The following is a 54,971-nucleotide window of genomic DNA, read 5'->3' as shown; positions in this document are numbered from 1 at the left end:
CGCCAGAGCCGCGGCGGTCGGCTCGTTGATGATCCGCAGGACCTCCAGCCCCGCGATGCGCCCCGCGTCCTTGGTCGCCTGGCGCTGGGCGTCGTTGAAGTACGCCGGCACCGTGATGACCGCCTCGGTCACCTTCTCGCCGAGATACTTCGCCGCGTCGGCGACGAGCTTCCTCAGCACGAGAGCCGAGACCTCCTCCGGCGCGTACTGCTTGTCGCCGACCTGGAAGCGTACGGCTCCGTCGGGCCCCTCCACCACGTCGAAGGAGACCGCGTGGAGCTCGCTCTCGACCTCGTCGTAGCGGCGGCCGATGAAGCGCTTGGCGGAGTAGATCGTTCCTTTCGGGTTGAGGATGGCCTGCCGGCGGGCCAGCAGGCCCACCAGCCGCTCGCCCTGGTCGGTGAACGCGACCACCGACGGCGTCGTCCGGAAGCCCTCCGCGTTGGGAATCACCGTGGGGTGACCGTCCTCCGTGGCGGCGATCACCGAGTTGGTCGTACCGAGATCGATGCCGACTGCTTTCGCCATGGCGAGCTCCCCCTAGCCGGTTGTTTTTCCGATCTGGCCGAGTAGTGTCTGGGCCTTGGGCACGTTCTCGGAATCGACGAGGACCTCGTACTTGTCGGCGACCAGGCCGCTCTCCGAGACGAAGTCCCGCCGTCCGCCGTGCACCGAGTGCGCGATCAGGCCGTAGATCGCTCCGGCGATCGCTCCCCAGATCAGCCCCCACAGCACGACGGCGAGCGTCATTCTGGGGGAGAAGATCCCCAGGAACAGGCCGATGAGCACGCCGAACCAGGCGCCGGACGCGGCGCCCAACCCGACCGCGCGCAGGTAGGTCATGCGCGAGACCACTTGCTCCACCGAGCGCAGCCCCACGCCTACGATCAGCGTTCCCTGTACGGGGAATCCATGGTCGGACAGGAAGTCGACGGCCTTCTCGGCCTCTTGATATGTCGGGTAACTGGCGACCGGCACCCGGTTCGCCGTGATGGGACCATGTGGTGCTAGGGACACGGCTCCTCCTTGTTTCAGGCGCGATACCTCTGCGTACGCTTCCGAGGCTTCTCCGGGTTTCCGTGCGCCACATCCCCCAGGCGTGTAGTCATCAGGCTTCTGCCGTACCGGACGGGTGGGGGTCGGTTTTCCCCTGTGTCACCACCAGGCGGACGAGCTCGATGCGGGAGTTGATCTGCAGCTTGCGGTAGACGTGCCGCAGGTGGAAGGCCACCGTGTGCACGCTGATGAAGGTCTGCTCGGCGATCTGCCGGTTCGTCCATCCGTCGGTGACGAGCAGCGAGATGTTGCGCTCGGTCTCGGTGAGGCTCTCCCAGCCGGTGACCGGCCGTTGGGCGTAGCTCCAGTGGCGGTGGCGTACGCCCATGCCGCGCAGCCTCCGGCGGACGCGTGCCGAGTCCCTGGCGGATCCGATGTCCTGGTAGATCGCGAGCGCGCGATCCAGGTGGCCGGCCGCGTCGTCGTGCCGCCCGGCCGCGACGAGCAGCACGCCGAGGTCCTCCGCGGCGGAGGCCCGAGCCCATAGGTCGTCCGTCTGCTCGGCGGCCCGGGCGAGGGCCTCGCAGTCATCGTCGAGCAGGCCCCGGGCGTGCGCGGCCGAGGTGACCAGCACGGCGAACTCCGGGTTGGCCCGGCTGAGCGCCTCCGCGGTGGCCACGACGACCTCGGCCGCCGGGCGGTCGTCCGTGGCGAGGGCGATGCGGACCATCCACGCGCCCGCCGAAGGCTCCATGGTGAGCATCGAGCGCTGCCGCCCGAGTGGGCCGGGAAGCCCCGCGAGCAGCGTCATCGCGCTCAGCGGGCCGTCTCGCACCTCCGCGACCTGGGCGGTCAGCAGGGCGTGCCGCGTCTGCCCGTCGAGCGGGCCACCGGCCCCCTCCATGACGTACCGGGTCGCCGCGCGCAGGTCGCCGCGCCGCAGCGCGACGGTGGCGAGGACGGCGTTGGCCCCCATGACCGACAGCGGCGTGCCCAAGGCGGTGGCCAGGTCAAGGGCCCGCTCCGCCTCGGTGACTGCGCTGTCGAACCGGCCCGCGGCGAGCTCGGCTCGGGCCTCCAGCGCCGAGACGTCCGCGAGCCAGGCCAGATGGCCGTGGGCGGACATGTCCGTACGAGCCTCCCGGAGGATCGCCAGCGCCTCGTCGAGGCGGTGAATGTCCATGAGCATCGCGGCGGAGACGAGCAGCGAGTCGTAGCGGTGCACTCCTGACTCGTCCGTGCCGGCCAGCCGCCGGGCGTCCTCGGCGAACGCCAGCGCGGCGGAGAGTCGCCCCTCCTCCCACTCGGTCACCGCCAGCGCGACCAGGGCCGCGACCGTGGCCCCCGGACCGTGCCGAGCGGCCCCTTCGATGATCTCGTGCGCGTACGCCCGCACCGACCTGCCGGAATCCGGCCGGTGTGCCAGGGCGTACAGCCGGACCAGGATCGCCCGATCGCGTACCTGGCCGGGCAGGTCCGGCACGGCCAGCACCGTCTCGGCCTCCTGCAATGCCTCCTCGATCTTGCCGGTCAGATACAGGATGTCCGAGAGGACGCCCCGCAGTTCCACTACGCCGTCCACCGAACCGCTGTCGGCGAGGCCCTCCCTGACCAGTTGCTCGGCCTCCTGCAGCCGGCCCTCGGCGATCGCCGTGTCCAGGAAGGCCACGACGTGGCCGAGGCTGGAGCCGGCCGGTGGCCGGCTCGCCGGTCGGGCACGTGTGCGGACGCCGTGCTGGTCCAGCAGCGCGTGCCGGAGCGGCTGCGGGACCCGCGTGGCGACCACGAGCCTGACCAGCTCGTGGCGGAAGGTGAGACCGTGCGCGTCGGCGGTCAGGATGCCCGCCGCCATGGACTCCTCGATCAGGGGAAGCAGCGCGGCCGGTGTGGTGCCCAGCAGGGACGCGGCCTGTTCCGGCGAGAACGACCGGCCGAGCACGGCGACGGTCTCCACCAGGTTCCTGGCACCGGTGCTGAGGGTGTCGATCCAGCGGCGCACGACCATCCGCAGCCGGAGGGGAACATGCGCGTACGGCAGGCCGGCGCCGTCGATCACGGCGCCCAGCAGCCCTTCGTCCCGGAGTCCGGCGAGGAGTTCGTTGATCAGCAGCGGATTGCCGCCGGCGGCGCCCACCACCCAGGCCAGCGTCGCCGGGTCGGGCGGCACCCCGAGCGCCTCCGTCATCAGCCCGGCGGCCGCCTCCGGGGAGAGCGGCTCGAGTTCGACCCTGGCGGCCCCTTCCCGCTCCAGGAGGTCGAACAGGAAAGCGGCCCGGCCGTGCTCCAGGACGGTCGAGCGGCTCAGCAGCCAGCCGATGGGCCGGGGCGCGAGTACGTGGTGGAGGGCGCGCAGCACCATGAGCGTCATCGGGTCGGCCCCATGCAGATCGTCGAGCACGGCCAGCATCGGTTGGGCGGCCCGTTCCTCGAAGCCCGCCCTCAGCCGTTCGAGGGTCCGCGTGCGGGAGGCGCCCGCATCATCGCCGGCGGCCGGCTCGAAGCGCAGATCGAGAGCCTGGAACAGCATGCCGCACGGGATCAGCTCGCCCATGTCCTCCGGGCCGCCGCGGACCACGGTGATGTGGCGCTCGCGCGCGGCGGCGGCGGCTTCGGCGAGCAGTCGCGTCCGGCCGGCTCCTGGCTCGCCGTCCACCAGCAGGGTCCCGCCGGCGCCTCCTTCGACCGTGCGCAGCAGGCTGTCGACATCGTGCCATTCCCGTTCCCGCTCCCACATCTCGTATCCCCCAAATGCATCGTTTTCCGGACAGAGGCCCATGAAGCCCATTCCAGGGGAGATCTTTCGGACGCGGCACGGATCCTCCGTGTGGTGGATCAATCAGGCAGGCAGCCTTCCACTCCACCGTCCGCCCCTCTGTTGAAAGCCGACAGCCGCTGCGCCGGGGTTCCGTGGTCGCTCTCCTTCGTCCACGGCGTTTTGTCGCCCAGCCGGTCGAAGGCGGCCACCAGTTCGTCGACGTCACCTTCTTCGAACTCCAGGGCCCCGTTCTCGGCGGCGCCGAACAGCGCCGCACCCGCCAGGCAGTCCGCCTGCAGTTCCCGGCCGCGCCACACGAGCGAGGGATCGAGCCGCGCCTGGATGGCGTGCCCCCACTCGTGCGCGATGACCAGATACACCCACGCGTCGCCAGAGCGGTAGCCGCTCTTCAGGAGATCGATGTCCCAGGTGATGTAGTCCCGGGGCCGGCAATAGAACGCGTTGTTGTACGAGACGCGTTTGTGCCGCCTCGCCGGGGCTACCGGTCGCCACGACGACGACAGTGGAAAGGGCGGCGAGGAGCAGGGAGGTTGATAAACGTCGCATGGGGGGCTTCTCCGCGCACGTCGGCATCACCGCCCTGCTGTCCGGGCTGGTCGTCAGCCCACCGGTGGCGGCGCAGGCTCCGAGCACGTACGCCAACCCGGTGTCAGCGGACACTTCTGCGGCAACTGGACAAGGGCTCCGGCGCTGACCAGTATGGGAGCCGGATCCGGCGATCGGGTTCACGCATGCCAGGGAGCAGCGCAAGCGGGCCCCTCTTGAGCGCCTTGGGGTTGGCGAGTGGACGAGCTGTTCGGACGGGACGAGGAATGCGATCGGCTGACGGCAGCCCTCGACGCCGCCCGGCGGGGGATGAGCGCGGTCGTCGTGCTGCGGGGCGGGCCCGGTACCGGTAAAAGCACACTGCTCGACCACCTTCAGTCCATGGCCGGCGGCGATTTCGAGATCATGCGCTTCGACGCCGTGGAATCCGAGGCCGAGCTCGGCTTCGCCGCACTGCACCGGCTGGTCAGGCCGCATCTGGCCCAGCTGCCCCAACTGCCCGAGCCGCAGCGCGACGCGCTCCGCCAGGTCTTCGGGCTTCAGGAACGGCTGAGCCCGCCCGACCGCTTCCTCGTCGCACTCGCCTCGCTCGGGCTGCTGGCCGTGCGCGCCGACGACAGGCCTTTGCTGTGCCTCGTGGACGATGCCCAGTGGCTCGACGAGGAGTCCGCCGCTGTGCTCGCCTTCGTGGCCCGCCGGCTGTATGCCGACTCGGTCGCGATGGTGTTCGCCGTACGCGGCCAGGTCGACCGCGTCGACCACCTGGCGGGGCTGCCCGAGCTGACCGTCACCAGCCTCCGCACGGATGCGGCCGGCCGGCTGCTGGAATCGGTGGTCCCCGGAGTCCTCGATCCCGACGTCCGCGGCCGGATCGTCGCCTCAACGGGAGGCAACCCCCTCGCCCTGATCGAGGCGGCCAGGGAGCTCAGTAGCGATCAGCTCAGCGGTGGGGCGCCACTGCCGGAGCCCATCCCCCTCGGACGGGCGCTGGAACAGACCTACCTGCGCGAAGCGTTGGCGCTGCCCCCGCAGACACGGACTCTGCTGCTGACCTCCGCGGCCGACCCCACGAGAGATCCGAACGTGCTGTGGCGGGCCGGTCCGGAACTGGGCTTCGACGCGACCGCCGCGGCGGCCGCCGAGGCGCGGGACCTCCTGTCGATCCGGGAGACGGTCAAGTTCCGCCATCCGCTGATCCGTTCGGCCATCTACTACGGCGCCCCGCTGGCGCAGCGTGCGAGAGTCCACGCCGCGCTGGCCATCGTCGCGGGCGAGCTCGGCGAGATCGACCTGCGTGCCTGGCACCTGGCGGCAGCTGCGACCGACCCGGACAACGTCGTGGCCGACGAACTCGAACGCGCCGCGGAGCGCACCCGCGACCGAGGTGACTGGACCGGCACGTCGACGCTTCTGGCGCGAGCGGCGTCTTTGACGTCCGGCCTGCCCACCCGGGCCCGTCGGCTCCTGGGCGCGGCGCAGGCCAGTGCCGTGGCGGGCTCACCAGGGAGGGCGCAGGCACTGCTCGACGAGGCGGCCGCCTACCGTGAGGATCGGCGCTACAACGGCCTGGTACAACGCGTGCAGGCGCGGATCCACCGGCTGACGGGCGCCCCGGCGGCAGCGGCCTACGCCTTGCTGACGGCTGCCCGGGAACTGGGCCCCGACGACATCCGTCTTGCTCGCGACCTCCTCGTGGAGGCGCTCGTCCAGGCGCAGATCAGCGGCTCGCTCGCGCCGCAGGGAGCCTCGCGCCTCAACGTGGCCGAGACGGTTCGCACCCTGCCGCTGCCCGCCGGGATGCCGGCCACGACGGGCGACGTGGTGCTCGAAGCCGACACGGCGCTGCATGTCGAAGGGCTGGAGAGCGCCGGCCCGATGCTGCAACGGGCCGTCGAGGCGGTACAGCATGAGCGGGCGACGGCTCCCGAACTGTTCCAGTGGCTGGCCGCGGCCTGCTCGCACGCGACCATGCTCGGCGACGACATCGCCCTGCACAAGCTGGCCTGGCGGCTGGAAGCGGAAGCCCGGCGCCAGGGCGCCGTCATCCCGATGGCCTTGGCGCTCAGCCACACGGCCCTGTCCGAGCTGATCGCCGGACGCCTCGCGGAGTCAGAGCGCCTGTTCGACCAGCGCGCCGCGCTGGAGGAGGCCCGGGGCTCGGAGCTGTACATCGGGGCCCTGCTCGTCGCCGCTTGGCGCGGCCGGTTCGAGGAGGCCCGCGCGCTGACGGAAGCCGTCCAGGAGCACGCCACCCGCACCGGTCAGGGATATCAGCTTGTCTTCTGTGACTACGCGCGCAGCGTGGTCGAGTTGAGCCAGGGCCGGTATCACGAGGCATACCGCTGTCTGGAGGGCCAGATCGGGGACACCTGCCAGGTACAGTTCGCCCTCGTCGACATGGTTGAGGCAGCGACCCGCTGCGGCAAGCACGACGAGGCGAGGCATCTGCTGGAACGCCTGTCCCGCCTGGCCGATACGACACCTGTCCCGGGCCTGCTCGGAGACCTTGCCCGCGCTCAGGCGCTGACCACCACGGATCCCTCGGCGGCCGAAGCGCTCTACCTGCGGGCCATCAAGCATCACGAGGACGCCCGGGGGCCGTCGCGCAGGGCGCGGAGCCATCAGCTCTACGGGGAATGGCTGCGCCGGGAGCGCAGAACCAAGGAGGCCCGTTACGAACTGAGGATCGCCTACGAACTCCTCGACACCATGGGCGCTCAGGGCTACGCCGCCAGAACAGCGCAGGAGCTTTCGGCAGCCGGTGATCCGGTCCAGCCCGGCACAAGAGCGCGGAACGGCGGCAGCGACCTGACTGCCCAGGAGGCCCGTGTTGCCCGCCTGGCAGCCGGCGGAGCCACGAACGCGGAGATCGCGGCCCAGCTCTACCTCAGCGTGCACACCGTGGACTACCACCTGCGGAAGGTGTTCCGGAAGCTCGATGTCCACTCCCGGCGTGAGTTGTCGGACCAGCGAAATCGCATCACCACGGCCTAGTGATGTGCCGCTTTTCCTGATGTACGGGTCGGCGTGGTTCCGCCCGGGCCATCAGGCTGCTTGGTGCTGGAAGGTGCGGCGATACGCCGTGGGCGTGATTCCGACGGTGTCGGGGAAGCGGGCGCGCATGTTGGTGCTGCTGCCGAGACCGCACCGGACGGCGGCTGGGTCCACGTTGTGGACGACCCGTTCTTCAGCTGACCGCCCTGACTAGTCGATGAAAACGCTCCATGCGACGGCGTTGAGGTTGTCAGCGAGGAAGATGTCGTGCCCTCCGAGGCGCTTGTCCCACGACGCCGGCATCAGCTCTGTGGCGCGAGCGACCACCGCGTCCATCCAGACCTTGAGCCGCGCCTGCCTGTTGTCGTCCGGCACGCCGGCAGCGGCCTCCCCCAGGTCCACCGTGCGCAGCGCCTCGGCCGCGGCGGCTCGCAGGTCGCGGATGTACTCGCGATTCGTCTGCACATCTTCGGGGGTGCCGAAGAGGGACATGTGGCCGGACACAACAGTCTCGAAGTCGTAGTCCAGCATTTGGTCCATGGCGTCGAAGTACGCGGGCACGTGGGCGGAGAAGAGAAGGCGGAAGAACGGCGCGTTCTTGACCGTGAAGCTGTCGATGGCCGTCAGGATCTTCTGTTCCGGGAGGTGGATGAACAGATTGCCCGCCTGGTGCCAGTCTCCTGTGTATTCGAGGATGATCCGCTCTCCATCGACATTCAGCTCGCTTTTCTTCCCCTTGAAGGTTTCGTTGGGCAGGGGCCGCCTGTCGTCCTTTGCCTCCTTGATGAACTGGGCGGTGAGTTCGTGGGAAACGATTTTCAGGCCGTCCCGTGCCAGAAAGTGAGCCGAGCCTATGTGGTCGGCGTGCGCGTGACTGTAGATGAGGTGGGTGATGGGCTTCGGGGTGACCTCCTCGATGCCCACCAGCAGCTTTTCGCCCAGGTCCAGAGGGGCGTCCACGACGACAACGCCCTTCTTGGTCACCAGGAACATGGTGTTGTCCAACCCGCTGGTGACGCCATAGGCACCACCGCCCAGCTCAGTGACAAGATAACCGGACTCCGGGATTTCCGGTCCTCGAGCGAAGTCGGGTACAGGCGCGAATTCAGTCATTGGTCAGCTCCTTTGCGAACCCGGCCCGCGGACGGGCAGACTGCGCGGAAATGACGGCTACTTGCCGAGGCAAACCCAGGTGCGCGTCCCTTCAGGGTCGCATCTCCGGCAGCTTCGGTAGCCAGGAGGGTGATGTCCTTTACCGATCCGAGGAGCTGCTCTCGGTCTCTCACCCGAACGCGTGAGAGACAGGCCGGGGCCCCACGATCGTTGCGTGCAGTCGGGAACCGTGCGCGCATCGGCCGGTGCGCGACGCCCCCGGCACTGTCGAGCTGACGTTTCTACTGTCCCGACTGAAGCTTTGGCTTGGCTCCGTAGCGCAGTCCGTCAATGAGCAGGGCGACCATGCGCTCGGTATGGGCGAGGTCCGTAGCGGCCGGCCAGCACAGGTCGGCCACCGCGCGCAGGAGTTCCATGGGCTCGACGTCGCCGCGGATCTCACCAGCGGCGGCCGCGGCGGCGAGCAGCGATCCGAGGGCGGGCTCGAAGCGCTGCTGGAAGTAGGCGGGCAGCGGTTCGTAGGCGGGGTTGCCGGAGTGCAGGGCCGCGGCGAGTCCGCGTTTGGTCCCGATGAATGCGGTGTACCGCCGCAGCCAGCGGGTGAGGGCCTCGAGCGGCTCGTGCTCTGCGGCCAGGGCGGCCGCGGTGTTGGCGCAGGCATCGACTTCGTGCCGGAAGACGGCACCGATCAGGTCGGAGCGTTCCGGGAAATGGCGGTAGAAGGTGGCGAGTCCGACTCCGGCCTTGGCGGCGATCTCGCGTACCGGGGCGTCCACGCCCGCCGTGGCGAAGACCTCCCGGGCCGCGTCGAGCAGCGCGTCGATGTTGCGCTGAGCGTCGGCGCGTACGCGACGTGTCCGGTCAGGTGTGGCCGCGCCCACTGAAGACCTCCAGTTGCATAAGTGAGAAGGCGTTCCGTATAGTGGCTAAGTGATAAGCCGTTCCGGTTATCTCATGATACGCCGCCAGAGGAGAGCCATGCACTACCGCACGCTGGGCCGCACCGGCATTCAGGTCAGCCCTTACTGCCTGGGCGCGATGATGTTCGGAGCCATCGGCAACCCGGATCACGAAGACTCCATCCGCATCATCCACAAGGCCCTGGACGCCGGCATCAACTTCATCGACACGGCCGACATGTACTCCCGCGGCGAGTCCGAGGAGATCGTCGGCAAGGCGCTCAAGGGCCGCCGTGACGACGTCGTACTCGCCACGAAGGTGTGGGGACCGATGGGCGACGTCCCGAACCGGCGCGGCAACTCGCGGCGCTGGATCATCGCCGAGGTCGAGCACTCGCTGCGCCGCCTGCAGACCGACCACATCGACCTCTACCAGGTCCACCGCCCCGACCCGACGACCGACGTCGAAGAGACGCTGTCCGCGCTGACCGACCTCGTGCGCAGCGGTAAGGTCCGCGCGATCGGATCGTCGTGCTTCCCCGCCTCCGACATCGTCGAAGCGCAGTGGGCCGCCGAGCGCCGCGGCCTCGAGAGGTTCCGTACCGAGCAGCCGACCTACTCGATCCTCAACCGCGGCATCGAGCGCGAGATCCTGCCCGTCACCGAACGCTACGGAATGGGAACGCTCGTCTGGAGCCCGCTGGCCCAGGGCATGCTCACCGGACGCTTCCGCAAGGGTCAGCAGGCCGACACCCACCGCGCCAAGTACGGCTTCAAGCACTACAGCGACGAACGCCGCCTCGAGGTCGTCGAGCAACTCATCCCGCTCGCCGAACAAGCCGGAATGAAGCTGACCCACCTCGCGATGGCGTTCGCGATCGCCCACCCCGGCGTCACCTCGGCCATCATCGGGCCGCGCACCATGGCACAACTCGACGACCTACTCGCCGGCGCTGACCTCACCCTCGACGACAAGATCCTCGACGATATCGACACGATCGTCGCGCCCGGCACCGACGTCGGCCGGCTCGACATGACCTACGCCCCACCCGCGCTCGAGCGCGCCACGCTGCGCCGACGGCCGGTCGACGAGCGCACCGCCGCCTGACAAAGACGACGACGGGATTCGTAGCTGCTGTCTGCACCCGCATGCCGGACGCGGGTATGAGAGGGGGCAGTTCGACCACGTGGCGAACTTCCGGGCGGCCGGCCTACCCGCCTTCCGGGTCAGCGGCGTGTGGTGACGCGGTACTGCGCGAACAGCCCAAGGGCTGCTACGACGAGGATGGCGACACCGTAGCCGAGGACGGTCCCCAGCAGACCGGCCGGAGCGATCAGGAGTCCCGCGATGATCGACGGCACTCCGAAGCTCAGGTAGGCGACCAGGTAGATGGAGGCGAAGAGTCCTGCCCTCTGGTGGGGCTGTACGAGCGGGGCGATGCTCCGGACAGCGCCGGAGAAGGAGGCGCCGAAGCCCACGCCGCCGATGATGCCTCCCACCCACAGCAGGGAGAGCGTTCCAGCGGCGACACCGGCCTCGATCACCGCGGTTCCCAGCAGCACACCCGCTGTGCCCACGAAGATGGTGCGGCGTACCGTCAGACGACCGAGGAACAGGCCGGCCACGGCGGCCGCCGCGGGCTCGACGAACGCCGTGGCACCGTTCAGGAGTCCACTGTGCAGGCCCAGCAGGTCCCGGATGATGGTGGGCACGAGCCCCATGAAGAGCCCGGCCAGCATCCACGCGGCCAGGTGAACGGGAATTCCCGCCAGGAACTCCCGACGTACGGCCGGGGGGACCGAGACGCGCGGAATCAGGGCGCGTGCCGCCCCGGGCCGCGCGGAAACGGTCTCCGCCGAGAACGCGGCGACACCCGTACCGACGGCCATGATCACCGCGAGGGCCGTGAACACGATCAGAGTCGCGTGGCTGCTGAACTGGACCGCAGCGCCGGTCAGCAGGGCTCCCAGGCCCAGCCCGCCCGCCGGAGCGACGCTGGTGATGATGGTGCCCAGTTTCTTGTGGCGTTCCGGGGCATGTTCCACGACCGAGGCCGAGAAGGCGCTCGTGGCCACACCGGTGGCGATGCCCTGGATGGTGCGGGCTGCGATGACCCAGCCGATGTCCGGAGCGAAGACGAACATGAGCATCGCCCCGAGCTCCACCAGAAGCGACCCGACCAGGACAGGCCGGCGTCCGATGTAGTCGGACAGCGACCCGGCGACCAGCAGAGCCGCCAGCAGGCCGAGCGCATAGGAGGCGAAGGCAACCGTCAGCACCCAGGCGGGGAAGTGCCACTGCTGCTCGAAGACGACCAGCAGCGGCGTGGGCGCGCCTGCGGCCAGATAGAGCGCTGCGAAGACTGCCGCCGACCCGGCGAACGCCGCGCGAGAAGGAAGCAGCCTGCGGGACCGGCTGGACTCAGAAGCCACGAGCCCAGGGCTGCGGTCATGTCTTGATCGGGTGATGGACACCTCAGAGGCCCCCTAAAGCCCAAAGTTTGTGCGTTAGCGCTGCCACTATAAACTCGAGGAAGGCTTAATGCCAAGTTCTGTGCGTTATAGTGGATGCATGGTTGCAGAATCCCGCCCGCGGCGGCGTACCGGCGGCCGCAGCGCCGTGGTGCTGACGTCCATCAGGAAGGCCGTCGAGGAGCTGATCGCCGAACGGGGCAGCGAAGGCGTCACCATCCCCATGGTCGCGGAGCGTGCGAGAGTGAATCACTCGAGCATCTACCGACGGTGGGGCGACGCGCGGACCATGATCAACGATCTGGCGACCTACCGGCTCGACCCGGATCGTGGCCTTCCCGACACCGGGGACCTGCGTGCCGACCTCACCGCATGGACACAGGAGCTGATCAGCCACTACAGCATCCCGGTGAACGCCGCCCTCCTGCGAGGCGGGGCCGCCGCCGCCGGTGAGAGCGAGTCGGACTGCCTGCGCGACCGGCAGGCAGAAGCAGCCGGCTTCGCCGCCCGGCCCGGTAGCACCTTCACCGGCGATGAGGTCATCGACCGGGTAGTGGCCCCCATCATCTATAGGGCCATCTTCCTGCCCTGGACGCTGCCCGAGGTGGATGCGCGCACGTACGTCGACGAACTCTGCCACCGCTCCGCCTGACCCGATCGCCCCACCTCCCTACGACGGGGGTACCGGTCACCGCCTTCGCCGCGATCAGGTCGTACCCGTCCGGGCAGGACGGCTGTCGTGCCGATCTACGGCCCGGTACACCGATTGCCCAGCGCATGACGCTTCGCGCTCGTAAGTGCCCACACCAGCCTGCTGACCGCCGTCCCAGTGCCCTTCCTCGCCGGACGGCCGGAGTCCGATTGGGCCCTCCTGCTGGCCGACAAAGCAGAGCCGACAGCAAGGGCCTGGGCTGACCCGGCGGCGTGGGAGGGGGAGGCGAGCCTCGGCGGACCTCCCGCGGCTTGGGCCTTCTCGGTGACGAGGTGCCGCAGGAGGCCCATGCGCCTCTGCTCGACCGCGCACTGGCCTTGAGCGGCAGGGACCCCCGATGGAGCCGACCCGCGCACAGGGCACATGGTCATGACCCCACACCCTGCCCCGCGACCAAGTGAGGCCAGCAATCCCGCGGCCGACTGGGATGCGCGGGACGGTCTGCATGTGGCCGCCTAGCCTGCCGGTCCCCGCAGACACCCGCACAACAACGGACTCATGTACGGCTCATTCAGCGGGCCGTAGTCATGACCAGCCCGCCGTCGGCGACGATGTCCTGGCCGGTGATGTTGGAGGCTGGGGAGACAGCAACCGACGTGGGTGATGTCCTCACCGGCTCACCGAGCGCACTCGGATTCCGTCGGGAGCGAGGTAGCTGCCAAGTGGAGTCTCAGTCCTTGCCCAGGAGTGCGCGTACGTGCCTGACGATTTCGTCGTTGGTGTAGGCGTGACCGCCGATGCCCCACCCTCCGGGGACCGCCTCGGTCAAGGTGACCCAGGTGCGTTCGGTCAGCGAGGGATCGCCGGATGCCTTGGCCACCAGCTCGGAGATCTCCTTGACCAGGCCGAGTTGCTGCTCCCGGTTGAGGGCATCGGCGTTGGTGGTCACGGTGACGCGGACGTGATCGGTGCCGCCGCCAGCGGTGGAAAAGGAATCCGCGTCCAGCTCGTGGACGAATGCGGCCGTATTGTCGGTGAAGAACGGAATGACGGGCACCTTTTCCCAGCGCATGACAGCCTGAGCGAGTTCCTGCGCCAGCCCCTTGCGGTCCTTGATGACTCCCCGGGCGACGTACACGTCGATCATGGGCATGAGAAAGATCCTCGCTCTGGTGAGTGCGTGCCGGTCTTGGCTCCGCAGGCGGGCGGTGCTGCGATCATGGCCGCCGTGGACGGCAACCGACATCACGCGACGTACGTAGTCCTGTCGAATTGACACGTAGGGGGCCTGGGCCGCGAGCACAGCGGGCAAGCTGTCGTTGAGGCCCGGCCGCGTGTTCGGCGCTGTCAGCTTCACGGCCTCGCGCGGACGGAAGCCGAGCCGCCAGGGGCCGATCTCACCCCGATCAACGATCACCGACCGCCGATCACCAGCCATTACGTAGTCATGTGCTGAGCACCACTACGGCCCCCACGTGATGAGGTGCCGCACCGCGGGCGTCAGACTGAGAGGGGAGGCGGCGCTTGGGTTGGGGCTGCGCACGCCCGTACAGGGAAACCGTGGAACGGGGTGTCCGATGGAAATCGAAGGGTCAGTCGCGTTGGTGACCGGCGCGAACCGGGGAATCGGCCGGGCGTTCACGCGCGCTCTGCTGGCACGGGGCGCCGCCAAGGTGTATGCGGGCGTTCGCCGGCCCGAGGATTTCCAAGAGCCCGGACTGGAACCACTGCGCCTGGACGTCACCGCCCCGGACCAGATCGCGGCCGCGGCGATGGCGGCGTCCGACGCGACCATCGTGATCAACAACGCCGGCATCCTGGCCGGGCCGGGCCTGCTGGAGGGCTCTATGGAGGGCGCGCGGCAGGAGCTGGAGGTGAACTATCTGGGCACCTGGGCGGTCTCGCGGGCTTTCGCGCCCGTCCTCGCCGCCAACGGTGGCGGAGTCCTGGTGAACATGCTGTCGGTGGCCTCTTGGCGGGCGAACAGCCGGTTCCCCAGTTACGCGGCGTCGAAGGCTGCCCAATGGTCGCTCACCAACGCGCTGCGCGTGGGACTGCGTGAGCAGGGGACGCTGGTCGTCGGTGTGCATGTGGGCTATGTGGACACTGATGCCGCCGCGGCGGTCGACGCTCCGAAGGTGGAGGCTGCGGAAGTGGCGGCACAGACCATGGACGCGATCAGCCGCGATGAGCAGGAGGTACTCGTCGACGAGACGGCCCGACGGGTGCGCGCCGCACTGTCCGGCCCCCTCGAACTCCTCTACCCGACCGCGTGAACGAGATGGCGAGGGAGCGGAGCAACGGTGAGGGCAGAGTGATGACCACGAACACTCACGCCGTTCTTCGTCGGCGCTCACTGCAAGGAGGCGAGTTCTATGCTCGCAATTCACCTCACCCAATTCGGGGAGCCTGAGCAGAGCCTGAAGGGGCCGGTACGGTCCTGGCCGTCGGACCGGACGTCGCCCACATCGGCCCCGGCGACACGGTCCTGCTTCCTTTCGGCACCTACGCCTGGTCCGGCCAGGTCCTGTCGGAGGCCGCGAAGCTGACCGTCGTGGACAAGTCCATCAGCCTTGACCAGGCGGCGATGCTCAGCATCAATCCCGTCACCGGAGGTCTTCTGGTGGAGTCGCGTGACCTTCCGGCCGGCTCTTGGGTGGTGCAGAACGCGGCGAACAGTGGGGTGGGCCGGTCCGTTATCGCCTTCGCCAAGGAGCGCGGGCTTCGCACGATCAACATCGTCCGCCGGGAGGAGCTCGTCACCGACCTTGAGGAACTGGGCGCCGACATCGTGCTGATCGGCTCCCCAGACGTGGCGGCGCGCGTGCGCGCGATCATCGGCAACTCTCCGGTGCTGCTGGGGCTGGACGGCGTCAGCGGAAAGGCCACCTCGCTACTGCTGGACGTGCTGACCGAAGGCGCCCTGCTGGTGATCTACGGCTACATGAGCGGAGAGCCCTTCACTCCCGACCGGAACGTGCTGAAGGCGAAGAACATCACCACAACGGAGTTCTGGATGTACCAGGACGAGTACCTGCCCCGTCATCCGGCCCTGGGCGCGGAGTCCGCGCGGCTGGTCGCCGAGGGAAAGCTCACGTTGCCCTCCGCCCCCATCTACAAGGCCAAGGACTTCGCTGAGGCCCTCGCCTACCTGCGGAAGAACGGCAAGGTCCTCCTGAACTTCAACCCTGACCGCGGGTAGGCGTCGTTACGGCGCAGCACCGAAGCGGCAGGCGGGTGGCCGCATGCCAGCGTCCGGGCCCCCACAGGTGTCCTACGGGGGCTCCAGGTGAGGCAGGTGGGGGGTCAGTGAGAGGTGGTGGGGCCGACGGGGAGGTCTCCGCGTAGGGTGATGCGGTGCATGACGCGGTGGGCGGTGCCGTAGTCGCGGTTGGCGTAGTGAGCGGTGCTGCGGTTGTCCCACATGGCGATGTCGCCGAGGCTCCAGCGATGGCGAATGATGTGCTCGGGCTTGGTGAGGTGGGCGTAGAGGAGGTCCAGGATGCCGCGGCTCTCCGCCTCGGAGACGCCGACGATGTGCGAGGTGAAGCCCGGGTTGACGAAGATGCCCTTGCGGCCGGTCTCCGGGTGCACGCGGACGACGGGGTGCTCCACCGGGTCCAGCCGGGTGACGACGTCGCCGTCCCAGACACTGCCCTTGCCGCCGCGGCGCTGGGCCAGGTAATAGCCGAACTCCCGGTTGCCGTCGTGCACGGCGGTGAGCTGGTCGGCCAGCTCGCGTACCGGACTGGACAGGGAGTCGTAGGCGAGCTGGCTGTCGGCCCAGCTCGTGTCGCCGCCGGTCGGGGGCAGGATGACGGCGCGCAGGATCGAGCCGAGCGGCGGGCGGGGCATGAAGGTGACGTCGGTGTGCCAGACGTCGGCGAAGCCGTTGTCGGCGCTGTCGAGCGCGTAGATCTCCGGATGCGCCTCGTCCACGCCGCCGACGACCGGGTGGGAGGCCGTCAGCTCACCAAGGCGCCGGCCGAGTGCCACCTGGCCGTCGTCGTCGAGGTGCTGGCCGCGGAAGAAGAGCACCTTCTTCTCGGTGAGCGCGGCTCGTACGGCGACCAGGTCGTCGTCGTGGGCGTCGGCCAGGTCGAGCCCTTCGACCTGGGCGCCGAAGTGCGGTCCGAGCGGGTTCAGGGTGAGCTGGGCAGCGGTTCGGGTGGACATGTGAATCACTTTCCTCTGAGGGCGGCGGCGGTGCGCACGGCCTGGCTGACCGTGGCGCGCAGAGCGGCGTATTCGGGCAGGGCGCGGAGCTCGTCGGGCTCCAGACCGGTACGGGGCAGCGGGATGTCGAGGTCGAGCGCGATCCGGCCCGGTCTCCTGGTGAGCACCACGACGCGGCTGCCCAGGAACACGGCCTCCTCGACGCTGTGCGTGACGAACACCGAGGTGCGGCCGGTCTCCGCGCTCACCCGGCGCAGGTCCTCCTGAAGCCGCTCGCGGGTGAGCGCGTCCAGCGCGGCGAACGGCTCGTCGAGCAGCAGGAGCGGGTTGTCGCCGGCCAGTGCCCTGGCGATGGCGACGCGTTGCTGCTGGCCCCCGGAGATCTGCCAGATCCGGCGGTGCGCGACGTCGTGCAGACCCACTCGCCGCAGGAGTTCCGGTATCTGGCGGGCGCGCTCCTCGCGGGGCACGCCCGCGTACCGCAGAGCCAGCTCGATGTTGCCGCCCACGCTCTTCCAGGGGAACAGCCGAGGTTGCTGGAAGACGATGCCGGCGCCCTTGCCGGGCACGGGCTGGTCGCCGCCGGTCCGTACGGTGCCGGAGGTGGGCTGCTCGAAACCGGCGATCAGCCGCAGCAGTGTGCTCTTGCCGCAGCCCGAGGCGCCGACGATCACGAGGAACGAGCCCTGCGGGACCTCGAGCGAGAGGGGCCCCAGGGCGGTCACGGCGTCGCGGCCCCCGCCGTACACGTGCTCGACCTCGTGCGCGTGTACGGCGGTCGCGCGGTCGAGGTCAGGAGGCGAGGACATCGGGAAGACCCTTGTTGTAGATGGCCCGTTGCACGGTGGCCAGATCGGGGACGGCGTCGATCTTCTGCTGGTCCTTGAGGAACTGCGCGGCGCCGACCAGGTTCTGCGCCAGACCGCCGACCTTGCCCGGCGTGCCCAGCCATTCGGCGGAAGCCAGGTCGGCGGGCTTGAGGAAGACTCCCTGGCTGAGCTGGTCTTTGGCGTCGTCTTGTGCCAGGTTCAGCTCGGCGCCCACGGACTGGGCCGCCGCGTCGGGGTCGTCGGCGATCAGCTGGAGGGCCTTGGCCTCGACCTTGCGCCAGGCGTCGACCGCGTCCGGGTGCGCCTCGACGAACGCGGTGGAGACCACGCCGAGATCCAGCGTGGGCTTGCCCGCCGTGGCCAGTTCGCGGCTGCTGATCAGGGTCTTGCCGGTCTTCTTCAGCTCCTTCAGGCTCGGCAGCCAGGTGTAGGCGGCGTCGATGTCACCGCGGGTCCAGGACGCCAGGATGTCCTGCGGTTCGAGGTCGATGAGGTTCACCTCCGACTCGGCCACGCCGGCCTGGCTCAGCGCGGACAGCAGGCTGTAGTGGGCGGTGGAGGCGAAGGGGGTCGCGACCTTCTTGCCGCGCAGGTCCTTCACCGACGAGACGCCACTGCCGTTCCTGGCGACGAGGGCCTCGTTGTCACCCGCCACATCCAGCACGAACGCCACCTGGTACGGGATGTTCAGCGGAGCCGACAGCCCGCGCGCGACCGGGCTCGAACCGATGGCGGCGATGTCGACGCTCTTCGCGACGAAGGCGGTGTTGATGCTGGCACCGGAGTCGAACTTGGTCCATTGGATGGTGTAGCCGGGCAGTCCCTGCTCCAGCCATTTCTTGTTCTTCACGACGAGGTCGCCGCTGGGGAACGCCTGATAGGCGATGCGGATGCTCTTGGCCTTCGCCCCGCCACCGCCTCCCGCCGACGCGGTCCCGTTGCCGCATCCGGCCAGAGCCGCGATCAGAACGAGGGAGAGCAGGAGCGTGAGACGCGGTCGTGACATGGCGCGCTTCCTTACGGGACGGTGGATGATGGTCAAGAACGACCCCTCCAGGGGATGAGCCGCTTTTCGGCGACCCGCAGGATGCCGTCGATGAGCAGGCCCGAGATGCCGATGGCGAGCAACCCCACGACCACGACGTCGGTCTGCAGGTAACGCTGGGCGTCCCTGACCATGCCGCCGATGCCCGGCACTCCGTTGACGGTCTCCGCGGCGACCACGGACGAGTACGCGATGCCGACGGCCAGCCGGACGCCGGTGAAGATCTCCGGCAGCGCGTTGGGCAACACCACGTCCTGGATGACCTGCCGGCGCGAGGCACCTAGCGCCTTGGCCGCTTCGACCAGGTCCGTCGGCGCGCCGTGTACGGCGGCGGCGGTGGCCACCGCGACCGGCGGCAGCGCCGCGATGGCCAGCAGCCACAGCTTGGGCGTCTCGTCGATGCCGAACCAGATGATGAGCAGGCTGAAGTACGCCAGCGGCGGCAGAGCCCGCACGAAGGTGACCACCGGTTCCGCCACGATGCGGATCCAGGGCACCGTGCCGAGGACGACCCCCAGGACGAGCCCGCCCACCACGCCGATCACGGAGCCGATGAGGATGCGGCGCAGGCTCACCCCCAGGTGCTCGATGAGGAGGCTGCCGCTGTAGCCGCGGATGCCGTCGTGCGTCGTGGACAGCAGCAGGAGCCGGTCCGCTACCGCTTTGGGGGCGGGGATGAAGGACGGGTTGTCGAGCGCCATGGCGACCGCCTGCCACAGGCCGAGCAGCACGAGGACGGCGAGCGTACGCACCGCGAACCGCGGGACCGCCCGTCGGCGCGACACCGGTTGGTCCGGGGATTTTCGGTACACATGTATTTCCTACCAGTTTAGAGGGGTTTAGACAAGGGACGGCCCACCGAGCATGGCGCTCAGCGGGCCGTCGAGGACTTCTGCGACCTGGTCATCGGTCGCCCCAGGGTCAGCTGCCCACCGGGTGCCAGACCGTTTTGATCTCCAGGAAACGCCTGATCCGGGAGACGCCCGGGTCGGCGTCGGTCCAGTCGTCAGGGCCCGGCCGCAGGACCCGTTTGAGGGTGGTCGCCGCGGCTTCCTCCAGGGCGGGGGCGTGATCGCCCGCGCCGGTCAGATCGAGGGCGTTGACATCGGCGTGTCCGGCCAGTGGCGGGGCCAGCTCGCTCAGGCGCCCGGTCAGGATGTTCACCACTCCCGGCGGCAGGTCCGAGGTGGCCAGGGCCTCGGCGAGCGTGACGGCGGACAGCGGGTGGTGTTCGCTAGCCACCAGCACCGCCGTGTTGCCCGCCGTGATGACCGGGGCGAGTACCGAGACCAGGCCGAGCAGCGGCGAGTCGGCGGGGGCGAGGATGCCCACCACTCCGGTCGGCTCTGGTTCGGAGTGGTTGAAGAAGGGGCCGGACACCTGATTGGCCCCGCCCAGCACTTGACCGATCTTGTCGGCCCAGCCCGCGTAGTAGACCCAGCGGTCGATGGCGGCCGACACCAGCGCCTCGGCCCTGGCTCTGCTCACGCCTTCGGCCGCGGCGCTCTCCTCGGCGAACTGGGCCCGCCGCCCCTCCATCATCTCGGCGATCCGGTAGAGGATCTGGCCCCGGTTGTAGGCGGTCCGGCCGGACCAGCCGGGAAACGCCTTGCGCGCGGCCACGACGGCGTCGCGCACGTCCTTGCGGGAGGCCAGGGCCGCGTTGGCGAGATGGAGTCCCTTGGCTGATGTCACGGGATAGGACCTGCCTGACTCCGAGCGCGGGAACGCGCCGCCGAGATAGAGCTTGTACGTCCTGCGCACCGCGACGCGCAGGGGATCGGTCTTGTCAGTCAAGGTATGCCTCCAGCCCGTGCCGTCCGCCCTCGCGGCCGTACCCGGACTCCTTGTAACCGCCGAACGGGCTGGCGGGATCGAACATGTTGAAGGTGTTGGACCAGACGACGCCGGCGCGCAGCCGGCTCGCGGTCCACAGCATGCGGGAGCCCTTCTCCGTCCACACCCCGGCGGACAGCCCGTACGGGGTGTTGTTCGCCTTGGCCACGGCCTCCTCCGGGGTACGGAAGGTGAGCACCGACAGCACCGGGCCGAAGATCTCCTCGCGAGCGATCCGGTGCGCCTGCGTGACGCCGGTGAACACCGTGGGCGGGAACCAGTAGCCGCGCTCCGGGATCGGGCACGCGGGCGACCAGCCGCTCGCGCCCTCCGCCTCCCCGGCGGCGGCCAGCTCGCGGATCCGGTCGAGTTGGGCGGCCGAGTTGATCGCCCCGATGTCGGTGTTCTTGTCCAGCGGATCGCCCAGCCGCAGCCGGCTGATCCTGGTACGCAGCTTCGCCAGGAGCTCTTCCGCGATCGACTCCTGCACGAGCAGCCGTGATCCCGCGCAGCACACGTGGCCCTGGTTGAAGAAGATGCCCGAGACGATCCCCTCCACGGCCTGGTCCATCGCGGCGTCGTCGTAGACGATGTTCGCGCCCTTGCCGCCCAGCTCCAGCGTGAGCCGCCGGCCCGTGCCGGCCACGGCGCGGGCGATCTCCCTGCCCACCTCGGTCGAGCCGGTGAAGGCCACCTTGTCCGCGTCCGGGTGCGCCACCACGGCCCGGCCGGTGCCGCCCGCGCCGGTGAGGATGTTCACCACGCCGGGGGGCAGCTCGGCCTCCTGACAGATCTCGGCGAACGCCAGGGCGGTCAGCGGGGTGGTCTCCGCGGGCTTGAGCACCACCGTGTTGCCGGTGGCCAGCGCGGGGGCGATCTTCCAGGCGAGCATCAAGAGCGGGAAGTTCCAGGGGATGACCTGCGCGGCCACGCCCACCGGGCGCGGGGAGGGACCGAACCCGGCGTGCGCCAGCTTGTCGGCCCAGCCCGCGTGGTAGATGAAGTGCGCCGCGGCCAGGGGCACGTCCACGTCCCTGGTCTCCTTGATCGGCTTGCCGTTGTCCAGTGACTCCAGCACGGCCAGCTCGCGGGCGCGCTCCTGGATGATGCGCGCGATCCTGAACAGGTACTTGCCGCGCTCGGCGCCCGGCAGCGGCGACCACACCCGTTCGAAGGCCCGCCGCGCGGCGGTGAAGGCGCGGTCCACGTCGGCCTCCCCCGCTGCGGCCACCTCGGCCAGCGGCTCCTCGTCGGCCGGGTTGATCGTGACGATCCGCTCGTCGCTCTTGGCCTCGACGAACTCACCGTCGATGAACAGGTCGTACGACGGCCGGATCGACACGATCGATCGTGACTCCGGCGCGGGCGCGTACTCGAACATCGGAGACCCCTCAGTCGATCGTGTAGTAGTCGGGCCCGGCGTAGTGTCCGGTGGTCAGCTTGGCGCGCTGCATGAGCAGGTCGTTCAGCAGCGTCGAGGCGCCGAGCCGGAACCAGGCCGGATCCAGCCAGCCGTCCCCGGCCACCTCCTTGACCATCACCAGGTAACGCATCGCGTCCTTGGTGGTGCGGATGCCGCCCGCCGGTTTCACGCCGGCCCGCCGCCCGGTGGCGAGGTGGTAGTCCCTGACCGCTTCCAGCATGACCAGGGTGACCGGCAGCGTGGCGGCAGGCGCCGTCTTGCCGGTGGAGGTCTTGATGAAGTCCGCGCCGGCGTGCAGGGAGAGCCAGGACGCTCGCCGTACGTTGTCGTAGGTGGCCAGCTCGCCGGTCTCCAGGATGACCTTCAGGCGCGCCTGGCCGCAGGTCTCCTTCACCGCCGTGATCTCGTCGAAGACCTTGCGGTAGTCGCCGGAGAGGAACGCGCCCCGGTCGATGACCATGTCGATCTCGGTGGCGCCCGCGGCCACGGCCGCACCCGTGTCGGCGAGTTTCACCTCCAGAGACGTACGGCCGGCCGGGAAGCCCGTGGCGACCGAGGCCAGCTCCACCCCGCTGCCGGCCAACGCCCGGGCGGCCACCGGGACCATGTCCGGGTAGACGCAGAGCGCGGCGACGGAGGGCGCGGTGGGGTCGGCCGGGTCGGGACGCATGGCCTTGCCCGCCAGCGCGCTCACCTTGCCCGGCGTGTCGGCTCCTTCGAGCGTGGTCAGGTCGACCATCCGGATGGCCAGGTCGATCGCCGCGCGTTTGGCCGTGGTCTTGACCGAGCGGGTCGCCAGGTCTGCGGTCCGCCGGTGCACGCCGACCTCGTCGACGCCGGGCAGTTCGCGGAGCAGCGTCCGCAACGAGCCCGGAGTGGTGTCAGGCACGAGCGCCCCGCCTTTCGATGAGCATGTTGAGGATGAGGGCGACCAGCAGGATCAGGCCGGTCACCACCATCTGGAAGAAGGAGCCCAGGCCGAGCAGGTTGCACAGGTTGCGCAGCACCGACAGCAGCAGTACCGCCACGAACGTGCCGAACACCCCGCCCCGGCCACCGAACAGGTTGGTGCCGCCGAGCACCACGGCCGCGATCGCGTCCAGTTCGAGCCCGCTGAAGGCGGTGGGCTGGCCGACGGTCAGCCGGGAGGTGAGCAGGACCCCCGCCAGCGCGGCCAGCGCGCCGGACACCGCGAACACGGCGGTGATCACGGCGCGGACCGGCAGGCCGGACAGTCGCGCGGCCTCCTTGTTGCTGCCGACGGCGTAGACGTACTCGCCGAAGGTCGTGCCGCGCAGCACCAGGGCGGCGAGGATCGTGATCACGACGAACACGATCCCGATGATCGGCACGTAGCCGACGAACCCGCCGCCCAGGAGCTGAAATGCCTCCGGGGCGCCGCCGACATCCGCCGGTTTGCCGTCGGTGAGCAGGTAGGTGAGTCCGCGGATGGCCGTGAGCCCGGCCAGTGTGGTCATGAACGAGGGCAGCGACAGATAGGCGGACAACCCGCCCATGAACCCGCCGAACAACGCGCCCGCCGCGATGCTGAGCAGGATCGCCGCCACGACGGGCACGCCCGACCCCATGAGCAGGGCGACCGTCATCCCGCCGAAGGCGGCCACGCTGCCGACCGACAGGTCGATCCCCGCGGTCAGCACCACCATCGTCATGCCGATGGCGACGATGCCGGTGAGCGCGGACTGCTGCAGGAGGTTGGCGATGTTGCGCCCGGTGAGGAACTGCGGGGCCAGCAGCGTCGCGACGACGCACAGCGCCAGGAAGACCAGCAGCAGGTTGGACTTGACGATCAGGTCCATGCGGCGGCGCGACCTGGCGCCGCCCGAGTCCTTGCCGGCCACGGTCATGGCCGATCCGGTCGAGGTGGTCATGGCATCGCTCCTGTGATGACGGTGTGCGCGATGACGCTCTCCAAGCTGTCCCTCGGGTCGAACCGCGCGACGTTGCGGCCCTCGTACAGGACCTGGATCTGGTCGGTGTTGGCGGTCAGCTCATTGAGCTCGCTGCTCGCGAGCAGGACCGCCACTCCCTGGTCGGCGAGGTGGCGTACCTGCCGGTAGAGGTCGGCCTTGGCGCCGACGTCGAGGCCGCGCGTGGGCTCGTCGAGCAGCAGCAGCCGGATCCCGCCCCGGGTGATCCACTTGGCCAGCACGATCTTCTGCTGGTTGCCGCCCGACAGTTGCCCCACGAGCTGGTCGGGTCCGGCGCACTTGACGCCCAGGTCGGCCAGCGCGGGCTGGGTGAGACGCCGCCCGGCTCGGCCGGGCAGCAGCCACGGGGGCCGGCCGAGCGCCGCGATCGCCGCGTTGCGGCCCACGGAGAGACCGAGCATCAGGCCGTGCTCCTTGCGGCTCTCCGGTACGAGCGCGAGCCCCGCGCGCACCGCGGCGGCGGGACTGCCCACCCGCAGGGGACGGCCGTCCAGCCGCGCGGTGACGTGCGCCTTCAGGTCGCCGAAGAGCGCGCGCAGCAGTGTCGTACGTCCGGCGCCGCCCAGTCCGGCGAGGCCGACGATCTCGCCCCGCCGCACCTCCAGGTCGCGCACGTCGAGCAGCCCGGGCAGGTGGACCCGGTCGACGCGCAGCAGCGGCTCGCCCTCCGGCGCCCGATGGCCGCTGGGGCGCACCAGCTCTTTGGCCTCGCCGATCATCGCGGCGACCAGCTCGCCGGGGCCAGTCGAGGTCAGGTCGTAGACGCCGACCGTACGGCCGTCACGCAGTACCGTGGCGCGGTCGCCGATCTCCATCACCTCGTCCATCCGGTGCGAGATGAAGATCACCGAACGTCCCTCGGCGGTGAGCGACCGGATGACGTCGAAGACGGCGAGCAGCTCGCTCTCGCCGAGCGTGGCGGAGGGTTCGTCCATGACGATCACCCGCGCGTCGGCGGTGAGCGCCTTGGCGATGGCCGTGAGCTGCTGGGCCGCGATGGGCAGCTCCCTGACGGGGGTGGTCACCGGGAAGCGCGCGCCCACCCGGTCCAGCGCCTCGCGAGCCAGGCCCGCCCGCCGGGACCGGCGCACGAACGGGCCGTACCGCGGCGACCTGCCCAGCAGCAGGTTCTGCGCCACGGTGAGGTCGGGCAGCAGGTCAAGTTCCTGGTAGATCACGGCGATGCCGGCGGCCAGCCCCGCGTGCGGGGTGACGGGACTGAAGGGCTCCCCGTCCAGCAGGATCGTGCCCTCGTCCGGCCGGTAGGAGCCGGCGAGGATCTTCATGAGCGTGCTCTTGCCCGCGCCGTTCTCGCCCAGCAGGCAGTGCACCTCGCCGGGGCGCACGGTCAGCTCCACGCCGTCCAGGGCGACGGTGCCCGGGAAGCGCTTGACGATCCCGCTCATCCGCAGGCGCTCGGCGGTGCCCGTCATACCGCCTCCATCGTGGCCGTGTCCAGCAGGTACGTCGCGCTCTGGTCGTCGGTGATCAGCACGTTGCACACGCGACTGAGCACGGCGGCTCTGCACACCGCGTGCTTCGCCTCGCCGCTGACCAGGGCGATCGACGTGGGCGCCGCGCGCAGAACGTCCAGGGAGAGGCCGAGCGTGCGCCCGTCCAGGCCGGGATCGACGATCCGCCCCTCGGCGTCGATGAAGCGGCCGAGAACGTCGCCGACGGCACCGGCCCGCGCGAGCCTGGCGATGTCGTCGGCGTCGATCTGGCCGGAGTCCACCAGCACCGAATCGCTGCTCATGCCACCGGGGCTGAACAGGAACACGTCGGCGCGGGTGGCGAGGTCGAGCACGTCGGAGACGGCCCGGTCGCTCTCCAGCACGGCCCGGGTGCGCTCCTGCTCCAGGATCGCCGGGGCGGGCAGCAGCGTCGCGGTGCCGCCGCCGTGGTGCGCGATCAGACTGGCCATGCTGTGCGCGGTGGTCGGCCGCCGCGACCGGCTGAGCGCGCCGTTGATCTGCACCACGTTGACGCCCCTGGCCCACCCGGGCGTGAGCTCGCCGGCCAGCCGGTCGAGCGTACGTCCCCAGGAGACGCCGATCAGCCGGGGCGCTGGGCGTAGCGCTATCAGGTGATCGGCCCCGGCAGCGGCCACCCGGTCGCGCAGTTGCTCCGGATCGTTGGTCGAGCCGGCGGCCACCACGATCGCGTCGCGCAGGCCGAACCGCTCCTTGAGCGAGCGCTCCAGCAGGTGCACCCGGGATCGGGGGTGCAGCACCTCGATCCGGACGATTCCGGCCTGGCGCGCCTCGGCCAGCATCCGGCCCACCTTCCAGCGGGTGAGATGCATGCGCTGGGCGATCTGCTCCTGGGTCTCCCCGCTCTCGTAGTAGCGGATGGCGACCTGGTACAGCTGGTCCTCGTAGTTCATGTCAGCCCGTCCTCCGTTCCGGCGCGCTCAAACGGTGCGAGATCGATGTCGTGGCGACGGTGGCCGCGCGGTAGTCGGCATAACCCTGGCGGTACACCTCCTGGTGCGCCGCGACCGGCTCGATCGTGCGGACCGGCGGCGCGTACTGCTCCGACGCCTCGGCCAGCGAGGCGTGCCGGCCGGCGCCGACCGAGGCGATCACCGAGCAGGCGCGCAGCGTGAGGTTGTCCCCGGCGACCAGGCTGATCGGCCGGCCGAGCACGTCGGCGGTCGCCTGGAGCCACAGCGGGTTGTGCTGGATGCCGCCTGAGATGAAGATCTCCGACACGCCGATCCCGCCCTCGACGAAGGAGTCGATGACCTGGCGGGTGCCGTAGGCGACCCCCTCCGCGGCCGCCCGGTAGACCTGTTCCGGGGTGGTGGCCAGGCTCAGGCCGAGCACCGCGCCGCGCAGCCGCGGATCGCGCAGCGGCGTGCGGTTGCCCATGAAGTAGTCCAGGACGATGAGCCCGTGCTCGACCGGCGGCAGCTCCGCCGCGGCCTTGATGAGCCGGCCGATCTCCGGCCTCGGCCGGCCCATGAGCCGCTCGCCCGCCCAGGACAGCACCGAGCCGCCGCACACCTGGCCCCCCTCCACCAGCCAGTGCCCCGTGTTCAGCGCGTCCGGGTACGGGCCCCACACGGTGGTCGGGAAGACCGGTTCGGCGATCTCGGTGACGAACGCGTTGGACGTGCCACACACGATCGACACCCGGCCCTCGCGGGCGCCGCCGATGGCCAGCAGCGACAGGTGCGCGTCGATCCCGCCGGAGGCGACGACGGCCGGGCCGGTGATCCCCAGCTCCTCGCGGGCACCGGCACAGATCGGCCCCACCGGATCACCGACCGGCACGACGTCGGCGGGCAGCTTGCCGCCGAGGTCGCCGATGCCGAGCAGCTCGTACAGGTCGTGCGGGAACCCCGCCCCGCGCGGATCGTAGTTGCTCTTGCAGACCGCGTTCATCCGCGACGCGGTCCACCGGCCGGTGAGCCGCCATACCATGTAGTCCACGGCCTCGGTGATGCGCGCGGCGTCGCGGTACGTCTCGGGCTCGTGGCGGGCCAGCCACATGGCCTTGGGTACCAGCCACTCCACCGCGTCGCAGCCGCCGGAGTAGCGCAGCACCGGGTGGTCGATCTGCGCGGTCAGCGCCGACTCCGCGCTGGCCCGGTTGTCCATCCACAGCAGCGCCGGGCGCAGCGGGCGCCCGTGGCGGTCCAGCACGGCGACCGTCGAGGCGGTGGTCGCCACCGCGAGCCCGGCGATCTCCGGATTCCCCGCCTGGGCGAGCGCCGCACGCATGGCGGCGGCGCCCGCCCGCCACCAGTGGTCCGGGTCCTGCTCGGCCCAGCCCGGCCAGGGGAAACTGGTCGGGTAGGAGTCCTCGCCCGCTCCGAGCCGCGTGCCGTCGGCGTTGTAGACGGCCGCGCGGGCGCCTTCGGTGCCGAGGTCGAGGGCGAGAAGAGCGCTCAACGTCATACCTCGTTCGGCAGGTCGTTCGGCAGGAACAGGACCTTGGAGCTGACGATGGACCGTTCGCCGAGGCTGACCATCGTCTCGGGCAGTGCGTCCAGTCCCAGCTCATGCGTGATCATGAACTTCCAGGCGAGCTCGCCGGAGGCGAGTGTCCTGGCCGCCACGTCCCACTCCGCGCCGGGGAATGGCGCGGAGAAGGAGTTCCAGGCGCCGTGCAGGGTGACCTCGCGTCGCAGGAAGGCACTGAAGGTGGACTTCGGCAGCACCACGGGGTCGTGCGGGATGCCGATGAACACGGCCTCCCCGTGCCGCGCGGCCAGAGTCACGGCCTGGTCGATGGCGGCCGGCGCGCCCGCTGATTCGATGACGACGTCGTACCCCTCCCCCACCACCTCGGCGGCGGCCTCGGCGCTGGTCGCGGTGTGCGTGGCCCCGGCCTCCATCGCCATGGCCGCCTTCTGCTCGTTCAGCTCGATCACGAGTACCTCGGCGGCCCCGGCGATCCGCGCCCACTGCACGGCGAACAGCCCGATGGGACCGGCGCCCACCACCGCCACGCGCTGGCCGCCGCGCATCTTGGTACGCCACAAGGCGTGCAGCGCGATCGCCGCCGGGTCGAGCATGGCCGCCGCCCTGGGGTCCAGGGTCGCCGGGAGCACCATCAGGTTCTCGGCCGGCACGGTGACGTACTGCGCGTACGCGCCGTCCCGGCGACTGCCGAAGTACCCGTAGTCCTTGCACAGGCTGAACTGGCCCTGGCTGCAAGGGGCGCAGGCGTGGCAGGGGATGAGCGGCGGAACGGTGACGAGATCGCCCTCCCGTACCCGCTTCGTGGTCGCCAGCCGATCGCCCAGCCGCACCACGTGCCCGGAGAACTCGTGACCGCAGATGATCGGGAAACGGTAGGCCCCGGCACGCAGCATGCGCGGAATGTCCGATCCGCACACTCCGCATGCCGCGACGCGGACGAGCGCCTCGTCAGGTCCCGGCTCGGGTACGGGGACCTGCTCGACCCGGATGTCACCGGGAGCGTGGAGCACTGCGGCCTGCATGGTTTCCGGCATATCTTTTTCTTCCTCGCGTCCGGCGTTTCGCCTACTTGAGTTCCTGGGCGAACTCGCTGGTCCCGCTGTACTTGGCGGCGTTCTCCTGATCGATCAGCGCGGTGCCCGCATCGACGGAGGGCTCGACCTTGTCGCCCTTCTTGACCTTGAGCACCGTCTCCACCGCCTTCGCGCCCAGGGAGATGGGGTCGTTGAGCGCGGTGGCCACGTACTGATCGCCGCCGGCCATCTGCTTGACCGCCTCCATGAGCCCGTCCACCCCGGTGACCAGGACTTTGTCCTTGCCGTTCTCCTTGAGGACCTTCAGCGCGCCAAGCGCCATGTCGTCGTTGTGCGCGTAGACGGCGGCCACGTCCGGGTGGACCTGGAGCAGGTCCTGCATCGCGGTGACGGCCTTGGAGCGGATGTAGTCGGAGTAGGGCCCCTCGACGATCTTGATCTTGGGGTTGGCCGCGACGGCCTCGTGGAAGCCCGCGCTGCGGTCGCGCGCCACGGCGCCGCCGGCATCGCCGCGGATCTCGATGACGGTGCCGCCCGCGGCACCGAGCTTCTGGCTGAGCCGCTCGCCGACCAGCTTGCCCATCGCCTTGTTGTCCCGCCCGACGTGCGTGACGGCCCCTTCGGGCACCGGCCGGTCCACGGTCACCACGGGGACTCCGGCCGCCTTGGCCGCGGCGAGGCTGGGTTGCACGCCCTGCGGGTCCACCGGGTTGATGAGCAGGATGTCGACCTGCCGGGTGACGAGGTCCTGGATGTCGTTGTTCTGCTTGGTGACGTCCCCGCCCGCGTCGGCGAAGTAGAGCGTGGCGCCCGCCTTCTTGGCGGCCGCCTCGGCGCCTTCGCGTAGCTGGACGTAGAAGGGGGACTGCTGGGTCGCCTGGCTGAAGCCGATGGTGATGGGCCCCTCCGCCTTCTGGCTGGAACCGGCGGTGGCCCCGCCGGGGGTCGCCGACACCGAGCAGGCGGACAGCGCGGTGAGGGCGAGGAGGAGCGCCGGCATTCTGAACAGCCGAAATCCACGCATTTGGGCCTCCGTATGTGACTGAGATAACGCACGCTAAACCGAACGTTAACCTCGCAGCAACACATGAGCCGAAACTTGCTCATATGAGCATTCGGTGGCCTCGCCTGGACATCGTTGCTGGTGAGCGACCCCTGCGGCGCGTTCCTGTCGCCGGGCGCGCGGATGGGCTCGCCGGGCGGCTGTGGTTGATCCCGATCAGCCGGCGGTCACCTTGATCTCCGCGAACTGGTTGGCGGAGCTGGAGATCTTCACCCCCCACGTACCGGTGCTCGCCGCCTTGGCGTCGATCTGGTATCTGCCCATGCCGCTGGTGGTGTCCTTGCGGTTGGTGCCGGATCCGTTGAAGAGCAGCTCGACCCGCTCGTTGTTGAGCTTGGTCCACGGAGCGTTGACGTTGTCGCGCTTCTGCACCTTCCCGGTGTGACGGACGTTCGTGTTCTTCGGGACCGACTGGTCATTGACCGTGTGGGACACCTGGTACAGGCCCGCCTTCTCCACCGTCGAGTGCTGCTGGGCACTGCGTGAGCCGCGCAGTTCCCGGGCGGCGGCGGACAGCCCTCTCCCCGTGCCTCTCGGCCCGGTGCCGGGGAACTCCGCCCGCCAGAAGCCGGAGTTCCGCGCGATCACGACGGCGGTGAAATCCCCGTCCGCCCCGGTATCCGTGCGGGTGATCTCGGTCCATGCGAACTCCTCGTCCTCGCGGAACTCCAGCAGGATGGGCAGGCCGCCGACGTCCGCGTCGTCCGCTCGCAGGACACCGCTGAAGCTCAGCTCGTCGCCCTCGCGCACCGGATCGGGCGAAAGGCCGAACGCGTCGATCCGTGTCTCCGCGCCCGCCCCGGACTCGGTCGCCACCGTGAAGGTGTCCTCCACGGCGTCGCCGCGGGCGCGGAGGAGCACCCGCCAGGTCCCCGTCGCCTTCACCACGGTCTCCGCCCGCCACAGGTCGCCGAACTCGCCGGCCTCGACGCGGTCGAACGCGAGCCTCGCCCGCTCCCCGCCGGGACCGCTCAGGGAGCCTCGGAGGTCGCGTACGCCGGCGGTCGCGACGTCGATGGTCAGCGGCGCTTCGGAGACCACGGGGACCGGCGTGATGTCGACCGACTCGATGAGGCCGTCATCGCGCAGCAGCTTCCACAGGATCGTCCACGGAGTCGTTCTCGGGGTCGCCATGGTCAGCACACCTCTCTGAAGGAGATCTCGGGAATGAACCTCTCCCAGTCGGCCGGAGCCAGGCCGACGCCCGCGCGGGCGCAGATCCGGGCCACGGCCTCGGCGGGATCGACAGGGATGTCGTGCATCGAGCCGTCGTCGCCGATGCTGAGCAGGTGCCGGCCGTCACCGGAGAATCCCAGGGCCAGCACCCCACCGGCGTGCGCCTTGAACGAATCCCCCAGAGCCGTGCGGGCCGCCACGTCCCACAGCTGGACCCGGCCGCTGCTGCCACCGGTGGCCAGGATGGCGCCGGCCGGGTGGAAGGCGATCGCCATGACCGTGTCGAACTCGCCGCGTCCGGGCGCCAGCCGTCCCAGCTGACGGCGGCCGAGCCCGTCCCACAGGTCGACGCCGAGCTGGCGGAAGCCGACCGCGATCGTCGAACCGTCCGGGGAGTAGGCCAGCGACCTGACCCCGTCGACGCTGCCGCCGAACGGCCTGTCGCGGATGACGTTCCCGGTGACGAGGTCGATGAGGGCGGCGTCGCTGCCGCCGATCACCAGGGTCTTGCCGTCGGGCCGGAAGGCCATCGCGTCGAACCCGTCCCGGGGCAGGTCAGGCAGGCGCTGAGCGCGGCGTACGTCCCACCGCTCGGCCCGGCCCCCGGCGGGCGCCACGACCAGGGTCCGTCCGTCGGGGCTGAAGGCCAGGCCGTCGATGTACTGCCGGCCGCCTATCGGCAGCCGCGCGGTCTCGGTCCGGCTCGCCACATCCCACAGGGTGACCGTGGTCGTCCCAGCCGATCCGGCCGCCAGCGTCCGCCCGTCGGGGCTGAACGCCAGGGCGTACGCGCCGTCGCCATCGGTGTCGTCGGCGCCGGTGTCGGCGTCATCGGCGCTGGTGGTGGTGGCGGCGGAATCCTGGGAGCCGAGCGTGCCCAGTGACCGGCCGGCGGCGACGTCCCACAGCACCAGCCCACGGTCGGTCTGCAGCGCGGCGAACCGTCCTGCGGGGTCGAACGCCGCCGCGCCGGCCGAACCGGCCACGTGGAGGCCCATGGTGAGGTCCAGCACCGCCACCGCGCCCCTGCCCAGCAGGTAGCTGAGCCGCGTGTGCCCGGCGTCCAGCCGGGCCGAGGGCATGCCGGAGGTGTCGGTCAGCGGGTAGTGCAGTGTCGGTTCGCCCGTCGCGACGTCCCAGATGGCGATGGCCGCGCGGTCGTAGGAGATGAGCAGCCGCCCGTCGGCGCTGAAGGACAGCCAGGCCGCCGTGATGCCGTCGACGAGCGACTCCGGACGGAACCGCCCGGCGGCCAGATCCCACAGCCGGATCTCGCCGCCCGTGGCGATCGCGGCCGTTCCGGGCCCGAAGGCGACCGCGCTGCCCGCGCCCCGGACGCGACGTCGCGAATCCAGCTCCCACAGCTCGTAGCGGCCGTCGGTGAAGGTGGCGGCGGCGTAGCGATCGTCGTCGGAGATCGTGATCCGGTCGATCCGCTCGTCCCGCGTGCCCATGACCCGTTCTCCGGTACGGACGTCCCTGACCTCGCCTCTGCCGTCGGTCGTCGCCAGGCCCAGCAGCCGGCCGTCACGACTGAGCGTCGCGCCGAGCGCGGTTCCGGCGATGCGCGGCCCGGGCCGGCCCGTCGCCACGTCCCACACGCGTACCGCGTCGGGGCCGCAGACCACGACCTTCGTCTGGTCGCCGCTCAAGGCGATCGCGCGCACGCCCGTACCCACTCCGGCGACCGTACGGACCGGCCGGCCGGACTCTCGCAGGGTCACCCGGCCCGCGTCGGCGACGGCCAGCACGCGGCCGTCGGCGCTGAGGTCGAAACGCGCGTCCGCCCCGGCGGCCGGCGGCGGCAGCACGGTCAGCTCGCGCTGCGCGAGAGCGCTGTACAGGACGGCCCGCGCCTCCTGGACCGGGGCGATCCGCCAGGCCGCAACGCTCAGCAGCATGGCTCTGACCGGGTCGGAGGTCTGCAGCGTCTCGGCGAGCATCGCGGTCTTGCGGGCCACCGCGATGTCCCGTTCCCGTACCGCCGCCGCCCGCTGCCCGGCGGCCACGCCCGTGGCGGCCAGCGCGATGACCAGCATGGTGGCCAGCGCCGCCATGACCTGCCGCCGGCGGCGGGCCCGGACCCGGCTGTAGGCCAGGCCCGCCTCCAGGAAGGCGTTCTCGACGAGGTTCAGCGTCACGTGCTGGCGGCCCGTCGCGGCCCAGCTCAGCGCGGCCTCAAGGGAGCCGCCCTGGTAGAGGTCGCCGGGACGGCGCCCGTGCGCGTCCCATCGCTGGGCGGCTTCGCCGAGCCTGCGGTGGATCCGCAGCCCGGCCCGGTCGGCGTCGATCCACCCGCGCATCCGCGGCCAGGCGCGCAGCAGAGCCGCGTTGGCCAGCGCCACCGTGTCGTCGTCGCGGACCACCAGCTCGGCCCGGGTGAACCCGAGCAGCACCCGGTTCAGCATGGGCGGGTCGACGACGCCGTCGTCGAGTTCGTCGGCCGGCACCTTGCGCAGCATGTCCTCGGCGCCCTCGCCGGGCATCACCAGGCGCAGCATGATCTGCGGCACGACCGCCTGGTCGGTGCCGCGCAGCCGCCGGTAGATCTGCTCGGCCACCAGCTCCAGGGGCGGCTGCGCGAGCCGGGCGGGCGGGCGGATCATCTCGGCCGCCCTGCTGCCCTCGGTCAGCAGCGCCCGGGTGCCGGCGCCATCGTGCGGGGTGACGTCCTGGCCGCCGACCAGGGCCAGCAGCAGAGCGCGGGAGCTGGGACGGTCGGCCGGGTCCTTCGCGAGGGCCGCCGTCACCAAGGTGCGCAGCGGCTCGGCCAGCCCGGACACGTCGGGGACGGCGGCGAGGATCTGGTGCAGCAGCCCCGCCAGGTTCTCGCCGGCGAACGGGTCCCGGCCGGTCGCCGCGTACAGGACGACGGCGCCCCACGCCCAGATGTCGACGGCCGGGCCCGCGCGCTCGCCGATGACGCTCTCGGGGGCCATGAACGCCGGAGTCCCGGCGTTCTGCCCGGTAGGGGTGAGCGACATCTCCGACGTCCTGGCGATCCCGAAGTCGATCACCCGTGGCCCGTCGGGGCCGATCAGGACGTTGTCCGGCTTCAGGTCGCGGTGGATCACCCCGGCCTCGTGGATCGCGGTCAGCGCGGTGGCGATGCCGGTGGCCAGCCGGTGCAGGTCGTCCGGCCGGTACGGCCCGGCGGTCTCGACGGCCCGGCGCAGGCTGGGGCCGCCGACGTACTCGCTGACGATGTACGGCCGGGGGTCGTCGAGCCGGACCGACAGCACCCGAGCCGTGCAGAACGCCGACACCTGCCGGGTCGCCGCGGCCTCCTTGGCGAACCGGAGACGCAGCTCCGCCCCGGCACCGGGGTGCAGCACCTTGATCGCCACGCGCTGCCCGGCCGGGTCGTACGCCTCGTAGACCACACCCTGCCCGCCCTCCCCCAGCCGTCCCGCCAGCCAGTACTCACCGAGCTGGCGCGGGTCGCCGGGGACGAGGGCGGGCATGTTCACGATGGTGCAACGGGATCCCCCGATCGAGAAGGGGTCCCGCTACGGGTCTGTCAGGCCGTGGCGGCGATCCGGTAGGCGCGGATCACCGTCTGCTCGACGGTGTCGCCGGAGGCGTCACTGGATTTCGCCCGCAACGACACGAAGCCGTCGCCGGCCGGATGGCGCAGGATGACCTTGGAGTCCCGCACCTCGGCCTTGGCCCAGGTGGTGCCGTCGTCGTACGAGACATCCACCGAGAGCCGGCGCGAGTGGCCCGCCGTACTGCCGGGAAGGGGTTGGACGGTGACCGGCACGGCGAACGGCCGTCCGGCGGGTGCGGCGTTCTGGGCGTCGAGCGCGGGCGTGAAGCGCACCACGGACACCGGCAGCCGGACGGGCGCGTCCCCGGTGTTCCCCGACCGGAACGTCCACGCGATCGACGAGCGGGTGGACAGGACGGCGGGTGCGCCGCGTTCGGCCTCGGCCACCAGCCGGTAGGTCGCCGCCCCGGCGGGCACGGGGAAGTCGGCGGTCAAGGACGGCACCTCGCCGACCAGCTCGCCGTCGCGATAGAGGGCGGTGTGCTCGGTCGCGCGCGAGGAGTAGCCGAGCGAGCCCCGGCCGTCGCCGTACATCCACAGGTCGGTCGAGATGACGTCACCGGCCCGGCCGGCGCTGACGCCGCCGAGCTGATCGCCCAGCGGCACGGAGGGTCCGAACACGCCGCGGTTCCACCGCTCGGTGGTCTCCCGACCGGGCGCGTAGCGGGCGAAACCGGACTCGAACCTGTTGACGCGGCCGTCGGCGCCGTACTCCCACAGGAAGCGCTGCCAGCGGATGCCGTCGTCGGTGTTGACGTACTCGGTCTGCGTGAACGGCGTGCCGAACGGCGTCGGCGCCAGGTAGGAGAAGATCGCGGCGTCGCGGGGCCAGGCCCGGCTCGCCGACTCCGCCTGCGCGTCCGGCAGGTGGCGGGCGTAGTCGGTGTGGATGGCCGCGAGGTCCTTTTGCGCCACCTCCCGGTGGAATCCGGTCACCATCCGCCCGCGCACGAACCAGGCCAGCCGGTAGGCATAGGGACTGCCGCTCTTCGAGGCGGCCCACTGCCCCGCGACCTTGGTCAGGAAGCCCTCGTAGTCGCGGTCGGGTCCGAGCTGGGCGGTGAACCTGTGGTCCCAGTCCCTGCTGATCGAGCCCGAGCTTTCCACACCGCCGTCGGGCCTCTTGACCTGGAAGATCACCTCGCTCAGCAGCGACACGGCGTCCGCGCGGGGCGGTTTCACCGACAGCGGCCTGCCGAGGCGGGCGTCGGCCGCCACGGTCTGGGACTTGTCCAGGTTCAGCCCGGGGTGGACGAGCTGGGTGACACCGTCCTCGCTGAGAATCGCGGTGTCCAGGAGCCACCTGCCCTTCGGCAGGCGCAGGGTGATCGTGCTCTCCCCGCCGAACACCACGATCGGCGACTGGTCGGCATCCAGCCTCCAGATCGACATCTCGTAGAGCCCGGTGGGCTCGCCCTGCCTGTCGGTGTGCTGCACCGTCAGGTCATAGCTCTCGATCTCCTTCTCCACCGCCACCGGCGTGCTCACCGACACACCGTCGGAGCCGGTCGCCACGATGTACCCGCCCAGGAAGCCGTCGGCGACGTCGGCGCCGGTGTCGGCGGTGACACTCGCCTCGGCCTGCCCGCCGGCGGGGACGATCAGGGTGCTCGGCGTCACGGTGAACGCCTTGCCGGCCCGCGCCTCCAGGGCCAGCGTGACCGGGGTGGCGAGGTGGTTGCGGTAGACCAGCTTCTTGGTGATCGGCTGGTCGTCGTCGTGCGGCCACTGTCGGGTGCCGAACCCGAGCCCCGGCGGTTCGGTGGTCAGCTCCTGCGTCGTCACCCGGTCCGCGTCGACCCGGCCCGCGCCCTGAGTGAAGATCCCGATCTTCGGGTCCGGCTTGGCCGAGCCCATCAGCGCGGCCTTCAGGGTGGCGGCCTTCCAGTCGGGGTGCCGGCCCACCAGCAGGGCCGCGGTGCCCGCCACATGCGGGGTGGCCATCGAGGTGCCCGATTTGCTGACGTACGAGCCTGTTCCGGGACTGTCCTTGCCGCGGGCCGCGGTGATGTCGACGCCCGGGGCGGTGATGTCCGGCTTGAGCCCGCCGTCGCCGACCCGCGGCCCCTTGGCGGAGAACGGGGCCGGCTCGTCCGACTTGCTGACGGCGCCCACGGCCAGCGCCGCGTCCGTGGCGGCCGGGGAGTCGATCCCGCGATCCTGGCCGTTGTTTCCCGCCGCCACCACGAACAGCGTGCCGTACTTCTCGGTCAGCGTCTCGACGGCCTGCTCCAGCGGGTCGCTCTCCGGGGTGTCGGGCCTGCCGAGGCTCATGTTGACCACCTGGGCGCCCTGTTCGGCGGCCCACTGCATGCCCGCCAGGATGGCGGAGTCCGAGCAGTACAGCGACTCGCACACCTTGCCGTCCAGCAGCGTGGCGTCCGGGGCCACACCGCGGTACCGCCCTCCGGAGGCCGCGCCGCTCCCGGCGATCGTGGACGCCACGTGCGTGCCGTGCCCGACCACGTCGCGCTCGTCGGGCGTCTCGGTGAAGTCCTCGCGCGCCGACACCTTGCCCGCGAGGTCGGGGTGGGTGGCGTCGATGCCGGTGTCCAGCACCGCCACCTTGGCCCCGGCCCCGGTGTAGCCCCGCGCCCACGCTGCGGGCGCGCCGATCTGCTTCACACTCGCGTCGAGCGACACCCGCCTCTTGCCGTCGAGCCAGATCTTCGCCCGCCCGCCGGTGATGTCCTTCCAGAAGCGGCCCGCGTCCGACCGCCTCTCCTGTACGGCGAAGCCGCCCACCGCGCCGAGCGTCCTGATGCCGGAAGCGCCGGTCAGGCCGCGTGGTGCGGGTGTTCCCGTGACGATGAGCGGCAGGGCGGGCCGCCGGTCGTCGTAGCCGTACTCCAGGAGCGTGGTGACCTCGAACAGCCGCGGGTCGAGCCGCCCGTCCCCGAGCAGGGGGACGGCGTCGCTGGGCACGACGCGCAGGCGCCCGCCGCTCAGGTGGGTGGAGAAGGTGACGTCCTTCCGGCCCTCGCCCGGCTCGACCCGCGCGCTCAGCCCGTCGGTGACGGTCACCCGGTCACCGGTGACCAGCGTGACGGTGCCGGTCAACGCGGGCTCACGGTCCTGTGGCTCGGCGGCGGCGGGCGGGGTGGCGCCCGCCGTGAGCATCGTGGCGGTCAGCAATAAAGCTCCGGCCACGCTCGTACTCTTACGCAATTACCGCTCCGGATCATCGACAGTGGATCACCTGGTATCTGCCGATGCCGGGAATCGCTTTCACGGCGAAGCGGTGTTGTCCGCCCGCGCGGCCAGGGAGGTATAGACGGTCACCTCGTCGGGGCGGATGAGGCCGTCCTGGATGGCGCAGATGAGCAGCTTCTCCTTGGTGGGCGCGGGCCGTCCCGCCGCCGCGTACTTGACCCGGGCCCGGTCGATGTACTGGCGTACGGTCCGCTCCTTGATCCCCATCCGGGCCGCCACGGACGCCTTCGACATCGACTGGAACCAGAACAGCAGCGCGGCCCGCTCCTTGTCCGACAGTTGCGGCCGGTGCGGGCCCTCGTCCGTCGCGATCGCCTGCGCCATCGGCGGCGTCATGCTCGGCTTGTCGGCGGCCACCTCCAGGATGGTCTCGAGGCAGGACTCCCGGGTGGCCCGGCCCTTGCCGATGAACGCCGAAGCCCCCGCGTCCAGCACGGCGCGTACCGTCTCCGGCTCCTCGTGCTCGGAGAAGACGATGACCCGCTGCCCGCCTCCGCACAACTCGGCGACGCGGTCGATGACCAGGGTGCCGTTGAGGTTGAGATCGAGCATCAGCACGTCGGCGGCGGTGCCGCGGACGGACTCGATCGTGGACCCCTGGGCGACCAGCTCCACCGGGCTCGGCGGCCCGAACCACGATCTGACGCCGTCCACCACGACCTGGTGGTCCTCCACCAAGGCGACCGTCACGGGCCCTGCCAGATGCTGTTGACCCATACCTCCCCTCCCTGCCGCTGATAGGTGACGACGACCCCGCTGGGCTCGCGGATCGGGGTCGGGCTGATGGGCAGGTCGTCGTTGTCGGCCACGACGGCCACGCTCATCATGGTGGACATCGCGGACACGGTGACCCTGGCCCGCGATCTGGCGCCGTCCAGTGCCAGGATCGGCGCTCTGAGCAGGTCCTCTCGTACGCCCTCGGGCAGGTCGGGCAGGTTCTCGCCGAACGGCGGCGCCGTCACCAGGACCTTGCGCCGTTCGGCCGCGTCGATGCGTTCGCGTAGCGCCGACACCAGTTCGTCGGGCACATCCTCCCGTTCGGTGATGAGGCGGCGCAAGCGCATGGCCCCGGCCGTGCAGTCCGCGCGGACGCGGGGATCACCGGGATCGGCGCCGTCGGCGAGCTGTTTCAGCAGCGACTCCGCCACGTCGCGGATGGCGTCGTACCTGCGCAGCCGGTCGGCGTGGATGCGCCGGGCGGACTCCCGCCAGGCGTCGTCGGCGGCGAGCCGGCGGGCCAGCAGCACGGCGTCCTCGGCGCGGACGCGGAGGGTGTGACAGCCCGCCAGGTAACCGAGCTGCAGGGTGATGCTGCCGACCTCGACCATCAGGTACTTGGCGATGGAGACGCGGTCGAGCGTCCCGGTCACGGCCATGGCCGCCAGCATGATGCCGGCGTTGGCCGTGAGGAAGGCGAGCAGTTCGCCCCTGCCGTGCGGCCGGTTCCACAGGAGCATGACGCCGAGCCAGCCGACCGAGCCCCAGCCCCAGTCGATGGGGGCGATCAGGTCCTTCGGGTAGCAGGCCACGATCACCGCGATGTCCAGGGCCAGCACGGGGAGGGCGAGCTCGCGGCCCCTGGGCGGCCCGCTGGAGGTACGCAGCAGCGCCCGTGCGGCCACCACCGCGATCACGGTGTAGAGGATCCAGGACGCCGCCGCCACTGCCGGCCAGCGGAAGTCGTTCCAGCCGGTGATCGTGACCGTCAGGTCGTAGCCGGTGTGCCAGAGCAGGGCGATCATCACCGCGCCGATCGCGGTGTAGCGGGCATAGCGCTGCGCGACCTGCTCGATCTCCTCGGTCACGGCCGCCACCACAGTCTCACCCGGGTGCCCTGGCCGCCGGAGGAGATCTCGGCGCCGCCGTTCGGCAGGGACCGCATCGTGTCGAGGATCGATCCGCGCACGCCGAACCGGTCGGGCGGCAGCCGGTCCTGGTCGAACCCGCGGCCCTCGTCGGCGACCTCCACCCGGATCTCGCCGTCGTGCCTGCTCGAGAGCAGCTCCGCTTCGCGTACGCCGGCATGCAGCGCGACGTTCGCCAGGGCTTCGGTGACGGCGCGGGCGAAACTCTCCGCGACGTCCCCGGGCACGGTCTCCGGCTGCAGGCTCCGGCGGACGTCCAGGCCCGTCATCCGCCCGGCCACCTCCTCCAGCAGGGTGTCCAGGGCGATGGAGGCGGAGCCGGCGCGCGGCGTGTCACGGAGTTTCTCCAGCGCCGACAGGTCGGTCGCCGCCTGGTCGCGCAGGGTCGGCGAGGGCCCGTCGTAGGTGCCCAGCCCGACCATCGTCAGCGTGTGCAGTGACGTCTCGTGGATGCTGCCGACCTGCCGCAGCTCGTCCTCGCGCCGCAGCCGCTCCACCATGAGCGCGATCTCGGCGCGCGCGCTCTCTCTCAAGAAGGCGTCCGCCGAGGCCGAGGAGCGCCGCAGCAGCATCATCAGCACCACGATCGAGAGAATCTGGACGAGATGGGTCCCCGTCGTGATGATCACATTCGAGGAAGGGGTCGCGAGCCGCGCCCCGGCCAGATACGCCCCCGAGATGACCACGCCGGTGGGGATGACCACCTTGGGCGGCCAGGCGACCCCGGCGACGACGATGGTCATCGTGACCAGCCCCGCGATCCAGCTCGCGCCGGCCTCCAGCGCCTCCCTGGCCACGAGGTCGCGCTGCGCGAGGCATAACGCGACGGTGATGGCCACATCACCGGCCGCCAGCCAGGTGGGCAGCAACTCCCTGCGCCACACCAGGCGGGCGAACAGCAGGGTCCACCCGAGTTCCACCACCAGCAGGGGCGCCAGCCACCGGGCGGAGACCGGCGGGACGGCGCCGATCGTCGCGGCGATGACCGCCACCAGGCCCACGGCGACACGCGCTCCCGCGGCCGTACGCGCGATGGCCTTGTCCAATTGCCTGGCCGCCGAGTCGTATCTCGTGGAACCGGGGTGAGCCATGCGCCGTCCGCTCGCGATGAGAGCACAAAACGGGTCTCACGATAACGCACCCGGTAGGGGCGAGCGGGGTGTGGCGGCGGATGGGGTCGTGGGTCCGCATGGCTGTTTTCCTCGGGCCGGCTCTCCTGCGGTAGGCACCGCGTCTTCGCACCCTGGACCACCGGCGGCCGGGCCGCATGACGGCTGATCGGCCGTCAGCCGTCATCGTCGCGCGCGGGCGTCTACTGGGCGCGTGTCGCGATGACCGCGACGAGAGGGGACCTCATGACCTTCATCGTGATCACGATTCTGCTCTCCTGCCTGTCCGTGATGGCGGTTCGTGGTCACCGCGGCACCTGGCCGCCCGGCATGCCCGTGGCGCGGCCGCGGCTGTCGGCGGTGGGCGGTACGTACGAGGGCTCGCACCGCCGGCCGTCCGACGCCTACGTCATCCAGGAACGGCTGATCGCGGCGGCCAGCGGCGCGGACGGCAACCCCTCAGCCGCCTTGGCCCTGGGTGCCGTGGTCGCCGCCCGGCCCCACTACGCCGGGACGCAGGAGGCGGACATGGACAACTGGGCCCAGGCGGTACATCACTCCGTGCGTACCGCCTCCCTGCGCGATCCCGCCACGTCCGGCCTGGTCAGCACCTTGGATCTGATCATCCTCGATCTGGAGGACAGCCCGTGCCTGCGCTTCGCGCACGTCGGCGACGGCGCGATCTGGCACTGCGCGAGAAGCGAGCCGCCGCATCCGCTCACCACGCCGCGCTCCTTGGCGGACGGCTCAGTGCCGCGCGAGATCGGCCTGGCCTACGATCCGCAGGTCGGCACCGTGTCCCTGCGTCCGGGTGACCGCGTCGTCATCGTCACGAACGGCGCGATCCGCGCCCTCGGCGTCCCCCGCATGAGGGAGCTGTTCGCCGGTGGGCCGTCTCCCGCCGCCTGCCTGGACAGGGTGTTCGACGAGATGGCCGCCGTGGAGCCGAAGGACGACGCGACCGTGGTCATCGCGGACTACGTCACTACCTGAAGCTTCCCGTGGCGGTAGGTAATTCTGCATGGTCCGAGCGCGTCGGCACTGCTTCCATGAGGAGGGTCTCCGGTGGGGCCGGAGCCGCGACGAGCGGAGGAACCTTCATGGCCGACAGCCGGCTGCTCGATGAGACGTGGTTACGGGGCGTGCCCGGGGACTGGACGGGGATCAGGGGCAAGGTCACCTTCCCCTCCCGCGCCCAGGTCATCGAGCTGTCCGTGCAACTGGCCCGCGCCGTGCCCGGCAACATCGTCGAGTTCGGCGTCTGGAAGGGGTACTCCACCCGGGTGATCAGGGATGAGCTGTGGCGTAGCAGCCTCTGGGATCGCCGGCAACGCAGGAAGCGGATCTACGCCTGCGACTCCTTCCAAGGGCTTCCGGAAAGCTACGAGAACCTGCGGGCGGGCACCTTCGCGACGCCGGTGCCACGGCTCAGGGGCGTACGGATCGTCGAAGGGTTCTTCGAGGACTCCCTCACGCCTGAGCTCGCCGCCGAGGTGAACCAGGTCAGCCTGGTCCATTTCGACGCCGACCTCGAGTCCGCCACGGCCCACGCGCTGGCGTGGGTGACCCCGCTGCTGTCCGACGGGTGCCTGCTGCTGTTCGACGAGTTCTTCGGCGAGGATCCCGCCGAGTGCCGCGCCCTGGTGGAGTGGAGCGAGAAGACGGGCACCAGGACGGCCTTGGTCGCGATGTTCGGCAGGGAACCGAGCGGCAAGGGCGCCATGACCGACAGGCGAGCGCTGTTCCAGGTGATCGGGGCCCGCGAGGTCAGGAAGGCCCCGCCGCTGTTCCCGATCCGTCTGCGGAGGAAGCTGGCGGCGAACTGGTGAGCCACCCCGCGTACCGCGAGGCGAACAACCCCGGCAGACCACCGGTATGCAGGAACACCACCCGCATTCCCGGCGAAGCGCGCACCACGGCGAACAGGCCCGCCATCGCCTTGGCCGTATAGACGGGGTCGAGCAGCAACGCGTCGGTCCTGGCCGCCACCCGCAGCGCCACCAGCGCCGCGTCCGTCGGCGCCCCGTACCCCGCCCCGACCTGCGCGGTGTCCATCTGGCACCGGCCCGCCGGCCGGGGCAGCCCGGCATGGCTCGCCGCCTGGGCGGCGAGCTCCTCCACCGCCGCGCTCAGCCCGGGGCGCGCGCCGACGTCGACGCCGAGCACCTTGCCGTGGTCGCCGAAGCCGGCGACCAGGCCGGCGTGCGTGCCGCCCGAGCCGGCGGCCACCACGACCAGGTCGGGGTCCAGCCGCTGCCTCAGCTCGCGGGCCACCGGTATGTACGTGGCCGCGCCGAGCGCCGACGAGCCGCCGATCGGGATGGCGTACGGTCTGCGCCCCTGCTCGGCCAGCCGGCCGGCGCGTGCCTGGATGGCGGCCTCAAGCTCGTGGTACGGCATCGCCGCGGCCTCCAGGCGGTGAATGTGCGCCCCGAGTATCCGGTCCAGCAGGAAATTGCCGCTCTCGTCGCCTGGCCTGCCCGGTGTGAGGACAAGGTCGCAGTCGAGGCCGGCGATGTTGGCCGCGGCGGCGGTCATCCTGGCGTGGTTGCTCTGCGCGCCCCCGCCGGTCACCAGGTGATCGCATCCCTGGGCCACCGCGTGCGCGACGATCGCGGCCAGTTTGCGGGCCTTGTTACCGCCGCCGGCGAGGCCCGTCAGGTCTTCCCGCTTGACCCACAACTGGTCGGCGTCCACGCCGAGGTGCCTCGCCAGATTCGGCAGCCGGTGCAGCGGAGTGTCCTCGATGGGGAGAATCATGGGCTCCTCCTGTCTGGGGACCTGGCAGGATTTTCCCATGGATGTCCGGGATCGAGTTCGAGGCTGCCTGCTCGGCGGGGCGATCGGCGACGCGCTGGGGGCGCCGATCGAGTTCCAGTCACTCAGGGAGATCCGCAAAAACTGGGGCAACGACGGCATTTCCGCATATGTCACCGATTGGCGGGGCAAGACCGGGCTGATCACGGATGACACGCAGATGACGCTCTTCACTGTGGAGGGCCTCACCCGCGCCGAGACCGCGGACGACGCCGTGGAGTCGGTACGGCAGGCGTACCAGCGCTGGCTGGACACCCAGGACCATCCGGCACCTCCGCCCCCGGACCGCCCGCATCGTACGGGCCGGCTGCGCGAGGAGGGCTGGCTGTACTCCCGGCGGGCACCGGGCAACGCCTGCCTGTCGGGGCTGCACCGGCACTTTCCCGGCCCGGCCCCGCTCGGCGAGCCGGGCCCGGTGAACCCCGATTCCAAGGGCTGCGGCACGGTCATGCGCTCGGCACCGTTCGGCCTGGCCGTCAGGGACCCGCGGGCCGCCTTCGAACTGTCCGCCGCCTGCGCGCAGATCACCCACGGGCATCCGACCGGCTCCCTGGCCGCCGGGGCGTTCGCCGCGATCGTCGCGCTCCTGGTGGCGGGGAAGCCGCTGACGCACGCCGTACAGGACACCCTGGATCTGCTGGCCACCTACCCCCGGCATGAGGAGACGGCCGGCGCGCTCCGCGCGGCGGACGAGCTGGCCCGCGGCGGTGAGCACACGCCGGAGGCGGTCGAGTCGCTCGGCGGGGCGTGGGTCGCCGAGGAGGCGCTGGCGATCGGGGTCTACTGCGCACTGGTGGAGCCGTCGGTCGAACGGGCGATGCTGCTGTCGGTCAACCACTCGGGAGACAGCGACTCCACGGGCTCGGTCTGCGGCAACCTCCTGGGTGCCGCGCACGGCGCCGCCGTGTTCCCGGCCGAGTGGTCGCGTCCGCTGGAGGGGCGGGAGACGATCGAGCGCCTCGCCGACGAGCTCTTGGCCGCGCGTGACCACCTCCCTTAGGGGGAGAGACCGCGGGCTGCGGCCAGCAGCGCCTGGTTGACCGTCGCTTCCAGCAGACCCGCATCCTCCGCGGCGGCCGGGTCGGTGTGGAAGGCGTAGTGCTCCACCGCCGTCCGGAGCGCGGTGTTGATCATGGCGGCCTGCACGGTGATGACCAGGTCGGGGCTGGACATCCCGGCGCGCTGGGCGAGCGCGGCGGCGAAAACCGGCTCGGCCTCCCTGTGCGCCTCCAGCCACACCGCGCGTAGTCCCGGCTCGCTGCCGGTCAGCCGTACGAGGTTGAGCAGCGCCGTTCGGTCGGCGGCGAGCTCGCCGGCACTGCCCTGCATGGCGTCGAGCAGCTCCGTCACTCCCTGGTCGGGGCGCCATGAGCGCAGGCAGCGCCTGGTGACTTCGATCCCGCCGGTCAGCAAGGGCAGGACGCAGCTCTCCTTGTTCGGAAAGTAGCGCCACAGCGTGCGAGCGGAGATTCCGGCCGCCGCGGCGATCTCCTCCGCGGATGTGCCGCCGACGCCGTTGGTGGTGAACAGGCGGACCGCCTCTCGGGCGATCTCCAGACGGGTCGCGGCCTTGCGCCGTTCGGTCAGGGGCGGGCGCCCCATCCGCGCGGTGGAGCGAGTCGTGGCCACCCCGACCGGCGCCCGTGCGTCGCGAGACACCTCTACCTCCCGAGCCTGTCGTGCACACGACCCTGGGACGCTACCACTTTCTGTCGCCTCCTGACTATCTGGCGCTTAGCGACAAAAAGTCGTACGGTCTCCTGACCAGGTCTTATCGGCGGGCACCTGTAGCCCTGATGAGGCCCCATGACGTACGACCGCGAGGGAGCGGAACATGAGCAGCAGTGGCCTGGAAGACAGCAGCGTCATCGTGACCGGCGCCGGATCGGGCATCGGGCGGGCCGCCGCTCTGCGTTTCGCCCAAGAGGGGGCCAAGGTGGTGGTGGCCGACCTCAACGGTGAGGCCGCCAAGGCCGTCGTGGCGGAGATCCAGGAGGCTGGCGGTACCGCGGTGGCGGTGACCGGCGATCTGAGCGACCCCGCGGTGGTCGGCCAGGTCGTCGCCACCGCCGTGGACACCTTCGGCGGCCTGGACGTCCTGGTCAACAACGCCGGCATCATGGACCAGATGTCCGGCACGGCCGACGTCTCCGACGCCGAATGGGAACGGGTGATCCGGGTCAACCTGACCGCGCCGTTCCTGCTCACCCGCGCCGCACTGCCGCACATGCTGGCCAAGGGCAAGGGCGCGATCGTCAACACCGCATCCGAGGCGGCCCTGCGCGGCAGCGCGGCCGGCACCGCGTACACCGTCTCCAAGCACGGCATCGTCGGACTCACCCGGTCGGTCGCGGTCATGTACCGCAACGCCGGCATCCGCGCCAACGCCATCGCCCCAGGCGGTACCAAGACCGGCATCATCGTCGACGCCGACCCCGCCGCGCATGGCCCGCAGACCATCGGCGCGTACATGCACAACGTCGGCCGTCCCGCCGAGGCGGACGAACAGGCCGCCGCCATCGTGTTCCTCGCCTCGGACGCCGCCAGCAACATCAACGGCGTCGTCCTTCCCGTCGACAACGGCTGGGCCGCGGTCTAGCCCGGCGGCGCGCCTTCGTCGAGACCGTTCCGGAGGTGTACTGGCGGATACGGGAAATATCATGATCGGCCATGAGATTCGTGACCGTCCTCGTCCTCCTGCTCGCGGTGTGCGGCGGGGACGAGCACGCGAAGCGGGTGGCCAAGTGGCGGCTGACGTACGCGGGGCAGGGATTGGCCGGCGGCCGGTGGGTGTACCGGCCATGGGCCAGCGCATACGATCGTGGGCTGGTCGCCGTCGGGGCCAAGGACGACGTCTGGATCTCCGAACACGGCGGCCCGGACGACTACTCCGGATCCGGGCTCAGCCACTGGGACGGCCGCTCGTGGAAACCGGTTCGCAAGCCGAGCCCGTACGGCGACCTTGACCAGATCTCGCGCGTCGCCGCCCCCGGCAAGGGCGAGGTGTGGGCGGTGATCCATCCCTCGGGACCGGCCACGGTGCTACGACGGGGACGCGTCCGGATGGGCCACCACCCCCCTGCCCCCGCGCCTGGCTGCCCTCCTTCACCGGCCGGCACCTTCTTCGGCATGGCGGCCCGCGCCCACGACGACGTGTGGCTGGTGACGCAGGGCGGCTTCGAGCGGTCCGGGTCCTGCGAGGTGCCCGACCGCGGCATGGTCGCGCGCTGGGACGGCACCGCGTGGAGGTGGCTGGACCAACCGCCGACGGCCTCCTTCATCCCGACGAACGGGCCATCGGTTGTCAAGGTCTTGCCGTCTTCGACCCGCACGGTGGTCGCGTTCTCGGGCAGGCCCATCGGCAGCCCGGGGGTGACGCCCGGCGTCTGACTGATCCCTTGGTAGTCGGCGCGGACCTGCTGCTGCTCCTCCTCGGGGAGCGCGGCCTGTCGCTCAAGCGCGGTGCCTTGATAGATCAGCATGGCGTACTTCATCGCATCCTCCTCGTCGCTACCAGATAGTCACGCAGCAAGACGAACGACGAGGCGGGAAATCGACAGCCGCATGTCCGGAAATTTCCGTCATATCGGCATCGCTGGGTGGCGAAAGTCGCCATGATATGTCCCGATCTTGCTGTGCCGTCTGACAGATAGGAGCCGACGCATGTTACGTACCGTTCCGGGGACCGCGGTCACCCGCAGGGCCCTGCTCAGCGCGGGGATGGGCGCGGTGGCGCTCGGCCTCACCGGCTTACGCGGCACCCCGGCCACCGCCGCCGTACGCGCGGCGAACCGCTTCGAGTTGACCTCCTCCCCGGCGGCGCTGATGACCGGAACGGCGCTGTACGACGAGACGGTGCTGCAGTCCTTCGCCTTCGACAACGTCAACGGCCACCTCTACACCGTGCAGGTACGCAACGGCTCCGGCTCCGCCGCCGCGGGAAACCTGTGCGTCACCAAGCTCAGCCTGGCCGGTGCGATCCTCGGCCACATGTACCTCACGGGATTCGGGCACGGCGTCCAGATCGGGGTGGAACCGTCGGGCACGTCGGCCTACCTCTGGACCGAAACGGATGGGGTGTCCGACGGCTCCACCTCCTGGGGCAGCAAGCTGGCCCGGTTCAAGTTCGTGAACGGCCAGACGCTCACGACCGCGTCCACCGCCCTGACGAAGTACGCGCCGGTCGCCGGCGCCGGCAGCACGACCTGCGCGATCGACCCCTCCACCAACCGCCTCATCATGCGATACGTCCTCAACGGCCAGCGCCACTTCACCGCCTTCACCCTCTCGGCGGTCAAGGCGGGCGGTAACCCCACTCCCCTGTACGACATCACCCAGCCTGCCGGACTGGGCACATTCCAGGGGTACACGGCCTACGGGCAGTACCTGTACCTGCTCGACGGCACCGCGTACAGCGACGACAACCCCTCCCCCGGCAACACCTACCTCACCTCCGTGGACCTGGCGAACGGCGCAGTGGTACAGCGCTCCTTCACCCAGGCCTGGAAGTCACTGACCTTCCGCGAACCGGAGGGCATGGCGATCCAGCTCACGGCCGCCGGCCCACGCCTGTGCTTCGGCTTCGCCACCGGCGAGTCCGGCGCCCGCCAGGTCGCCATCATCTACAAGAACACCTTGGTCTAGTCCTGCTCCAGACGCCCGGAGCAGGGCGTCCTCAGGCCGGATACCCCGCTCAGGGCCTCTGCCCGCGCATGTCCAGCCGTGACCGCGCCGATCGACGACGCCGCCCGGAGCCGTCAGAGGGCGTAGTTGCGGAGGACCGCGAGTGCCTGGAGGCCGTGCGGGCCCGTTGCCTTCAGCGTTGAGTCGGCGGGGGCCAGGCGGCGGGCGCCGACGCGGCAGAAGTCGGCGGCCGGCCCCGTGATGGTGGAGGGGGCGGCGGGATCGCCGAAGCGCCAGAGGTCGCCGTCGGGTGAGGTGAGCTCACAGTAGACGGGTCCACCCTCGACACCCTCGACGTCGAAGGCGTACGGCAGGGTGCGGTGGCCGAGCCAGGCGATGTGGCGCAGGCGCGCGGTGTCGGGGTAGGGGATGCCGAGCGGGGCGGTGATGTCGTAGGCATGGGCCCAGTGTTCGGCCAGACGGGTGGTGGCAAGGGTCGCCGGGGACAGCGGGATGGCCACCCACGACAGACGTGTGCCCTTGGGCTGGGCGCGCAGGGCGGCGGGGGTGGCGGAGGCGGCCGTGCGCCAGCGGGCCAGGAGGTCGGCGGGGGTGATGTCGCGCTGGGCGGCCACGAGGGTGTCCGCCACGGCGTCGATGCCCTCGCCACCGACCACGACGTCGTCACCCGCTACCGAGGCGGCGACGAGTTCCTCGGTCTGGGCCAGGTGGAGGACCACGTCGGAGACGGTCCAGCCCGCCGCGGCCGAGGGGTGGGACCACCGGGCGGGGGCGAGAGCGGCCAGGACGGCGTCCAACTGCTCGTACTCGGCTGCGAGGTCGTCGAAAATGTCCGTCATGGGGCACAAGTCTACCGAACAATATTCTGCTAAGGCAGACAGCACCGACGCCGACGTCAGAGCAGGTCCGCCAGGACCCTGCGCTGGTAGGAGGTGAGGGGCGGCCGGGTCGCGTCGCGGGCGATCTGGGCGGCGCGGGCGCGGTCGCCCAGCCGGGACAGGGCCCGCGCGCACAGGTACGCCACCAGACCGTGATCACGCCCTCCGACCAGGGCCGCCTCCACCTCGACGGACGCCTCCTCGACGCGGTCCAGCTCGGCCAGTGCCAGGGCGCGGGCGGCGATGGTGGCCGGTTCGGCGGGCTCGCGTACCCGGTCGAGGTCGCGTAACGCCGGTACGGGCTTGCCCAGGTCGGCCAGGATCTCGCCACGCGCCCGCAGCGCGATGGGGGTGTCGCCGTCCACCGACAGCACGCCGTGCAGGATGGCCAGCGCCGCCTGCGGGTTGCCCGTGTGCCACACCGTTATGGCCAGCTCGACCTGGACGGTGAGGTCGCTCGGCACCCGGCCCACGGCGGATCGCAGCTCGTTCATGGCCTCGTCCGGACGGCCCTGATGCAGGATCACCCGGCCGGCCGCGGCCAGCGAGCGGCCCACGGCCGGGGTGTCGCGCAGCCGCTCGTACACCTGGCTGGCCTGCTTGTAGCACCGCTCGGCGGTCGACCAGTCGCCGCGCGCGTGCGCGAGGTTGCCGAGAAAGGACTCGATCTCCGCGCGGGTGCGCAGCTCGTCCTCACCGCAGGACCGCCTGGCCTTCTCGCCGTGCGTCTCGGCCAGCGCGAGGTCGCCGTCCGCCAGCACCTGCTCGGCCACGCGCAGGTGCTCGGCGGCGCTCATGGGCGCCTGGCCGGAGCCGGGTTGGGAGCGCGCGCCGCCGAGCGCGTGCAGCACCGGCTGGAGCAGCCGGTCGTGCTGGAGTTCGCACCAGCGCGAGCCCGAACGCATCTCCGCCTTGAGCACGTGCCGGTCGATCAGCGCCTTGACCACGCTGTTCGGCATGCCGGCGGTCTGGGTCTCGCCCTCGTACGCGGTGCCGCGGGTGCCGAGGGTGGTGATGAAGTTCTCCCGCAGCCAGGCGCTGAGCCGGTCGACGGGGATCTCGTGGTCGTGCGCGATCTCCGCGAGGGCCTGGTCGAGGAAGTCGCCCAGGGAGCGGTCGATGTCCGCGTGCCGTTCCACGTACTCCGGCGTGATGACCGTCAGGCCGGGCGGGCAGGAGTTCCACAGCGCGGAGCAGACGATCTGCAGTTGCACCGGCTCGACGGTGTCCACGGTGTAGGAGGCGGGGGTGCCGGTGCCGTGCAGCCGCACCGTGCGCAGCTCCTTGACCAGGGTCTCGGCGGCTTGGGGCGCGTAGGAGCGCTCTGTTCCGGCGAGCGGTTGCTTGATCGCGGCCAGCGCCTCCTCTTCCTGGAACGGGGTCAGCACCACCGACGCCGACGGCCCGCCGCTCCGCAGCGGCTCCCCGTGGGCCATGAGCCTGGCCAGGTAGTCCTCCCTGATCGACAGGAGCAGGCGCAGGTCCTCGTTGTCGTCCAGGGCCTCGGCGAGCTGGGCGATGAAGGGGTCGCGGAAGCCCTGGCGGTACGGGAAGTCGAAGAAGAGCTCTTCGGCCTGGTCGATGGCCACCAGGATGGGGATGGGGTCGCCGTACTTGTCGATCCTGGGCCCGCGACGCCGCAGGAACTGCTGGACGGTGAGCCCCGACAGCCGCGTGAGCGACTCGCCCGGCGCCCACGACGACAGCAGCGCCACCGTGAACGGATTGCGCTCGGGCAGCGCGGCCATCGGGAAGGCGGAGCCGTGGGAGAGCCGCCCGATCGGCAGCACGTCCACCCGCTTGTCCGCCAGCTCCGGCAGCACTCCCGCCGCCAGCACGGACGTCTTGCCCACTCCGGACGGTCCGTGCAGCATCGTGAGCCGGTGCGCCTGCCACATCACGGAGATCTCGTACGCCTTGGCGTCGCGCCCGAAGAAGCGCTCCTGGTCGTCCTTGGTGTACGAACGCAGGCCCACGTACGGCTCGGCCTCGAAGGCGCCGGTCGGCGGCTCGGCGATCACGACCGGTTCCCCATCCGCTCGTCCAGTTCCGCGCAGAACTGGCGGGGGGTGCCCCAGAAGATGGAGACCTCCCATCCGTCGAAATACCGGTCGAGATATTCCTTGGCGCGCAGGGCGGCTCCGGGTTTGACGTTCTCGTTCTCGGGTGTGAGCTGAACGCTGACATGACGCCGGCGGCGGATGGCCGGGTAACGTCTGATCAGTCCATGGAACAGCACCCGAAATGTCCATTCCTGCAGTGTGTAGCCGAGAAGGAGCAGGGGCCGGTTCGCCAGGGCGTCGAGAATGATCGGCGGAATCACGTGCCGGTTGTTCTGTGCTCGCGCGGTCGTCAGGTGGACCAGGAAGTCGATGTAGTCGTCTTCGGTCAGCACCATGGACGACGGGAGGCTCGTGCTTCCGTGGAGATGGTAGACCATCGGCCGGTTGGCGTCGGGGCGTATTCCCGCGCCCCGCTCGAACAGGTTTCTGTCATACGGCACACCCTCGTGCCACGGGCAAATCGCCGCGCTGGGCTCCTTGCCGCAACCGCGGAGCGCCCGTACGAGGAAGTCGTCGTAATTGGTGGTCAGGAACACCGGAATGGGAAAGCCGGCGATGGAGGAGTGGATTTCGCCCGGAGCCGTGAAGTCGGGCGGCCCGATCGCCGTGAGGCGGCGGCTGAGTTCGTGCTTGAGCCCGGAGTCGCCAAGGACACTACGGACATACTGCATAACTCTGGCTAAATCGCCATCGTCAGCGAAGGGATAGTCGAAACGGGCCGCCCACTCGCGGCTCAACTCCCCGCTGGACGGGAGGTTGCCGTCGCTGGCCCCCGCACCGATGAACGGCGTGCAGTCACCGGTACGGAGCTGATCGATCAGCCGGGCCCAGTCGGAGTCCTTCATCCGGGACGACCTGCTCTCCTGGCACGATGAGGGCGTGGAGCACGAGGTACGTCCCTATTTTTAGCCGGTCGCGGCGGGCCCGTCGATGCTCTGGCTGAACCCCGCGATCGGTCCCATCGCGTCCTCGCCCGCACGCAGCAACATCCGCAGGGCATGGGCGAGCGCTGACTCGTCCACCTTGTCGAGGTCGGCGAGCGACAAGCCGCTCACATCGACGAGGCCGGGCGGTTCGGTCAGCTCATCGCTCATTGAAGCTCCTATGTTCCGGAACTCGGGACACAAAAATCACGCCAACCCTATCGGTCTCCATATGGCGCCGTCCGTAAGGGAGACGTAAATGTTCGAGCGGCACGAAACGCTCTAAGATGACGGCGGATGTGGTCGTCAGCCGGAGGCGTGACGTGACAGGTTCGCAGCCAGAGTCGGTCCGAACGTCGGGACGGGTTCCCGAGGTCTGGGGCAAGGTCCCCGCCCGCAACGTCAACTTCACCGGCCGGTCCGTCCTGCTGGAGCGCTTGCACGCGGGCCTGTCCACCGAGGTGACCGCCGTCGTCCCGCACGCCCTGCACGGCCTGGGCGGAGTGGGCAAGACCCAGCTCGCGGTCGAGTACGCGCATCGGTTCAGGTCCGAATACGACGTGGTGTGGTGGATCCCCGCCGATCAGCCCGTCCTGGTCAAGTCATCGCTGGCCGGTCTGGCGCCGCATCTCGGCCTGCAGGCCGCCACCCGGAGCGGGGCCGAGGACGCGGCCGACGCGGTGCTCGACGCGCTGCGCCGCGGCGAACCGTACGACCGCTGGCTCCTGGTCTTCGACAACGCCGACCAGCCGGAGGAGATCAGCGAGCTCATCCCCCAAGGGCCGGGGCAGGTGATCGTCACCTCGCGCAACCACCGCTGGCAGGGCATCGTCGACACCGTCGCGGTCGACGTCTTCGACCGCCAGGAGAGTGTGGAGTTCCTCTCCAGGCGCGCGTCACTGTCCAGCACCGACGCCGACCGGCTCGCGGAGCAGCTCGGTGACCTCCCGCTGGCGCTGGAGCAGGCGGGCGCGCTGCACGTGGAGACCGGCATCTCGGTGGACGACTATCTCCGGCTGCTGAAAGAGCAGACCAGCGCGCTGCTTTCGGAGAGCAAGCCGTCCGAATACCCGATGCCCATGACCGCCGCGTGGGCACTGTCGGTCGCGCAACTGCGCAGCAAGCTGCCCGAGGCCGTCGACGTGCTGCGCTGCTGCGCCTTCTTCGGCCCGGAGCCGATTCCGCGCGACGTCTTCCGCCGGGCCGGCCATCAGGCGTCCGACGCCAGGTTGAGCAGCATCTTCGGTGACACGATCCTGCTCACCAGGGCGATCAGGGAGCTGGGCAGGTTCGCGCTGGCGACCATCGACTCGCAGGCGCGCACGATCCAGGTACACCGGCTGGTCCAGGCGCTGCTGCGGGACGAGCTGGACGAGGACGAGCGCCGCCGTTTCCGGCACGAGGTGCACCTCCTGCTCGCCGGCGCGGCGCCGAAGGTGCCCGACGAGACGGCAAGCTGGGGGCGTTACAACGAGCTGATCGCGCACATCCTGCCCTCGCAGGTGGCCGACTGCGCCGAGCCGGCGGTCCGCACCATGGTCCGCGACGTCCTCTACTACCTCTATCGATCAGGCAACTACCAGTCCGCGCGGATCTTCGCGGAGCGGTTCGTGGAGCGGTGGACCGAGAGGTCGGGGCCCGAGCACCCCGACGTGCTGATCGCCCAGCGCCACCTCGGCGGCATCATCCGCGAGCTGGGCGAATACCGGGCCGCCTACGACCTCGACAGCGCCACGCTGGCCAAGATGACCGAGGTGCTCGGTCCGGAGGACCCCGAGACCCTGGTGCTCAGCAGCGGGTTCGCGGCCGACCTTCGGGCCGCCGGCGACTGGTCGGCGGCCAGGGAGCTGGACGAGCGGCTGCAGACCCAGCACACGACCGTGTTCGGCGAGCAGGCGCCGGCGACCCTGCAGATCATGAACAACCTGGCCATCGACTACGGCCTCAACAGCGACTACACGGCGGCCAGGGCCCTGCACGACGTCGTGCACCGCAAGCAGAACGAGAGCGAGGAGCGGATCGGCGAGGCCGACGTGCTCAACAACTGGAACGGCCTGGCCAGGTCCGTCCGGCTGAGCGGCGACTCGCGGGAGGCGGTCGACCTCGGTGAGGACGCCTACGCCTACGGCGTCCAGGAACTCGGCGCCGAGCACCTGTGGACCCTGAAGACGGCCCGCGACCTGTCGATCGCCAAGCGCCGGGCAGGCGACTTCGACGGCTCGCTCGAGCTGGCCAAGGACGTGCACGCGCGCCTGCAGCGCATCATGGGCGATCACCATCCCGAGACGGTCGCGGCGGCCAGCAACCTGTCCAACGCCCTGCGCGCGACCGGCGACATCAACGCCGCCTACGACATCGCCGAGCAGGCGGTGGCGAGATACCAGGCCATCTACGGGGACACCCACCCCTATGTGTACGGCTGCGCGACCAATCTGGCGGTCCTCCAGAGGCTGCGCGGCGACGCCGAGGCGGCCATGCGCACCGACGAGCGGGCGCTGACCGGCCTCGACGGCAGGCTCGGCCGTGACCATCACTACGCCCTGACCTGCGCCGTCAACCTCGCCAGCGACCATGCCGCACTGGACGACCACGAGGAGGCGATGCGGCTGGGCACGGAGACGCTCGCCCGGCTGCGCAGGATCTTCAGCGGCGAATATCCCCAGCTGCTCGCCTGCCTGTCCAACCTCGTCCTCGACACGCGCGCGTGCGGCCGGCAAGAGGAGGCCGACGCGCTGTACGCCGAGGCCCAGCGCGGTTACGCCGGAGCCATGGGCCTCGATCATCCCGACGCGCGGCTCGCCCTGGAAGAGGGCGCGCGCATGGACTGCGACTTCGACCCGCCCCCCATCTGATCCGGCCCCGGATGGGCGCCTCTCATCGCCATGGCGAAGTCGTGATATAAGGCCGCATGATCGCTCTGGCGCGCCTTGCGGAGCGTAAGTCGAAGCCCCAGGAACAGGATCAGGAAACGCAGCGCACCCAGTAGAAAAGTGG

At 70.5% G+C, this 54,971-nt stretch carries 46 protein-coding genes; 13 read left to right on the top strand and 33 right to left on the bottom strand.

Translation table 11 applies throughout. The features are described 5' to 3' along the window. The 4 genes from KLK06_RS19055 to KLK06_RS61490 all read right to left on the bottom strand — a co-directional run. The coding region (locus KLK06_RS19055) for an Hsp70 family protein (protein ID WP_214636807.1) at positions 1-528 on the bottom strand (528 nt) is incomplete at its 3' end. 12 nt (positions 529-540) lie between these two features. Then, on the bottom strand, positions 541-1,017 hold the full coding sequence (locus KLK06_RS19050) for a general stress protein (RefSeq protein ID WP_214636806.1): 477 nt from the start codon (positions 1,015-1,017) through the stop codon (positions 541-543). A 91-nt stretch (positions 1,018-1,108) separates the two neighbouring features. Continuing rightward, positions 1,109-3,730: a LuxR family transcriptional regulator gene (locus KLK06_RS19045; protein ID WP_214636805.1), complete on the bottom strand. Its 2,622-nt coding sequence runs from the start codon at positions 3,728-3,730 to the stop codon at positions 1,109-1,111. A 98-nt stretch (positions 3,731-3,828) separates the two neighbouring features. Further along, entirely contained in the window at positions 3,829-4,131 is a 303-nt protein-coding gene (locus KLK06_RS61490) for a neutral zinc metallopeptidase (RefSeq protein ID WP_308168327.1), read from the bottom strand. A 185-nt stretch (positions 4,132-4,316) separates the two neighbouring features. Here KLK06_RS61490 and KLK06_RS19035 point away from each other — a divergent pair, with 185 nt between their 5' ends. Together KLK06_RS19035 and KLK06_RS19030 are read left to right on the top strand one after the other, a co-directional pair. Next, positions 4,317-4,466, top strand: a complete 150-nt coding sequence (locus KLK06_RS19035) for a hypothetical protein (RefSeq protein ID WP_214636804.1) — start codon at positions 4,317-4,319, stop codon at positions 4,464-4,466. An 89-nt stretch (positions 4,467-4,555) separates the two neighbouring features. Further along, positions 4,556-7,312: an AAA family ATPase gene (locus KLK06_RS19030; protein WP_214636803.1), complete on the top strand. Its 2,757-nt coding sequence runs from the start codon at positions 4,556-4,558 to the stop codon at positions 7,310-7,312. 210 nt (positions 7,313-7,522) lie between these two features. On the opposite strand, the gene KLK06_RS19025 is transcribed toward KLK06_RS19030, so the two are convergent. Together KLK06_RS19025 and KLK06_RS19020 are read right to left on the bottom strand one after the other, a co-directional pair. After that, positions 7,523-8,425 carry an MBL fold metallo-hydrolase gene (locus KLK06_RS19025; protein ID WP_214636802.1) on the bottom strand — a complete coding sequence of 301 codons (903 nt, stop codon included), beginning with the start codon at positions 8,423-8,425 and terminating at the stop codon, positions 7,523-7,525. 281 nt (positions 8,426-8,706) lie between these two features. Beyond that, positions 8,707-9,306: a TetR/AcrR family transcriptional regulator gene (locus KLK06_RS19020; RefSeq protein WP_214636801.1), complete on the bottom strand. Its 600-nt coding sequence runs from the start codon at positions 9,304-9,306 to the stop codon at positions 8,707-8,709. Between the two features lie 97 nt (positions 9,307-9,403). On the opposite strand from KLK06_RS19020, the gene KLK06_RS19015 reads away from it, so the two are divergent. Next, positions 9,404-10,432, top strand: coding sequence for an aldo/keto reductase (locus KLK06_RS19015; RefSeq protein WP_214636800.1), 1,029 nt, complete (start codon positions 9,404-9,406; stop codon positions 10,430-10,432). Positions 10,433-10,551: 119 nt separating this feature from the next. Here KLK06_RS19015 and KLK06_RS19010 read toward each other — a convergent pair whose 3' ends face one another. After that, on the bottom strand, positions 10,552-11,757 hold the full coding sequence (locus KLK06_RS19010; RefSeq protein WP_214636799.1) for an MFS transporter: 1,206 nt from the start codon (positions 11,755-11,757) through the stop codon (positions 10,552-10,554). Between the two features lie 139 nt (positions 11,758-11,896). Here KLK06_RS19010 and KLK06_RS19005 point away from each other — a divergent pair, with 139 nt between their 5' ends. After that, a complete protein-coding gene (locus tag KLK06_RS19005) occupies positions 11,897-12,448 on the top strand; it encodes a TetR/AcrR family transcriptional regulator (protein ID WP_214636798.1) in 552 nt (183 codons plus the stop codon). A 730-nt stretch (positions 12,449-13,178) separates the two neighbouring features. On the opposite strand, the gene KLK06_RS19000 is transcribed toward KLK06_RS19005, so the two are convergent. Continuing rightward, on the bottom strand, positions 13,179-13,601 hold the full coding sequence (locus tag KLK06_RS19000) for a hypothetical protein (protein WP_214636797.1): 423 nt from the start codon (positions 13,599-13,601) through the stop codon (positions 13,179-13,181). Positions 13,602-14,025: 424 nt separating this feature from the next. Here KLK06_RS19000 and KLK06_RS18995 point away from each other — a divergent pair, with 424 nt between their 5' ends. After that, on the top strand, positions 14,026-14,724 hold the full coding sequence (locus KLK06_RS18995; protein ID WP_214636796.1) for an SDR family oxidoreductase: 699 nt from the start codon (positions 14,026-14,028) through the stop codon (positions 14,722-14,724). 278 nt (positions 14,725-15,002) lie between these two features. Continuing rightward, complete coding sequence (locus tag KLK06_RS18990) at positions 15,003-15,650, top strand: zinc-binding dehydrogenase (protein WP_214636795.1); 648 nt, start codon at positions 15,003-15,005, stop codon at positions 15,648-15,650. A 104-nt stretch (positions 15,651-15,754) separates the two neighbouring features. On the opposite strand, the gene KLK06_RS18985 is transcribed toward KLK06_RS18990, so the two are convergent. The 19 genes from KLK06_RS18985 to KLK06_RS18895 all read right to left on the bottom strand — a co-directional run bounded on the left by KLK06_RS18985 (position 15,755) and on the right by KLK06_RS18895 (position 40,634). After that, positions 15,755-16,624, bottom strand: a complete 870-nt coding sequence (locus KLK06_RS18985; RefSeq protein WP_214636794.1) for a TauD/TfdA family dioxygenase — start codon at positions 16,622-16,624, stop codon at positions 15,755-15,757. Between the two features lie 5 nt (positions 16,625-16,629). Continuing rightward, positions 16,630-17,433: an ABC transporter ATP-binding protein gene (locus tag KLK06_RS18980; protein WP_214636793.1), complete on the bottom strand. Its 804-nt coding sequence runs from the start codon at positions 17,431-17,433 to the stop codon at positions 16,630-16,632. Further along, positions 17,417-18,460 (bottom strand): ABC transporter substrate-binding protein, encoded by a 1,044-nt coding sequence (locus KLK06_RS18975; protein ID WP_214636792.1) that lies wholly within the window; start codon positions 18,458-18,460, stop codon positions 17,417-17,419. The genes KLK06_RS18980 and KLK06_RS18975 overlap by 17 nt, the downstream gene beginning before the upstream one ends. A 32-nt stretch (positions 18,461-18,492) precedes the next feature. Next, on the bottom strand, positions 18,493-19,284 hold the full coding sequence (locus KLK06_RS18970; protein WP_308168326.1) for an ABC transporter permease: 792 nt from the start codon (positions 19,282-19,284) through the stop codon (positions 18,493-18,495). A 136-nt stretch (positions 19,285-19,420) separates the two neighbouring features. Next, on the bottom strand, positions 19,421-20,296 hold the full coding sequence (locus KLK06_RS18965; protein WP_250905570.1) for an aldehyde dehydrogenase: 876 nt from the start codon (positions 20,294-20,296) through the stop codon (positions 19,421-19,423). Beyond that, positions 20,289-21,716: an aldehyde dehydrogenase family protein gene (locus tag KLK06_RS18960; RefSeq protein ID WP_214636791.1), complete on the bottom strand. Its 1,428-nt coding sequence runs from the start codon at positions 21,714-21,716 to the stop codon at positions 20,289-20,291. The genes KLK06_RS18965 and KLK06_RS18960 overlap by 8 nt, the downstream gene beginning before the upstream one ends. Before the next feature lie 10 nt (positions 21,717-21,726). Next, positions 21,727-22,647: a deoxyribose-phosphate aldolase gene (gene deoC, locus KLK06_RS18955; protein WP_214636790.1), complete on the bottom strand. Its 921-nt coding sequence runs from the start codon at positions 22,645-22,647 to the stop codon at positions 21,727-21,729. Continuing rightward, on the bottom strand, positions 22,640-23,650 hold the full coding sequence (locus tag KLK06_RS18950; RefSeq protein ID WP_214636789.1) for an ABC transporter permease: 1,011 nt from the start codon (positions 23,648-23,650) through the stop codon (positions 22,640-22,642). The genes deoC and KLK06_RS18950 overlap by 8 nt, the downstream gene beginning before the upstream one ends. After that, on the bottom strand, positions 23,647-25,143 hold the full coding sequence (locus tag KLK06_RS18945) for a sugar ABC transporter ATP-binding protein (RefSeq protein ID WP_214636788.1): 1,497 nt from the start codon (positions 25,141-25,143) through the stop codon (positions 23,647-23,649). Before KLK06_RS18945 ends, KLK06_RS18950 begins: the two co-directional genes overlap by 4 nt. Then, positions 25,140-26,096, bottom strand: coding sequence for a sugar-binding transcriptional regulator (locus KLK06_RS18940; RefSeq protein WP_214636787.1), 957 nt, complete (start codon positions 26,094-26,096; stop codon positions 25,140-25,142). The genes KLK06_RS18945 and KLK06_RS18940 overlap by 4 nt, the downstream gene beginning before the upstream one ends. 1 nt (position 26,097) lies before the next feature. Further along, the gene (locus KLK06_RS18935; protein WP_214636786.1) at positions 26,098-27,609 is read right to left on the bottom strand and encodes a ribulokinase; all 1,512 of its coding nucleotides are present in this window, start codon (positions 27,607-27,609) and stop codon (positions 26,098-26,100) included. 2 nt (positions 27,610-27,611) lie between these two features. Then, positions 27,612-28,676 (bottom strand): galactitol-1-phosphate 5-dehydrogenase, encoded by a 1,065-nt coding sequence (locus KLK06_RS18930; RefSeq protein WP_214636785.1) that lies wholly within the window; start codon positions 28,674-28,676, stop codon positions 27,612-27,614. Positions 28,677-28,707: 31 nt separating this feature from the next. After that, positions 28,708-29,700, bottom strand: a complete 993-nt coding sequence (locus KLK06_RS18925) for a substrate-binding domain-containing protein (RefSeq protein ID WP_214636784.1) — start codon at positions 29,698-29,700, stop codon at positions 28,708-28,710. Between the two features lie 195 nt (positions 29,701-29,895). Beyond that, positions 29,896-30,873, bottom strand: coding sequence for a hypothetical protein (locus KLK06_RS18920; protein ID WP_214636783.1), 978 nt, complete (start codon positions 30,871-30,873; stop codon positions 29,896-29,898). Between the two features lie 2 nt (positions 30,874-30,875). After that, on the bottom strand, positions 30,876-34,379 hold the full coding sequence (locus KLK06_RS18915; RefSeq protein WP_214636782.1) for a serine/threonine-protein kinase: 3,504 nt from the start codon (positions 34,377-34,379) through the stop codon (positions 30,876-30,878). A 56-nt stretch (positions 34,380-34,435) separates the two neighbouring features. Next, positions 34,436-37,615, bottom strand: coding sequence for a S8 family serine peptidase (locus tag KLK06_RS18910; RefSeq protein ID WP_214636781.1), 3,180 nt, complete (start codon positions 37,613-37,615; stop codon positions 34,436-34,438). A 78-nt stretch (positions 37,616-37,693) separates the two neighbouring features. Continuing rightward, on the bottom strand, positions 37,694-38,395 hold the full coding sequence (locus tag KLK06_RS18905; RefSeq protein WP_250905569.1) for a response regulator: 702 nt from the start codon (positions 38,393-38,395) through the stop codon (positions 37,694-37,696). After that, positions 38,365-39,483, bottom strand: a complete 1,119-nt coding sequence (locus KLK06_RS18900) for a hypothetical protein (RefSeq protein WP_214636780.1) — start codon at positions 39,481-39,483, stop codon at positions 38,365-38,367. Before KLK06_RS18900 ends, KLK06_RS18905 begins: the two co-directional genes overlap by 31 nt. Further along, positions 39,480-40,634, bottom strand: coding sequence for a sensor histidine kinase (locus tag KLK06_RS18895; protein ID WP_214636779.1), 1,155 nt, complete (start codon positions 40,632-40,634; stop codon positions 39,480-39,482). Before KLK06_RS18895 ends, KLK06_RS18900 begins: the two co-directional genes overlap by 4 nt. A gap of 264 nt (positions 40,635-40,898) precedes the next feature. On the opposite strand from KLK06_RS18895, the gene KLK06_RS18890 reads away from it, so the two are divergent. Both KLK06_RS18890 and KLK06_RS18885 read left to right on the top strand, forming a co-directional pair. Continuing rightward, positions 40,899-41,645, top strand: a complete 747-nt coding sequence (locus tag KLK06_RS18890; RefSeq protein ID WP_214636778.1) for a SpoIIE family protein phosphatase — start codon at positions 40,899-40,901, stop codon at positions 41,643-41,645. Positions 41,646-41,752: 107 nt separating this feature from the next. Then, a complete protein-coding gene (locus KLK06_RS18885) occupies positions 41,753-42,481 on the top strand; it encodes a TylF/MycF/NovP-related O-methyltransferase (RefSeq protein ID WP_214636777.1) in 729 nt (242 codons plus the stop codon). Here KLK06_RS18885 and KLK06_RS18880 read toward each other — a convergent pair. Next, a complete protein-coding gene (locus KLK06_RS18880; protein ID WP_214636776.1) occupies positions 42,420-43,412 on the bottom strand; it encodes a 1-aminocyclopropane-1-carboxylate deaminase/D-cysteine desulfhydrase in 993 nt (330 codons plus the stop codon). The two genes, KLK06_RS18885 and KLK06_RS18880, sit on opposite strands and share 62 nt — an antisense overlap. A 37-nt stretch (positions 43,413-43,449) precedes the next feature. Here KLK06_RS18880 and KLK06_RS18875 point away from each other — a divergent pair, with 37 nt between their 5' ends. Then, on the top strand, positions 43,450-44,469 hold the full coding sequence (locus tag KLK06_RS18875) for an ADP-ribosylglycohydrolase family protein (protein ID WP_214636775.1): 1,020 nt from the start codon (positions 43,450-43,452) through the stop codon (positions 44,467-44,469). Here KLK06_RS18875 and KLK06_RS18870 read toward each other — a convergent pair. Continuing rightward, on the bottom strand, positions 44,466-45,128 hold the full coding sequence (locus tag KLK06_RS18870) for a TetR/AcrR family transcriptional regulator (protein ID WP_214636774.1): 663 nt from the start codon (positions 45,126-45,128) through the stop codon (positions 44,466-44,468). The two genes, KLK06_RS18875 and KLK06_RS18870, sit on opposite strands and share 4 nt — an antisense overlap. A 175-nt stretch (positions 45,129-45,303) precedes the next feature. Between KLK06_RS18870 and KLK06_RS18865 the strand changes: the two genes are divergently transcribed. The 3 genes from KLK06_RS18865 (at position 45,304) to KLK06_RS18855 (ending at position 48,113) form a co-directional block, all read left to right on the top strand. After that, the gene (locus KLK06_RS18865; protein WP_214636773.1) at positions 45,304-46,068 is read left to right on the top strand and encodes an SDR family NAD(P)-dependent oxidoreductase; all 765 of its coding nucleotides are present in this window, start codon (positions 45,304-45,306) and stop codon (positions 46,066-46,068) included. A 71-nt stretch (positions 46,069-46,139) separates the two neighbouring features. Beyond that, positions 46,140-46,859 (top strand): hypothetical protein, encoded by a 720-nt coding sequence (locus KLK06_RS18860; RefSeq protein ID WP_214636772.1) that lies wholly within the window; start codon positions 46,140-46,142, stop codon positions 46,857-46,859. Between the two features lie 273 nt (positions 46,860-47,132). Further along, entirely contained in the window at positions 47,133-48,113 is a 981-nt protein-coding gene (locus KLK06_RS18855) for a teichoic acid biosynthesis protein C (RefSeq protein ID WP_214636771.1), read from the top strand. A gap of 113 nt (positions 48,114-48,226) precedes the next feature. Here KLK06_RS18855 and KLK06_RS18850 read toward each other — a convergent pair whose 3' ends face one another. From KLK06_RS18850 to fxsA, 4 genes are read right to left on the bottom strand one after another with little or no spacing between them, the layout of a single operon-like run. After that, on the bottom strand, positions 48,227-48,952 hold the full coding sequence (locus tag KLK06_RS18850; RefSeq protein WP_214636770.1) for a maleylpyruvate isomerase family mycothiol-dependent enzyme: 726 nt from the start codon (positions 48,950-48,952) through the stop codon (positions 48,227-48,229). Between the two features lie 56 nt (positions 48,953-49,008). After that, positions 49,009-51,012 carry a tetratricopeptide repeat protein gene (locus tag KLK06_RS62360; protein ID WP_214636769.1) on the bottom strand — a complete coding sequence of 668 codons (2,004 nt, stop codon included), beginning with the start codon at positions 51,010-51,012 and terminating at the stop codon, positions 49,009-49,011. Further along, the gene (locus KLK06_RS18840) at positions 51,009-51,899 is read right to left on the bottom strand and encodes an SIR2 family protein (RefSeq protein ID WP_214636768.1); all 891 of its coding nucleotides are present in this window, start codon (positions 51,897-51,899) and stop codon (positions 51,009-51,011) included. Before KLK06_RS18840 ends, KLK06_RS62360 begins: the two co-directional genes overlap by 4 nt. 60 nt (positions 51,900-51,959) lie before the next feature. Beyond that, on the bottom strand, positions 51,960-52,148 hold the full coding sequence (fxsA, locus tag KLK06_RS18835) for an FxSxx-COOH cyclophane-containing RiPP peptide (protein ID WP_214636767.1): 189 nt from the start codon (positions 52,146-52,148) through the stop codon (positions 51,960-51,962). A 152-nt stretch (positions 52,149-52,300) separates the two neighbouring features. On the opposite strand from fxsA, the gene fxsT reads away from it, so the two are divergent. Next, positions 52,301-54,829 carry an FxSxx-COOH system tetratricopeptide repeat protein gene (gene fxsT / locus KLK06_RS18830; RefSeq protein WP_308168324.1) on the top strand — a complete coding sequence of 843 codons (2,529 nt, stop codon included), beginning with the start codon at positions 52,301-52,303 and terminating at the stop codon, positions 54,827-54,829. Positions 54,830-54,971 lie beyond the last annotated feature (142 nt).

Origin of the sequence: Nonomuraea sp. NEAU-A123 (assembly GCF_018603905.1) — a bacterium.
Lineage (GTDB): Bacteria > Actinomycetota > Actinomycetes > Streptosporangiales > Streptosporangiaceae > Nonomuraea.
The sequence above is the reverse complement of the archived record's forward strand: the minus strand, read 5'-3'. Positions and strand labels throughout refer to the sequence as shown.

Excerpts from the sequence above, each read along its gene's own strand:
- KLK06_RS18855 (WP_214636771.1), top strand. The coding sequence starts at position 47,133 with ATGTTACGTACCGTTCCGGGGACCGCGGTCACCCGCAGGGCCCTGCTC.
- KLK06_RS19000 (WP_214636797.1), bottom strand. The coding sequence starts at position 13,601 with ATGCCCATGATCGACGTGTACGTCGCCCGGGGAGTCATCAAGGACCGC.
- KLK06_RS19045 (WP_214636805.1), bottom strand. The coding sequence starts at position 3,730 with ATGTGGGAGCGGGAACGGGAATGGCACGATGTCGACAGCCTGCTGCGC.
- KLK06_RS18940 (WP_214636787.1), bottom strand. The coding sequence starts at position 26,096 with ATGAACTACGAGGACCAGCTGTACCAGGTCGCCATCCGCTACTACGAG.
- KLK06_RS18875 (WP_214636775.1), top strand. The coding sequence starts at position 43,450 with ATGGATGTCCGGGATCGAGTTCGAGGCTGCCTGCTCGGCGGGGCGATC.
- fxsA (WP_214636767.1), bottom strand. The coding sequence starts at position 52,148 with ATGAGCGATGAGCTGACCGAACCGCCCGGCCTCGTCGATGTGAGCGGC.
- KLK06_RS18950 (WP_214636789.1), bottom strand. The coding sequence starts at position 23,650 with ATGACCACCTCGACCGGATCGGCCATGACCGTGGCCGGCAAGGACTCG.
- KLK06_RS18865 (WP_214636773.1), top strand. The coding sequence starts at position 45,304 with ATGAGCAGCAGTGGCCTGGAAGACAGCAGCGTCATCGTGACCGGCGCC.
- KLK06_RS19035 (WP_214636804.1), top strand. The coding sequence starts at position 4,317 with ATGGGGGGCTTCTCCGCGCACGTCGGCATCACCGCCCTGCTGTCCGGG.
- KLK06_RS18945 (WP_214636788.1), bottom strand. The coding sequence starts at position 25,143 with ATGACGGGCACCGCCGAGCGCCTGCGGATGAGCGGGATCGTCAAGCGC.
- KLK06_RS18840 (WP_214636768.1), bottom strand. The coding sequence starts at position 51,899 with ATGAAGGACTCCGACTGGGCCCGGCTGATCGATCAGCTCCGTACCGGT.
- KLK06_RS18880 (WP_214636776.1), bottom strand. The coding sequence starts at position 43,412 with ATGATTCTCCCCATCGAGGACACTCCGCTGCACCGGCTGCCGAATCTG.
- KLK06_RS18980 (WP_214636793.1), bottom strand. The coding sequence starts at position 17,433 with ATGTCCTCGCCTCCTGACCTCGACCGCGCGACCGCCGTACACGCGCAC.
- KLK06_RS18960 (WP_214636791.1), bottom strand. The coding sequence starts at position 21,716 with ATGTTCGAGTACGCGCCCGCGCCGGAGTCACGATCGATCGTGTCGATC.
- KLK06_RS18860 (WP_214636772.1), top strand. The coding sequence starts at position 46,140 with ATGAGATTCGTGACCGTCCTCGTCCTCCTGCTCGCGGTGTGCGGCGGG.
- KLK06_RS18850 (WP_214636770.1), bottom strand. The coding sequence starts at position 48,952 with ATGACGGACATTTTCGACGACCTCGCAGCCGAGTACGAGCAGTTGGAC.
- KLK06_RS18920 (WP_214636783.1), bottom strand. The coding sequence starts at position 30,873 with ATGGCGACCCCGAGAACGACTCCGTGGACGATCCTGTGGAAGCTGCTG.
- KLK06_RS18975 (WP_214636792.1), bottom strand. The coding sequence starts at position 18,460 with ATGTCACGACCGCGTCTCACGCTCCTGCTCTCCCTCGTTCTGATCGCG.
- KLK06_RS18905 (WP_250905569.1), bottom strand. The coding sequence starts at position 38,395 with ATGGGTCAACAGCATCTGGCAGGGCCCGTGACGGTCGCCTTGGTGGAG.
- KLK06_RS18930 (WP_214636785.1), bottom strand. The coding sequence starts at position 28,676 with ATGCCGGAAACCATGCAGGCCGCAGTGCTCCACGCTCCCGGTGACATC.
- KLK06_RS18995 (WP_214636796.1), top strand. The coding sequence starts at position 14,026 with ATGGAAATCGAAGGGTCAGTCGCGTTGGTGACCGGCGCGAACCGGGGA.
- KLK06_RS18895 (WP_214636779.1), bottom strand. The coding sequence starts at position 40,634 with ATGGCTCACCCCGGTTCCACGAGATACGACTCGGCGGCCAGGCAATTG.
- KLK06_RS18915 (WP_214636782.1), bottom strand. The coding sequence starts at position 34,379 with ATGCCCGCCCTCGTCCCCGGCGACCCGCGCCAGCTCGGTGAGTACTGG.
- KLK06_RS18985 (WP_214636794.1), bottom strand. The coding sequence starts at position 16,624 with ATGTCCACCCGAACCGCTGCCCAGCTCACCCTGAACCCGCTCGGACCG.
- KLK06_RS19005 (WP_214636798.1), top strand. The coding sequence starts at position 11,897 with ATGGTTGCAGAATCCCGCCCGCGGCGGCGTACCGGCGGCCGCAGCGCC.
- KLK06_RS19025 (WP_214636802.1), bottom strand. The coding sequence starts at position 8,425 with ATGACTGAATTCGCGCCTGTACCCGACTTCGCTCGAGGACCGGAAATC.
- KLK06_RS18925 (WP_214636784.1), bottom strand. The coding sequence starts at position 29,700 with ATGCGTGGATTTCGGCTGTTCAGAATGCCGGCGCTCCTCCTCGCCCTC.
- KLK06_RS18890 (WP_214636778.1), top strand. The coding sequence starts at position 40,899 with ATGACCTTCATCGTGATCACGATTCTGCTCTCCTGCCTGTCCGTGATG.
- KLK06_RS19015 (WP_214636800.1), top strand. The coding sequence starts at position 9,404 with ATGCACTACCGCACGCTGGGCCGCACCGGCATTCAGGTCAGCCCTTAC.
- KLK06_RS18885 (WP_214636777.1), top strand. The coding sequence starts at position 41,753 with ATGGCCGACAGCCGGCTGCTCGATGAGACGTGGTTACGGGGCGTGCCC.